A 56,582-nucleotide genomic window follows, 5' to 3' on the forward strand; every position below is an offset into this window, starting at 1 on the left:
CCCCCCCCCCCCCCCCCCCCCCCCCCCCCCCCTTTTTTTTTTCAACCACAAGACGGCATACGCGCTCTGCGCTTGTCTCGGGGGCGCGGAGATGTGTATACGCGCCCGGGGGACTGGTGCTCGGCGGGGGCGGCGCGCGCGCATTTGCCCATCTCGGCGTGCTCCAGGCCCTGGACGAGGCCGGCTGTCCGCCGGACTTCGTGGGCGGCACCAGCATGGGAGCGATCATCGCCGCCAGCCTCGCCATGGGCTGGAGCCTCGCCGAGATCCAGGCGCAGACCGAGGCCTCGTTCGCCGGCCGCAGCCTGATAAACGATTACACTTTGCCCATCCACGCCCTGACGCGGGGTTCCAAGGTCGACGCAGGTCTCGCCGAACGCTACGGCGGCGCGCGGATCGAGGACCTGTGGCTGCCGTATTTCTGCGTGTCGTCGAACCTGACGACCGGGCGGGCGATGATCCACCGCGCCGGGGACCTGCCCAAGGCCTTGCGGGCGAGCATCGCGATCCCGGGACTGCTGCCCCCAGTCCTGTGCGAGGCGGGCGTGCTGGTCGACGGGGGCATGATGAACAACGTGCCCGCGGACGTCGCCGCCGAACTAGAGCGCGGTCCGGTCCTGGCCGTCGATGTCGGCAGCGACCGCGCGTTCCAGGACATGCCCATCCGGGGCTGGCGCGGCCGGCTCCTGCGCAGATTGATCGGCTCGCCGGCCGCGATGCCGGGCCTGGCGCCGCTCTTGTTGCGCGCGGCCACCGTGTCGAGCGACGCGCAAACCATGATGGCCGCGGCCCACGCCACGGCCCTGCTCAGACCGCCGCTCGCCGGCATCGATCTGCGCGCGTGGTCGAGCTTCCGGGAATCGGCCGAGCTCGGTTACCGGGACACCCGCGCGAACATCGAGGCCGGACATCTGGCGCAGTGGCTCGATCCGATGCGCTGACCGATCGCCGGATCGCGCAGGGCGGTCGCGCGTGTGCCAGCACACCGTGGCGACGAGCAGGGGGTAACCAGATGCCCCGGTCAACGATCTTCCCTGAGACGAAGACACGCTGAGCTCGAAGACGATGACTACGAATTCTTCAGGACCACGCAACCGGACAGATAGCGCGCGGGCATCAAGCCTACGGGATGGCGATGGCGCACCCTATGTCCCCGCCTCGGGAGCCCTGCTGCACGGTGCCGCCTTCGTCCTGCTCTGTCTCTGGACGCGGACATCTCCGGATCGGCTCAGGGACCAACTCGCGGCCGAGGCGGGCGCCTGTTCCGCCCTTGGCTTCTGACGGGATGGATGCACGGCCGGCGGCCCACGTGAGCCGTCGGGCCTGACGGAGCACGGGATCGGATGAACGATGTAGCGGGCGTTGCGATGCGCCGGGTCGTCCTGCCGGAGGTGACCCTGCACGTGGCCGAGGCCGGTCCGCAGGCGGGTCCGCCGACCATCCTCCTGCACGGCTTTCCCGAATCCTGGTACGGCTGGCGCCATCAGATCGGAGCGCTCTCGGAGGCAGGCTTGCGGCTGGTCGTGCCCGATCAGCGCGGTTACGGCCTCAGCGACAAGCCGCACGGCATCGCCGCCTACCATCTCGACCGGCTGGCCGGTGACGTGATCGCCCTGGCCGACGCCTGCGGCTTCCGGACGATCCGCCTCGTCGGCCACGATTGGGGTGGGCTGGTCGCGTGGTGGGTCGCCAGCCTGTATCCCGACCGCATCGACCGGCTCGCGATCCTCAACGCGCCGCATCCGGGCATTGTCGGATCCTACATCCGCCGCCACCCGGGGCAGTGGCTGCGGAGCTCCTATGTCGGCCTGTTCCAGATCCCCGTGCTGCCCGAGCGGCTGCTGACGGCGGATCGGTGCCGGGCCTTGCGGCGGGCGCTGACCCGCACGAGCCGGCCCGGGGCCTTCGCGGCTTCGGACCTCGACCGCTATGTCGAGGCCTGGCTGCAGCCGGGCGCGATGACCGCCATGCTGAACTGGTACCGTGCCTTGGCGCAGTTGCCGCGGACGGCGCCGCCGCGGGTCCGCGTGCCGACCCTGATCCTCTGGGGCAAGCAGGACACCGCCCTGCAATCCGGCCTCGCGGAGGCGAGCCTGGATCTCTGCGAGGACGGGCGGATCGCGTGGTTCCCAATCGCGAGCCATTGGCTCGCTCACGAAGAGCCGGTGGCCGTCAACAGCGCGTTGCAAGCGTTTCTGGTCTGAATCACGATCCCGGGCCGACCCCGCACATCTCTTCGACGGGCTGTCTGCGTTCAGTGCCGATCCCGGAAAGCCTGCATCCGGCTCGGTCTCGTGCGTGTCGAGCCGACGAAAGTCTCACGGTTTCGGCAGTCGAGCGCTTAATTCATCTCAGAAGTTGTATTATCATGACCTCGATTTTGCTCAAGGTAGGTCTATCGACGAAACACGCTCTGGACCTTGGGACAATCCGATTTTTCCATCGATTGGACTGAATCTTTTTCAGCAGAGTCTTGGGAACTTCGCCAGCCGCAGATCATTATGGATCGCCTTCTCGAAGTCGGATGGAGTATTTTAAAAATGTCTTTTCGTTCACTGCTGACCGCTAGCTTGGTCTTGGGCGGTCTCGTCGCCGGAACGGCGGCGGTTCAGGCGGCCCCGGCGCTGCCGCAATCGGGCCTGACGGGTCACGACATGATCGATCAGGTCGCGATGCATCACCGCCACGATCACCGGATGCACCGCCATCATTCCACGCGCCATCAGCGCCGGATGCGCCGCATGAATACGATGCACCACGGCAACCCGAACTCGAAGAACCCGTCGCGGCCGGGCTACCAGCAGAACCTGGGCAGCACCACCGGCGGCCCGCGTTACTGAGCCGTCCCTCCCAATTCGAATGACAGCCCGGCGCCGCAAGCGCCGGGTTTTTCTATTTCGGAGCGACGGCATCCACCGACGATGACGGCTTCTCCCCAGGCGCGTAGCCCGGGACGGCCTGATTCGGCAGACGCACTCTGCTAAGAGGCGCCATGGCCCGAACCGCCGTCCGCATCGCCGACACACCGCCCGCCGCCAGCCTGGATCCGGCCGGCGCAACGCCGATGATGGCGCAGTACATCGAGATCAAGGCGGCCAACCCCGACTGCCTTCTGTTCTACCGGATGGGGGATTTCTACGAGCTGTTCTTCGGCGACGCCGAGATCGCGTCGCGGGCTCTCGGGATCGTGCTGACCAAGCGCGGCCGGCACGGTGGCGCCGAAATCCCGATGTGCGGCGTGCCGGTCGACCGCGCCGACGACTACCTCAGCCGCCTGATCGCGCTGGGCAACCGGGTCGCGGTCTGCGAGCAGACCGAAGATCCCGCCGAAGCCAAGCGGCGCGGCCCGAAATCGGTGGTGCGACGCGAGGTGGTCCGCCTCGTCACGCCGGGCACGATCACGGAGGATCGCCTCCTCGATCCGGCCAGCGCCAACCTCCTGCTGGCGATCGGCCGACGCAAGACCGGGGAGGGGGCCACGGCGTACGGCCTCGCCGCCATCGACATCTCCACCGGCCGCTTCTCCCTGAGCGAGGTCTCGGGCGGCGATCTCGCCGGCGCCATCGCCCGGCACGATCCCCGGGAAATCGTCCTGTCGGAGGCGATCCACACCGATCCGGCCCTGGCGCGGATCTGGCAGGAGAGCCGGGCCGCGATCGTCCCCCTGGCCCAAGCCGAACTGGAGCCCGCCGCGGCCGAGCGGCGGGTGCGCGAGCAATACGGTGTCTCGACCCTCGACGGCTTCGGCAATTTCACCCGGGCCGAGATCCAGGCCGCCGGGACCGGGCTCCTCTACATCGCCCGCACGCAGCTCGCCGCCCGGGCGCCCCTCTCGGTGCCGAGCCGCGAGGCGGCGGGGTCGACGCTCGCCATCGATGCCGCCACCCGCGCCAACCTGGAGCTGACCCGCACGCTCTCGGGCGAGCGCACCGGCAGCCTGCTGGACACGATCGACCGGACCGTCACCGCCAACGGCGCCCGCCTGCTGGCCGAGCGCCTGGCGGGGCCGCTCACCGACCTGGAGCGGATCGCCCGCCGGCACGAGACCGTCGCGTATCTCGTCGAGGACCACGGCCTCCGGAAAGCGATCCGCGAGACGCTGGCCCGGGCCCCCGATCTGGCGCGGGCGCTCTCCCGGGTCGGGTTGGGGCGCAGCGGCCCCCGGGACCTGGCCGCGATCCGGGACGGGCTGTCGGCCGCCGCCGGCCTCGGGGCGGTCCTGACGCAGGCCGGCGTAGGCACACCGGAGCTTGCGGAGGTCGCCGAGGCCCTGGGGGCGGCCGATCCGGCCCTGGCGACGTCGCTGCAGGCCGCGTTGGCCGACGAGCTGCCCCTGTCCCGGCGGGACGGCGGCTTCGTCAAAGCGGGGTTTTCCGCGGCGGTGGACGAGGCCCGGCTGCTCGGCCAGGATTCGCGCAAGGTCGTCGCGGCACTCCAGGCCCGCTACGCCGAGGAGACCGGCTGCCGGACGCTGCGGATCAAGCACAACAACCTGCTCGGATATTTCATCGAGGTTCCGCAATCGGTGGGTGAGGCCTGCCTCAAGGGCCTTCAGCGGGACTTCGTGCATCGCCAGACCATGGTCGATGCGATGCGCTTCACGAGCGTCGAATTGGGCGACCTGGAGCGAAGGATCTCCGGCGCTTCGGACCGCGCGCTGGCGCTCGAATCCGCGATCTTCGAAGAATTGGCCGGCCGTATCGTCGAACAGTCTTCGCAGACTGCGCGGGTCGCCGAAGCCCTGGCGTCGCTCGACGTCGCGGCCAGCAACGCCGAACTCGCGGTCGAGTTGGACTGGCGGCGGCCCGAGGTGGACGATTCTCTGGCCTTCGCGATCATCGGCGGTCGTCACCCGGTGGTTGAGGCCGCGTTGCGCCGGGCGGGCGAGCCGTTCATCGCCAACGATTGCGACCTGTCGGGCGAGACGCGCGGCCGGATCCGACTGATCACCGGCCCGAACATGGGCGGGAAGTCGACCTTTCTACGCCAGAACGCCCTGATCGCCGTGCTGGCCCAGATGGGCGCGTTCGTTCCGGCGGCGTCGGCGCAGATCGGGCGGGTCGACCGCCTGTTCTCCAGAGTGGGCGCCGCCGACGACCTGGCGCGCGGGCAATCGACCTTCATGGTCGAGATGGTCGAGACCGCCGCGATCCTCAATCAGGCGAGCCGGCGCTCCCTGGTGATCCTGGACGAGATCGGGCGCGGCACCGCGACCTTCGACGGGCTGTCGATCGCCTGGGCGTGCCTCGAGCACCTCCACGAGGCCAATGCCTGCCGGGCGTTGTTCGCCACGCACTTCCACGAGTTGACGGCGCTCGGCGACCGGCTGGCGCGGCTCGACAACGCGACCCTGAAGGTGGCCGAGCACCGCGACGGCGTGGTCTTCCTGCACGAGGTGGTGCCGGGCATCGCCGAGCGCAGTTACGGCCTCCAGGTGGCGCGTCTGGCCGGGCTGCCGGCCAGCGTGGTCACCCGGGCCGGGGCGATCCTAAAGAGCCTGGAGAAGGCCGAGCGCGGGCGTCCGGCCCGGGCCAGGATCGACGACCTGCCCCTGTTCGCGGCGCTCGCCCCGCCACCGCCGCCTGAGCCGCCGGCCGAGGATCCGATCGGCACGCTGCTCGACACCATCGATCCGGACGCGCTGACGCCCCGGGAGGCGCTGGACGCGCTCTATCGGCTCAAACGCGAGCGGGCGGAAAAGCGGTGATCGCGGATTGATCTTGGTTCCCGCACCCCCTCATCCAGGGGTGCTGCGCAGCAGCCTCGCGCCGTCGCCTCGACATAAGGGGATTTCATAGGAGCGTTGGGTCTGCAGATTCACGGCGCCGGAGCAAAATGAAAGCCATCCGGCGCGCCATGCTCCGGCGCACGGCCGGCCCGGCGGTCGCCGACCCAGTCCAGGATGCTGGCGACAACGCGCTCGCTATAGGGCTTGGCGATCACCCCGATGGCACCCGCGAAGTCGTCCGGGATGCGCTTCGCGTTGGCGGTCATGAACACCACGGTGATCCGCGGATCCGCCGAGAGCGCCCGGGCGACCTCGACGCCGGTGGGGCCGTCGACCAGGTGGATGTCCACGAAGGCGACGTCCGGAGTGGCGGAGCGCCCCAGCGCGATCGCCTCGGTCGAACTCCCCGCGATGCCGACCGTGACGTGCCCGAGATCGTCGAGCAGGCATTCGAGTTCGAGGGCGATCAGCACCTCATCCTCGACCACGAGGATGCGGAGCGCAGCGTCCGTGCCGGCATTCCCGCCCCTCATGCGCTCTCCCCATCCCGTTGCAGGGCCCACCAGCGGATTGCGGATCCGGGGAGGCTCCAGGTTCTTCATCGAGCATCGACGCGGTCCGAGAGCCAGCATCCGGCCTTCGGGATGGTGTTCAGGGGCACTGAGCTTGAGGCCATTGGGCCGAAGACTCAAGCCGGCGCCAGGAGCGGGATATCGATCTGGACATGGGTGCCGGGTCCGGCATCGACCCAGGCGATGGTGCCTCGCAGCTGGCGCACCACCATCTCCACGAGATTACGACCGAAACCGGCGGGGTTCGGGGCCGCCGCCGCGATGCCGACGCCGTCGTCGCGGATCGTCAGGCGCATCCCGGACTCGGTGCGGCGGGCAGTGATCGAGACGCGGCCCTCGCGCGCATCCGGGAAGGCGTGACGCAGGGCGTTCGCGGTCAGCTCGTGGATGAGCAGGGCGAGCGGTGCCGCCATGGCGGCCGCCACCGAGATCGGCTCGACCTCGGCCTCGACCCGTCGCGTCTCGTGATCGAGGCCGGCATTCACGTCGGACAGGAACTCGGCCGCGAAATCGCCGAGGTTGAAGTGGGTGCAGTCGCCCTCGGAGTAGAGCATCCGGTGCGCGGTCGAGAGCGCTCCGATCCGCTCGGCCATGCCCTGAAGCGCGTCCCGGGCCTCGCCCTCCGGCGTGCGCCGGGCCTTCAGCAGCATCAGCGAGGAGATGACCTGAAGATTGTTCTTCACCCGGTGGTCGACCTCGTGAAGCAGAGCGGTCTTCTGCTCCAGAGCCGCACTGAGGTCATGGGTGCGGGCCGCGACCAGGCGCTCCAACTCGTCGTTGTTCACCCGCATGGTGAACTCGCGTTCGCGGGTGTGGGTCATGTCGGATTGCGCCGCGTAGAAATACGCGAGGCCGGCCGCGTCGTGGACCGGTGTGATCGTCATGGCGCTCCAGTAGGGCGAGCCGTCCTTGCGATAGTTCAGCAGCTCGGAGCTGATCGAATCACCGGCTTGGACGGCGGCCCGGATCCGGGCCACCTCGGCCTTGTCGGTTCCAGGCCCCTGGAGCATGCGGCAGTTGCGTCCGACCAGTTCATGGACGGCGAAGCCGCTCAATGCCAGGAACGCGTCGTTGACCCAGGAGATCGGGTTGTCGGGCGCACGCGCGTCGGTGATCACCATCGGGGACGGCGAACGGGCAAAGGCATCGACCAGCATCGCGTTTGGCGGACTGGGCTCGGGGCGGGCACTCAACGCATCATTCCACACTCGATCGACCCGGCTTTAGGATACGGCAACGCCGATCACGCCCCGCGCATGCAGGACGTGGAGACCACGTTAAGCAGGCATCGACCATGATTTAGGCGCACGGCCCCCCGATTCAGCCAAGACCCGAACGGCGCAAGGCTGCCACGATTTCGCGGGATCAAGGCCATTAAGGCTCAGGAGTTCCATGCCATGGCCAACCCGCCACAGGCTGCGCGCCGCTTTCACCTGCGCGATATCGTCGAGGATCGCCGAATCCTGCTGATGCTGGCGCTCGGATTCTCCTCCGGGCTGCCGCTCCTGCTGGTGCTCGGGACCTTCACGCTCCGGCTCGCCTTCTCGGATATCGACGTGCGGGCGATCGGCCTGTTCAGCTACGTCGCGCTGCCGTACTCGCTGAAGTTCCTGTGGGCCCCGGCGATCGACCGGCTGAACGTGCCGGTGCTGAGCAGGCTGCTCGGCCGGCGGCGGGCCTGGATGGTGACCACGCAGGCCGCCGTCGCCCTGTGCCTGATCCTGATGGCCTTCTCGGACCCGAAGACCAACCTGGCGCTGCTCGGCTTCGGGGCCTTCCTGGTGGCCTTCTGCGCGGCGAGCCAGGATGTGGTCGTGGACGGCTGGCGCATCGACGCCGCCGGCAGCGACTTCCAGGGCATCCTGGCGGCGACCTCGAACCTCGGCTACCGGCTCGGGCTGATCGCGGCCGGCGCCGGGGCCCTGTTCATCGCCTCGTCCGGGGGCTGGACGCTGGCCTACCTGATCATGGCGGCCCTGATGCTGGTCGGGATGATCGCCGCGCTGCTGGCGCCGGCCTTCGACGCACCCGCGCGGGTGCAGGCCGACGCGGCCGGGCATTCCCGGTTCTGGTCCATGCGCCGGGCCGTGCTGGAGCCGCTGACCGAGCTGCACGGCCGCTTCGGCGGCGCGCTCTGGGGCATCCTGCTGCTGGTGGCGCTCTACCGTCTGCCGGATTTTCTCTCGGGCGTGATGGCGAGCCCGCTCTATCGGACGCTGGGCTTCGACCTCAAAGAGATCGCAACCGTCACCAAGCTGTACGGCATCTGGGTCGGCATCGCGGGGGGCTTCGCGGGCGGCTGGGCCCTGGCGCGGCTCGGCCTGTTCCCGACGTTGCTGCTCGGCGCCTTCCTGGCCGCCTCCTCGCACCTGTCCTTCGCCTGGCTGTCGGCCGGCGCTCCCGAGATCTGGCGCCTGACGGTGGCGATCTCGATCGAGAACTTCTGCGGCTCCTTCGCCGGCATCGTGCTGATCGCCTACATGTCGAGCCTCACCAGCCCGGCCTACGCGGCGACGCAGTACGCACTGTTCTCCTCGCTCTACGCCTTGCCGGGCAAGCTGGTCGCGGGGTCGTCCGGCTTCGTCGTGGCGGCGATCGGCTATCCGGCCTTCTTCGTGATGACCTCCCTGGTCGGGATCCCGGTGCTGATCCTCTGCCTCGCGGTCGGGCGGCGCGGGCAGCGTCAGGACGAGGCTGCGGCACGGGCGGCGGACGAGGCGGGGAACCGCATCCCGGCGCCCGAGCTTCCTTCCACGGCGCGGGCTTCCGGCACCGCGTGATGCGATCAGATCCAGGAATTCACGGATGAGCACGAGCGATCTCACTCGCGCCGACGCGACGATGCCGGCGCCGATCCCCGAAATCGCCTTGAGCGAGGCGGACCTCGCCGCCCTGCGCCGGGCCGTGGCGGTACTGGAGCGGCCGAGCCTGGCCGCCCGCCTGTCCTCGGCGGCCGGCGCCCCGCTCGACATCATCGGCCGCTCGCTGCCCGCCCCGGTGACGGAGGCCGTCGGCCGCTCCACCGAGGCTGCGATGCGCGGCGCGCTGCGGGTCGCCCTGGCAACGCTGCCGCGCAGGGACGTCGTTCCCACCGCGGGTACCGAGATCGAGGCAGTCGCCGCCAAGGCGGACAGCCGGCTGACCCGTCTGCTCGGCTCGGGCGACACCAAGCACAAGGCGTTCGCGGCGCTGTCCGGGGCGCTGGGCGGCGCGTTCGGGCTGGCGACGCTGGCCGTCGAGCTGCCGGTTTCGACCACGCTGATGCTCCGCTCGATCGCCGAAATCGCCCGTGACGAAGGCGAGGACCTGGAAACGCCAGAGGGTGCCTTGGCCTGCGTCCAGGTCTTCGCCCTGGGCGGACGCACCGCGGCCGAGACGGAGGCCGGCTCGGCATTGACCGAGAGCGGCTATTTCGCGGTCCGGGCGGCCCTGGCCAAGACCCTGGCGGAGGCCGCACGCTACGCCGGCAGCAAGACCCTGCTCGACCAGTCGGCTCCGGCCCTGATCCGGTTCACGGCGCAGATCGCGGCCCGGTTCGGCCTCGTGGTCTCGCAGAAGGTCGCCGCGCAGGCCGTCCCCGTGCTGGGCGCCTTCGGGGGGGCTGCGGTGAACACCGCCTTCATGAGCCATTTCCAATCGACCGCCCGGGCGCATTTCACGGTCCGGCGGCTCGAGCGGGCCTACGGTCCGGCCGCCGTGCGGGCGGCCTACGAGGTGGAGAAGGCGGCGCTGGGGGCGGCCTGAACGCGCGTCGCCGCCTGAACGGTCTTGCGGTCGGCAGCCTCGCTGTCTTCGGGACGGACCGCCTCGGCATTCCGGGTTCGCCTGTGGCCCCGTGAGGCACGCCGAGCGGAACGGCGATCGAATCCCGGATCTGCCTTGATCCGCCTTCCCGGTCCCGCCAGAAACGATCCGTCTGACGCGCAGCGATGGAGGCGATCCTGATCAGCAACGCGGAGATGGTGATGCGGCTCGCCTTGGCGGCGCTGGCCGGCAGCGTCATCGGGCTGGAGCGCGAGCGGCTGCTCTGGGCGGCGGGCCTGCGGACGCACATGCTCGTCTGCGTCGGCTCCTGCCTGATCATGATCGTCTCGGCCTTCGGCTTCAGCGACGTGCTCGGCACCAAGAACGTCGTGCTCGATCCCTCGCGCATCGCCGCGCAGGTCGTCTCGGGAATCGGGTTCCTCGGCGCGGGCACGATCCTGCTGCGCGGCGAGGTCGTGAAGGGGCTCACCACGGCGGCAAGCCTGTGGGGCGTGGCGGCGATCGGGCTCGCGATCGGCAGCGGGCTTTATGTGCCGGCTTTGGCGACGACGGTCCTGGTGGTCGGCATCCTGGCGGGGATCAAGCCGTTCGAGGAACGCTGGCGCGAGCGGATGCGGTCCCAGACCCTGCGCATGACCGTCCGCAAGGGCGGGATGTCGATCGACACCCTCCATGCGGTGACCGGCGAGCGCGCCTCGCGGGTGCGCCAGTTCAGCACCCGGCCGGCTTCAGACCCGGACCTCGACGAGGTCACCGTCACCTTCGTCCGGCTGTCGCGCACGAGCTTCGAAGCGATCGCCGCCAAGCTGCGCGAGACCGCCGAGGTGGTCTCGGTCGATACCGTCGACAGCTGACGTCTCAGGCCGCCTCGCCGTCCAGGAAGAGGCGATAGGCCGGATTCTCGGTCTCGTCGGTGGCCGGGTAGCCCAACGCCTCGATTGCAGCATCGAACCGTGTGCGCTCGGCCGGCGGCACCGCGATGCCGGCGAGGACCCGGCCGTAATCGGCGCCGTGGTTGCGGTAGTGGAACAGGGTGATGTCGAAGCCGGGCCCCAGCGCGTCCAGGAACTTCATCAGCGCGCCCGGCCGCTCCGGGAACTGGAAGCGGAACAGCCGCTCATGCGCGACCCCGACGGCCCGGCCGCCGACCATGTAGCGGACGTGGACTTTGGCCATCTCGTTGTCGCTCATGTCGAGGACCCGGTATCCGGCCTCGCGCAGGTCGCCGATCAGCCCCTGCTTCTCGCGCTTGCCACCGGCGATGTTGATGCCCACGAAGATCTGCGCCTCGGAGCCCGGGGCGTGGCGGTAGTTGAACTCGGTGATCGCCCGCGGCCCGAGCGCCCTGATGAACGCCCGGTAGGCGCCGGGCTGCTCCGGGATGGAGACGCCGAGCAGGACCTCGCGCTGCTCGCCGATCTCCGCCCGCTCGGCGATATGGCGCAGGCGGTCGAAGTTGAGGTTCGCCCCCGAAGAGATCGCGATCAGGGTGCCGTCGCCGCCCTCGCGCTCGGCGTAGAGCTTGGCCCCGGCGAGGCTCAGCGCCCCGGACGGCTCCGACACCGCCCGGGTGTCGTCGAAGATGTCCTTCACCGCCGCGCACATGGCGTCGGTGTCCACCGTGATGACTTCGTCGAGATGCTCCCGGCAGAGCCGGAAGGTCTCCTCGCCGGCTTGGCGCACGGCGACGCCGTCGGCGAACAGCCCGACCGAGGGCAGGCTGACCCGGGTGCCGGCGGCGAGCGCAGCCGCCATGCAGGCGGCATCCTCAGGCTCGACGCCGATCACCTTGGTGCCGGGCCGCAGGTACTTCACGAAGGTCGCGATCCCGGCGGCCAGCCCGCCGCCGCCCACCGGCACGAAGATCGCCTCGATCGGCCCGGTATGCTGCTCCAGGATCTCCTTGCCGATGGTCCCCTGGCCGGCGATGACCTCGGGATCGTCGAACGGGTGCAGGAAGGTCAGCCCCTGCTCGGCCTCCAGGATCTTGGCGTGGGCCAGGGCCTCGTCGAACGCGTCACCGTGCAGCACCACCTCGGCGCCGCGGGCCCGGCAGGCATCGACCTTGATCGACGGGGTGGTGCGCGGCATCACGATCACCGCCCGGGCCCCGAGCTTGGCCGACGCCAGCGCCACGCCCTGCGCATGGTTGCCCGCGGAGGCGCAGACCACGCCCCGGGCGATCTGGTCCGGGCTCAGGCCCGACATCTTGTTGTAGGCGCCGCGCAGCTTGAACGAGAAGACGGGCTGCAGGTCCTCGCGCTTGAGCAGCACGGGCCGGCCGAGCCGCTTCGTCATCCGGGGCATCGGATCGAGCGGGCTCTCGATCGCCACGTCGTAGACGCGGGCGGTCAGGATCTTGCGGATGTAGTCGGTCATGTTTTTGGGACTTCGGCGCGCGGCGCGGATGGGCCGAGATAGACCCTCGCGCGGCGAGATGCGAGCGGAGGCTCGCTCAGGTCAGAGGCCGGGCCCAGTCCTGGCAGCCGTGCAGGACGCGGACGATCAAGATGCCGGCCGCGTGCTCGACATACCCGACGACATGCGCGCGGTACGGATACAGCCGCACCGGAGGCACGAGGTCATCCCGGAAGAAGGCCAGCAGCGGGGTTCTTGGCGAACAGCGCCGTCAGCCCAGCGTAAGACCGCTCGGCTTGGTCGCGGCCGAAGGTGGCGGAACCAGACACCACCAACACCCAGCCGGTCAAAGATCTGACGGTCTTACCAGTTCGCACGCAGCAGCTGCGCGCGGGACATCCCGGTCAGGTCACCCCACCCGCTCCACGAGCGCCGCCACCCACACCAGCAGCGCCGCCATCTGGGCCATGAAGGTCCCGGCCGAGGCCAGATCCTTCACGGTGCCGATCATCGGGTGGTGGCCGGGGTGGACGTGGTCGCAGAGCTTCTCCACGGCGGTGTTGAGGAACTCGGCGGCCAGCATCAGCAGCAGGCTCACCATCAGGGCGACCCGGACCCAGAGGGTCGCGCCCAGCAGCAGGGCCACCGGCACGCCGAGCGCCAGCAGCACCAGCTCCTGCCGCACCGCCCGCTCGGTGCGGGCGCCGTGGCGCAGGCCGCGCCAGGAATTGAGGAAGGCGAGGACGAGGGCGTTCATCGGGCGGCGCCCTCCGGCACCGACCGGCTGATCCACTTGGCCAGAAGCGGCCCGGTCAGCAGCACCACGAACAGGCGCAGCGTCTGCACGGCCAGCACGAAGGACACGTCCGCCTTCGAGCCGACCGCGATGATCGCCACGGAATCGAGCCCGCCCGGACTGGTGGCCAACACGGCGGTGAGCAGGTCGATCGGCAACAGGAAGGTCAGGCCCCAGCCCCAGGCGCCGCACAGGGCGATCACCGAGAAGGTCGCGGCCAGGATGCCGGGCAGGGCGGAAAAGGTCAGCCGCAGGGTTTCGCGGGTGAAGCGCAGGCCGACATAGATGCCGATGCAGGCATAGGCGAGTTCGAGGATCGGTGCCGGCAGGGACATCCGCACCAGGCCGCTGGCATGGAGCAGACTGCCGAGCACCATCGGGCCGATCTGCGCGCCGGCCGGGACCCGGAGGGACAGGGCGACGCCGGCCCCGACCACCGCGACCGCCAGCGTCGCCAGCAGCGAGAGCGCTCCGGTCACCTCGGCCGCCCCGGCGGCGGCGCCCGGGACCGGCGCCTCCATCAGGAACCGGGCGGCCAGCGAGGCCGAGAACACCACGGCGGCGACCCGTACATACTGCATGAAGGCCACGAGCCGCGGATCGGCGCCGAAATCCTCGGCCATCGCCACCATGGCGGAGGCGCCGCCGGGGGAGGAACCCCAGGCCGCCGTGGTCCCGGGCAGCACCCGCAACCGCGTGAGGATCCAGCCGACGAGGCCGCTCGCCGCCACCGTCACCAGCACCACGGCGACGATCAGCGGCCCGTCCTCGAACAAGGTCTGGGCGATCTGCCCGGTCACGGCGTGGGCCACCAGACAGCCGATCATCGCCTGCGCGGCGTTGAAGGCGAAGCGCGGCACGTGCAGGCGGGAGCCACCGACCCCGAAGGCGATCGCCGCGATCATCGGCCCGAGCAGGAGCGCGGCGGGGAACCCCGCGTGCAGCAGGCCGAGCGAGACGGCCGCCGACGCGACGGCGAGGGCGGCCCAGAGGCCGAGGCTGCGGGAGGAGGGCAAGGCGACCGGGGGCGGGTTCACCCGTACGGATTGCCGGGCGGAGGCCCGCTACACTGCAATATGGGCCCTGTCACGGCAAAGATTTTTGCAATGCCGATGTCGGGGCTGGCGAGCTACGGTCTTCACAGGGATCGTGGTGACGCGTTTTTCTGAAGCGGAGGCATCTCGCGGGCGCAGGCTCGCCCCGGGGCCTCTTCCGCCCCCGCCCACATCCTGAGGCACCGGAGCGAAGCGGAGGCCCCCGGAATCGTCGGGGATCGCGCGGCGGGCTCCTCGGGATGGGCGGCCCGGACCGGCGATCGTCGGGGCCGATCCTACGGCCCCCGGCTGAGATCCGCGAAGGCCGCGTCGAGCCGGGTGCGCGCCTCCTTGAGCGCGGTGCGCCGATCCGCCAGCCAGGTCCGGTCGGCATCGAGCCGCGTCCGGGCGGCCGCCAGCATGCGTCGAACCTCCGGGGCTTGCGGTCCGCCGAGCCCCTTCGCGGCGTCGATCATGCCTCGGGCCGACAGGGCGGCCCGGAACCGGGCCTCGTCCAGGGGCAGGTCGGGCTTGAGGCCCGAGCCGGCCGCGGCCTCCGCGTAGATCCGCTTCACCTCGGTGAACGGCAGGTCGGCTGGGCGCAGGTCGTGGCTGCGGCCATAGCTCACCAGTTCGGAGGCAAAATGGTGCCCGAGCCGGAACGGCACGTCGGCCTCGCGCTGGAGCGTGTCGGCAAGCTCCGTGGTGGTGGAATAATCGGCTGCGACCTCGTCGGCGGCCCGTTCCCGGTCGATCACCAGCCCATCGAGGACCCGGGTCCAGCGCCGGCAGGTCTCGGCCGCCTCGGAGACGGTCCGGCCCGGGGGCTCGGCTTGGTTGCGCTTGTAGTCCGGCATGCCGGAATCGACGTTGTGGGCCATGATGACGAAGGCCTGCGCGGCGCCGACCACGTCGCTCGCCTTCATGCGCAGGCTGTACAGCGCCACTGGGTTGCGCTTCTGCGGCATGATGCTGCTCGGCCCCGTCAGCGCGCCCTCACGCAGCAGGATCCACGGCCGGGTTTGGTGGTACTGGGCGTAGAGGTCCTGCGCGAAGCTGCCGGCCGTGGTGGCGAGGTTGGCCGACAGGCCGGTCAGCTCCAGGCCGAGATCCATGGGCGCCAGCTGTCCGGCATCGTAGCTGTTCTCCACCGCCGCATCGAAGCCCAGCAGCCCGGCGAGGCGGACGCGATCGACCGGGAAACTCGACGTGCCGAGCGCCGCGGCCCCCAATGGCGAGAGGTTCACGCGCGCCCAGGTCTCGCGCAGGCGATCCCCGTCGCGGGCCAGCGCTCCCGCATAGCCGAGCAGGTAATGACCCAGCGTCGTCGGCTGGGCCTGCACGCCGTTGGTGTAGGCCGGGACGATCGTATCGGCTTCCCGCCCGGCGACATCCAGGAGGGCGGCGCGAGTCTTGTCCAGGGCCTCGGCGAGGTCGAGCAGCCGGTCGCGTTGGTCGAGCTTCAGCACGGTCGGAATGATGTCCTGACGGCTGCGGCCGGAATGCATCCGGGTGGCGTCCGGTCCGGCGATGGCGGTGATCAGCGGCTCGATCCGCAGGTAGTCGTCGGGCCGCTCGGCCCCCGGCCTGGCGGCATCCGCCGCGACCTGATCGAGCGCGCGGGCGATCCGCGCGCCGAGATCGCGCGGCACGATGCCGGCCTCTACGGTCATTACCAGGGAGGCGCGGTCGATGGCGTCGATGCGGGCGAAGCTGTCGTGCGGCTCGGCGCGGGCCGCCGCGGGGGCGAGGAGGGCGAAGAGGGTCGCGATCAGTCTGCGCCGCATGCACGTGCTCCAGGGGGTCGCCGTCTCGCGCCGGCCGAAGCATTCTGTCCGATCCGGCGGGTCTTCACACATCACATTGCGGATCGTGTGTGGAGCCGGTGCGGATTGGACGTTCCTCCGCGCGCTGGCGATACGGTCCGGCGGAGCAGCCCTCTGCGATATGAATCACCCCGGCATTTCGGGAGTGTGGCATCGAAAAACTGAGTTGCGACAAGACCATGCGCCGTCGGCGGATCTGGATCCCGGGCTCGCCTACGGCGCCCCGGGATGACGGGGCGGGTCAACGAACGGCCGTGCCTCAGAACCCAGATCCTCGAAACCTATGCCGCCCCATCCCGGCACGCAGCCGTGCCGGCCGGTGCGTGCGCGCGGAAGAACGCCGCCAGGTTTGCCAGCCCAGGCGCGCGGGGATCGCTCGCCCGCCAGGCCAACGCGATGGTGCGGCCGGGCCCGTCGACGTCGAAGGCGCGCGTGACGGTCAAGCCGGTCGGATCGGGGCCGGCGGGCACGGCGAGCGCCGGCAGCAGGGTGTACCCGGTCCCCGCCGCCACCATCGAGCGGAGGGTCTCCAGGCTGGTGGCGTGGCGCCCCATGGAGGAACCGGCGCCGCAGGCCGCGATCGCCTGGTCGCGTAGGCAGTTGCCCTCGTCGAGCAGCAGCAGGTCCGGCCCGGCGATCTCCGTGGCCGACAGGGCGCCGCCGCGGGCCAGCGCATGCTCGGCCGGGCAGGCCAGCCAGAACGGCTCGACGAAGAGCGGCGCCACCGCCAGCCCGACCGGAGGCAGAGGCAGGGAGACCAGGGCGGCGTCGATGCGCCCGTCGCGCAGGCCCTCGACGATCTCGGCGGTGCGGGATTCCGACAGCGACAGTGTCAGCAGCGGGTATTGCTGGCGCAGCGGCCGCAGCACGAGCGGGAAGAAGTAGGGTCCCAGCGTCTGGATCGCCGCCAGCACCAGCCGCCCGGTGAGCGGCGAGCCGCGCCCCTCGGTCGCCAGCGCCAGGAGCCTCTGGGCCTCGGCCAGGACGACGCGCGATTGCCGGACAATCCCCTGTCCGGCCTCCGTGAGGAGGACACGGCGGTTCGAGCGCTCGAACAGGGTCACGCCCAGGGAGGCCTCGAGCTTGCGGACCTGGACGCTCAAGGTCGGCTGGCTGACGTTGCAGCGCTCGGCCGCCCGGCCGAAATGGCCCTCGTCGGCGATGGCCACCACATATTCCAGATCGCGCAGCGACAGGCCCGACAGGTTCATAGGCGGCGTCTATCACGGCGTTTGGGACGATGCATTAGCCAACGCCACATCGGAGGTCCATAACCTCGTCGGAACGGTTCCAGTCTGCTGCGGCGGCCCCATATGCCGATGACAGGCATCACGGAGAGATGAGACGCATGAGCGATCAACGCCCGATCCTGACTACACGCCAGGGCCATCCGGTCCGCGACAACCAGAGCACCCGGACGGTCGGCGAGCGCGGCCCGGCGACGCTCGAGAACTACCAGTTCATCGAGAAGATCACGCATTTCGACCGTGAGCGGATCCCGGAGCGCGTGGTCCATGCCCGCGGCGCCGGCGCCCACGGCTACTTCGAGGCCTACGGCAAGATCGGCAACGAGCCGGCCTCCAAGTACACCCGCGCCCGCGTGCTGAACGAGACCGGCGTGAAGACGCCGATGTTCGTGCGCTTCTCGACGGTGGCCGGCGCCAAGGAGAGCCCGGAGACCGAGCGCGACCCGCGCGGTTTCGCGGTGAAGTTCAAGACCGTCGACGGCAATTGGGACCTGGTCGGCAACAACCTGAAGGTGTTCTTCATCCGGGACGCGATCAAGTTCCCCGACATGATCCACGCCTTCAAGCCGGACCCGGTGACCAACCGTCAGGAAGCGTGGCGCTTCTTCGACTTCGTGGCCCAGCACCCCGAAGCGATCCACATGGTGACGCACCTCAAGTCGCCCTGGGGCATCCCGGCTAACTATCGCGAGATGGAGGGCTCCGGCGTCAACACCTACAAGCTGGTCAACGACCAGGGTGAGGCCGTGCTCTGCAAGTTCCATTGGGAGCCGAAGCAGGGCGTGCGCAACCTGACCTCCGCGCAGGCCGCGGAGATCCAGGGCAAGGACGTCGGCCACGCGACCCGCGACCTCTACGACAACATCAAGGCTGGCAACTTCCCGGAGTGGGAGTTTTGCGTGCAGATCATGCCGGACGGCCCGAACGACCACCTGTCGTTCGATCCGCTGGACGACACGAAGCTGTGGCCGGTGGACCAGTTCCCGCTGCTGCCGGTCGGCTGCATGGTGCTGGATCGGGTGCCGGACAACTTCTTCGCCGAGGTCGAGCAGTCGGCGTTCGGCACCGGCGTCCTGGTCGACGGCATCGACTTCTCGGACGACAAGATGCTGCAGGGCCGGACGCTGTCCTACTCGGACACGCAGCGCTACCGCGTCGGCGCCAACTACCTCCAGCTGCCGATCAACGCGCCGCAGCCGGGCGTGAAGGTCTACTCGAACCAGCGGGACGGCCAGATGACCTATGGGGTCGATGGGACCGGACCGAACAAGCACATCAACTACGAGCCCTCGACGCTCGCCGAGGGCCTTCGCGAGGCCCCGAAGCCGGCCAAGGACTATCACCAGCCGGTGGACGGCAAGCTCGGCCGCTATCAGACCTCGCGCACCGAGGACGACTACACCCAGGCCGGAGTCCGGTACCGCTCGTTCCAGGACTGGGAGCGTGAGGACCTGATCGCCAATCTCGTGGGCGACATGAAGCAGTGCCCGGAAGCCATCCAGTTGCGGATGGTCTGGCACTTCTGGCACGCCGACGAAGATTACGGCCGCCGCGTCGCCGAGGGTGCGGGCATCGATCTGGAGAAGGCCAAGGCCCTGCCGCCGCTGCCCGGCCGCGCCGCCCCGGGCAAGCGCCTGCAGTCCGAGACCTACACGGACGGCTCGCAGGCCCACCGGGTCGCCGCCGAGTAGTTTTGCAGGTCGCATCGAGCCGACCCTGAGCGAATGAAGGCCCCGCGGGCGAGAACCCGCGGGGCCTTTCTCTTGGCCTCGACCCAAAGCGCGATCCGCGCTCAAGGGCAGGCGCGCCGGACGTAGCCCTTGCCGATATAGGTCTGCGTGATCGGATCGTAGGTCGTGAAGCGGCGGGCACAGGCCGCGACGGCCGCGGAGAGGTCGGCCGGGTCGCCCGCCTCGACGACGGGCGGGACATCGGCGGGCGTCACGTCGACTGGAGCCGCGTAGGCCGGGGGCGCATAGATCGGAGGCGTGTCGACATAGCCGCCGTCGAAGAGCGGGTCGCCGTAGCCGCCCCACAGGCCGCCGAGCCCGAAGCCGAGGCCCAGGCCCAGCCCCAGGCCGCCGAGTCCGTAACCGTAAGCGCCCCCGTAGCCGCCGCGCCAGTGCCGGCGAAATCCGGGATGCCGGAAAGCCGAGCCGGGGCCGCGGCCGCCGAATCCGGGGCCCGCCCGCACCGGTCCGAGTGGTTGCCCCCAGGCTCCGGTCCGCGGCCCGATCGCGCCACCCCGGTAGCCGCCACCGAACCCGCGCGCCTCCGCAGCTGTCGCCAACACGGCGAGCACCGTCATGGCGGCAGCAGCCAGCCGAATCCCGGAGCGTTCGATACCTGGCATGCCGTCCACCCAGCGCGTGACGCCGGCCGAAAGGACGGGCGCCCGAGTCGCAATACTCTGCGTAATCGAGCGGCGACGGACCCGTCCGTCAAGGAGGTTCCGGCGGATGCGCTCAGGCGCTGCGCGCGGGATCCGAGCTGTTGAGCACGGTCACCGGTTGGAGTGGCGTGCGTGCGGCCTCCGGCGCGGCGGCGCTGACCTTGCGATCGCGGCCGGCGGCCTGGCCGACCAGAATCGCGGCGACCGCGATCGTGACGAACAGCCCTCCGGCGAGACCCCAACCGCCGGTCGCCTCGTGGGCGAGCCCGAAGGCTAGGGGCCCGAGGCAGGCGCCGGTATAGCCGATGCCCTGCGCCATGGCGGAGAGGCCGGCCGCGCTGGCGGCATCGGCGGAGCGCAGGACGATCAGGATCAGCCCCAGGCCGAAGCAGCCGCCGATGCCGAAGCCGAGGGCGCAGGCCGCCGGGATCCGCAGGGTCTCGGGTCCGAAGGCCAGCACCAGGAACGCCGCCGCGGTGAGCCCCGGGATCGCGACGATCCAGGCGCGCTGGTCCCGCGCGCGGGCTGCCAGCATGGCGGTGATCAGCGCACCGGGCGCCTGAACCAAGGTCATCAGCGAAGCGTAGAGGCCGGCATCCAGGGCTGAGAGGCCGCGCGCCTGGAGCAGCAGCGGCAGCCAGCCGAACAGCGTGTAGGCCAGGGAGGATTGCAGGCCCATGAAGCCCGTGACCCACCAGGCCAGCGGGTCGCGCAGAAGCCGCCCGGCAGAGGGCGCCCGGGTCGAGGCCGTGCGGCGGGCGAAGGGAATCCACAGGAAGGCCGCCACCAGGGCCGGCAGCGCCCAGACCGCGAGCGCCGAGGGCCAGCCGCCGCCGAGGGCGTGCTCCACGGGGACCGCCGCGCCCGCGCCGGCCGCAGCGCCGAGGCACAGGGTCATGGTGTAGAGGCCGGTCATCAGCCCGCCGCTGCCGGAGAAGTCGCGCTTGACCAGGGCCGGCAGCAGCACGTTGTCGAGGCCGATCCCGATGGCGGCGAGCGCCGTCCCGGCGAACAACGGCACGAGGCCGCCGAGGCCCCGAAGCGTCAGGCCCGCGGCCAGGATCGTGGCGCCTACCAACACGGCGAGGTCGGGCCCGATCCGGCGGATCAGCGGCGCCGCCAGCGCGCAGGCGATGCCGAGGCACAGGACCGGCAGGGTGGTGAGGATTGCCGCGCCGCCGGCGCTGAGCCCGGTGCTCTCCCGGATCGTCGCCAGCAGCGGCCCGATCGTGCTGAGCGCCGGGCGCAGGTTGAACGCAACCAGCATCAGCGCGAGGCCGAGGAGGATCCGGCCCGGAGCCGTGCGCTCGGGGCTCATGCCCGCAGCCGGGCGGTGAGGGCGCCACTCAGGCAGGCGGCGAGCATCAACGCGAAGGCGGCGTCCCCGAACCGGCCATACAGGGTACCGCCCACGATGCGGGCGGGCAGATCGGCATCGAGCCAGGTTTCCGTGTCGAGTGTCGTCTGCGCGACGACGCGGCCGTGCGGGTCGATCACAGCGGAGATTCCGGTGTTGGCATCGCGCACCAGCGGCAGTCCTTCCTCCACGGCACGCAGCCGAGCCTGGGCCAGATGCTGGCGGGGCCCGGGCGTATCGCCGAACCAAGCATCGTTCGTGACGTTCAGGATCAGCCCGGGCGGACGCGGTACCGAGGCGGCCGTCGCCGGCAGGATCGCGTGCGGGAAGATCGCCTCGTAGCAGATCGTCGCCGCCACCGGGGGCAGGCCCGGCACCGTCAGGATCCGCTGGGCCGCGAGGGTGCCGGCGGAGAAGCCCCCGGGAATCGCCACGAACTGGCGCAGTCCCAACGCCCGGAGCGCCGCATCGAGGGGCGCCGGCAGGTACTCGCCGAACGGGACGAGATGGACCTTGTCGTAGCTGTCGGACATCTTGCCGTCCGGCCCGATCACCATCACGGCGTTGAAGTAGCGCAGGCGTTCGCCGGGTAGCGGTTCCTCCGCGCGGGCCGCCCCGGTGATCAGGTGCTGCCCAGGTTTGAGGCCGGCCGCGACCTTGGCCAGGGCGTCGGGATCGCGCTGAATCAGGAACGGGAAGGCCGATTCCGGCCAGACGATATGGGTCGGCTCGGGCTCGCCCGCCTCGGTCGGCCGCTGGCTCAGCTCGATGTAGCGGTCGACGATGTCGGCACGGTTCTCGGGCCGGAACTTGGCATCCTGAGGCAGGTTCGGCTGGACGAGGCGCAGGCGGACGCCCGCCACCACCAGGTCGGGCGGCCCGAGTTGCACGGCCCCGTAGAGCGCCATCCCGACGAGGACGATCGCGGCGGCCGCGCTCGGGCCGAACCGGCTGCGCGGGTGCGAGCCCGTGGCTAGGGTCGCGGGCGCGGCGCAGATCAGGACCGCCAGGATGGTCAGGCCATAGAGGCCGATCGCGGCGCCCCATTGCAGCGTCCAGACGTTCTGGGCGAGCGCCATCCCAAGGGTGTTCCAGGGGAAACCCGTGAACAGGTGGCCGCGCAGCCACTCGGCCGCGCCGACCCCGAACGCCAGGGCGGCGATCCGGGCCGGGCCGCGAGCCCAGAGCAGGCCGGCTGTGCCGAACCCGGCGCCGTAGAACAGGCCCAGAGCGAAGGGTAGGCCGATGACGCCGAGCGGCATCGCCCACAGGAACTCGTCGGCTTCCACCAGGAAGGCCTGGCCGAGCCACCACAGTCCGGCGGTGAGGTAGCCGAAGCCCCAGGCCCAGCCGATCAGGAAGCAGGGCCAGACGCGCCGCAGCGCGGTCCGCTCCGCGCCCGCACCGTCGATGAGCCAGACCGCCACCGAGAGGGACACGGCCAGGGCTGGCAGAAACCCATAGGGCGGCATCGCCAGGGCGCCGAGCGCACCGGCGAGCCAGGCCAGTCCGAGCCGCCGCCAACCGGTCAGCCGGGTGATCGCCAGCAGGAAGCCCGGGGACGGACGGCCCATGGGACCCCTCGGAGCGGCCGAGTCCCGGGCATGCCGCGCGGTCAGGACCGCCACGCAGCACCCGTCACGCGAAGATCCTCATGGATGCGGCGTCTCGGGAGCCGGCGTCGGGGTCGGTGGCGGCAGGGCGAGCGGCACCACGGTGCTGATCCGCGCCGGACCCTTGTGGAAGCGCAGGCGCTTCAGGCGGCGGGGGTCGGCGTCGAGCACCTCGAACTCGAGGTCGCCCGGACCGACGATCAGCTCGCCACGGGACGGGACCCGGCCGGCCAGGGTGACGATCATGCCGCCCAGGGTGTCGATCTCCTCGGCCATGTCTCCGACCGCTGCGACGAGGTCGACCCCGGTGGCCTCGGAGACCTCGGCCAGCGGCGTGCGGGCGTCGGCCACGAACACGTCGTCCTCGCCGTCGACCCGCTGGACCTGCTTGGCTTCGGCGACGTCGTGCTCGTCCTCGATATCGCCGACCACGACCTCGATCAGATCCTCGATGGAGATCAGCCCGTCGGTGCCGCCATACTCGTCGATGACGAGCGCCATGTGGGTGCGTGTCGCCTGCATCCGCACCAGCAGGTCGATGGCCGGCATGGAGGGCGGCACGAACAGAACGGGCCGCTGGATGCGGGCGGCAGCCAGCGTTGTGCTGAGATCGACCTTGCCGAGATCCAGCGCCCGGGGCAGCCGAACCGGCGGCCGTCGGGCCGGCCGCGGGACCACAACAGTCGGATCGGCCACGACCTCGCCCTCGGCGGCCAGGGGAGGCCGGGCCGCAGCCGCGGCGACGCTGCGCCGGGTCGGCTCGGCCTTGGCGGCGATGTGATCGACGAGGTCGCGGATGTGAACCATGCCGCGGGGGTCGTCCAGCGTCTCGCCGTAGACTGGCAGGCGGGAATGGCCGGCGTTGCGGAACAGCTTGAGCAGATCGCCGATGTTGGTGTCGTTCGAGACCGCGACGATGTCGGCCCGGGGGACCATCACGTCGTCGACCCGCACCTTGTGCAGGCCGAGCACGTTCTTGAGCATCACCCGCTCGAGGGGGGTGAGACCGCTCTCGCCGGCATCGGGCTCGGCGAGCGCCTCCTCAAGGCCCTCACGCAGCGAATCGCGCGGCTTGAGGTGGAGCGCCTGAAGCAGGCGGTCGTACCAAGGCTCCCGGGTCTGGGATTCGCCCTCGGTGGAACTGGGCGCGGCCAGGGCCGCGCCGCGACTTCGATCGTTGCTCATGTCTCTCGGATCTGGGGGCGGTGGGGAATCGGCCGCTCAGGCATAGGGATCTGGGATGCCCAACGTCGCGAGGGCCGCAACTTCGAGCGCCTCCATGGCCTCGGCCTCGGCCTCGCCGTTCTCGTGGTCCTGACCGAGACAATGCAGGGTGCCATGGACGAGGAGGTGCGCGAGGTGATTCTGGAGCGGCTTCGACTGCTCGGCACTCTCGCGCACAAGGGTCTCGTAGGCAAGGACCACGTCGCCGAGCGGCAGCGCTGCGCCCGCATGCCGGGGCTGCGGAGCCGCCGGGAAGGACAGCACGTTGGTGGGCTTGTCCTTTCCGCGCCAGGTGCGGTTGAGCTCCTGGACGGTGACGTCGTCGGTCAGCATGACGCTGACTTCCACGGGTCCGTCCGGCGGCGCGGGCGCAGCCGCCAGCCCCGCCTCGACGGCGCGGGTGACGAGCGATTCGAGCTCCGGGATCGCGGCTTCCCAGCGATCGTCCTCGATCGCGACGTCGATGTCGTGCGGCGTACTCACGCCAGGGGCCGGCGCCGGGGGTTGGGATTGCGGTCGGCATCGCCGTCGCCGTGGGTGGCGCGCTCGTAGGCGGTGACGATCCGGCGCACGAGGTCGTGGCGGACCACGTCCACGTCCTTGAAGGTCACCCGGCCGATGCCCTCCACGCCGTCGAGCACGTTCACCGCCTCCACGAGCCCGGACTTCTGGCCCGGCGGCAGGTCGACCTGGCTGGGGTCGCCGGTGATGATCATGCGCGAGCCCTCGCCGAGGCGGGTCAGGAACATCTTCATCTGCATGGAGGTGGTGTTCTGCGCCTCGTCGAGGAGCACCACGGCGTTGGTGAGCGTCCGCCCGCGCATGAAGGCCAGCGGTGCGATCTCGATGATGCCGGTCTGGAGGCCGCGGTCCACGTGGCGCGCCTCCATGAAGTCGTAGAGGGCGTCGTAGATCGGGCGCAGGTACGGATCGACCTTGTCGCGCATGTCGCCGGGCAGGAAGCCCAGGCGCTCGCCGGCCTCGACCGCCGGGCGCGACAGGATCAGCCGCTCGGCATGGCCCTGCTCGAGCAGCGACACGGCGTGGCCGACGGCGAGCCAAGTCTTGCCGGTTCCGGCCGGACCTTCCGCGAAGACCAGCTCGTTGGTCCGCAGCAGCTTGATGTACTGGTCCTGCGCCTGGTTGCGCGCCCGTACCGCGCCGCGGCGGCGGGTGGCGATCTGCTCGAAATGCGGCGTGTCGGCCTCGGCGGCGATCGCCTCGGCGGGGAACAGGCTCGCCTGCGCGGTGGCCTCGCGGATCGCACCGTCGACATCGCCCAGCGTCAGGGTGCTGCCGCCGGTCCGCACCCGGGCGTAGAGCTTGAGGAACACCCGCCGGGCCTTCTCGGCGGCGTCGGGCGACCCCTTGATGACGAGGTGGTTGCCGAGCGCCGTGGCGGTGACGTCAAGCCGGCGCTCGATATGGGCGACGTTCTGATCGTATTGACCGAAGACGAGGCTCGCGAGGCGGTTGTCGTCGAAGGTCAGCGGCACCTCCACCGCTTCCTCCGATTCGGCCGGCCGCGCCGCCGGCCCGCGACCCCGCAGGGGGCCGCGCACGCCAGACCCGTCCGACGCGCTCAACCTGTGATCCTCACCGCCATCCCCATCGCTTCGATCCTCACGCCGCCACAGCCTCGGAAGCCAGTTGCCCGAACAGGCTGTTCGTCCCGGCCCGGACGATCCGGACCGGGACGATCGACCCGATATGGTGGAGCGGTGCGTCGAACTGCACAGCCAGCAGGTGCGGCGTCTTGCCCGCGAGCTGTCCCGGAAGGCGGCCGGCCTTCTCGACCAGGACGTCGAACACCTGTCCGACCGCCGCCCGTTGGTAGGCGTAGCGCTGCTCGTCGAGGAGCACCTGAAGCTCGGCGAGCCGCGCCGCCATCACGGGTTCGGGCACCCCATCGTCGCGCTCGGCGGCCGGCGTGCCGGGGCGGGGGCTGTACTTGAACGAGAACGCGCTCTCGAACCCGATCTCGCGCACCAACCGCAGGGTGTCGGCGAAGTCGGCGTCAGTCTCGCCCGGGAAGCCGACGATGAAATCGGAAGACAAGGCGACGTCCGGCCGGGCGGCGCGCACCCGGCCGATCAGGCGCCGGTACTGGTCGCCGGTGTGCTTGCGGTTCATGGCCGCAAGGATCCGGTCCGAGCCCGACTGAACCGGGAGGTGCAGGTACGGCATCAGCGCCGGCACCTCGCCATGGGCCCGCACGAGCGCGTCGTCGAAATCGTTCGGGTGGCTCGTCGTGTAGCGGACCCGGGCGAGGCCGGGGATCTTTGCGACGGCCCGGATGAGGTCGGCGAGCCCGACCGGGGCACCGTCCGGGCCCAGACCGTGATAGCCGTTGACGTTCTGGCCGATCAGCGTGACCTCGCGGGCGCCCCCCTGCGCCAAAGTCTCCGCTTCGGCCAGCACCGCAGCGACGGGACGCGAGACCTCGGCGCCGCGGGTGTAGGGCACCACGCAGAAGGCGCAGAACTTGTCGCAGCCTTCCTGCACGGTGAGGAAGGCCGTCGGCGCGGAGCTGCGGCGCCGGGGCAAGTGCGCGAACTTGTGCTCGACCGGGAATTCGGTGTCGACCACCCGGCGCTCGCGGGAGCGGGCCAGGAGGTCCGGCAGGCGATGGTAGCTCTGCGGGCCGACCACCACGTCCACCGCAGGCTGGCGCGTCTGGATCTCGGCGCCCTCGGCCTGGGCGACGCAGCCGGCGACGACGATGCGGGTATCGAGGCCGCGGGCCTGCCGCTCGCCCTTCAGGACGCGCAGGCGGCCGAGTTCGGAATAGACCTTCTCGGCAGCCTTCTCGCGGATGTGGCAGGTGTTGAGGACGACGACGTCGGCCTCCTCCACCGAATCGGTCGACGCATATCCTTCAGCGCCCAGCACGTCGGCCATGCGGGCCGCGTCGTAGGCGTTCATCTGGCAACCGTAGGATTTGACGAAGGCCTTCTTCAACGCGTGCCGCCCCAAAAACCGTCCGCTCGTCCATCGTCCCGGGCCGATCCTGCGCGGACCGGCGGGCGGGAGCCTGTAGCACGGATCGCACGGGCCGTCGCGACACCCACGGCAGGACGGGGTTTCCGAATGGCGCGCCCTTTGGCGGGGTTCGGGCCCAAGGTCCCCGAGGCACCAGGGCCGTGCCCTGGACCCGCAAAAAGTCACGGACCTTTCAAGATCCAGGTTCTGGCGCGCAGGGCAGGGGAGGCGGCGGGGCGTGCCCGCCGCCTCGTTGTCAGTGGGCTGCGGCCGCGGCCGGGACGTCGATGACCATCTGCTGGAAGAACGGCACGTAGGCCTGGAGCATCACGAACAGGCCGACTAGGCAGGCGAGCGCGATCGAGTGCCAGAACACGAAGCGCAGGATCTTGCCCTCCTGGCCGAAATAGCCGGTGGCCGTGGAGGCGACGACGATCGACTGGGCGTCGATCATTTTGCCCATCACGCCGCCCGACGAGTTCGCCGCCGCCATCAGCACGCCCGAGAGGCCGAGCTGCTCGGCGGTGATCCGCTGCAATCCGCCGAACAGGACGTTCGAGGCCGTGTCCGACCCGGTCAGCGCGACGCCCAGCCAGCCGAGCAGGGTGCCGAAGAACGGGTACAGGATGCCGGTGCCCGCGAAGGCGAGCCCTAGCGTGGCGTCGACGCCGGCGTAGCGGGTGAGCACGCCCAGCGCCAGCATCGCCGCGATGGTGATCAGCGAGAACCGCAGCGCCCAGATGGTCTCGACATAGGCCGTGACCAGGCGGACCGGCGAGAACCGCATGATCAGACCGGAGATGAGCGCCGCGATCAGCACCCCGGTCCCGGTGTAGGACATGTAGGTGAACAGGAAGACCGCGCCCTCGGGCACCGGCTTGGACACCACCGGCGGCACCTTCATGATCGCGTTGTGCAGGCCCGGCACCTCGTATTTCCAGGTGAAGAGCGGGTTCACGATGCCCTTGAACCAGCCGGTGCCCCAGATCGCCACCACCACCGAGAGGATGATCCATGGCAGCCAGGCCAGCAGGATCTCGCGCTGCGAGGCCGTGCGCGTGCCGGTGTGGACCGGGGGCGTACCGGGAACCCCGGCGCCCAGCGGTGACGGGCGCGGAGTGGCCAGCGCCAGGGACGGATCGTGACCGCGCAGCGCCGGGGAGGTCCAGATCTCCCGCGGCTGCCAGACCTTCAAGAACAGCACGAGGGCGAGCATCGAGGCGATCGAGGCGCCGATGTCGACGATCCACGGATTGACGTAGTTCGAGATCAGGAACTGCGCGGTCGCGAACGATCCGGCGCAGACCAGGATCGGCGGCCAGACCCGGACCATGCCGCGGAAGCCCGCGAACACCCAGATCAGCCAGAACGGCACGATCAGCGAGAACAGCGGAAGCTGCCGCCCGATCATGGCGCCGAGGATCTCGGGCGGGTAGCCGGTGACCGAGGCCAGGCCCTGGATCGGCGCGCCGAGCGCCCCGAAGGCCACGGGCGCCGTGTTGGCGATCAGCGACAGGCCCGAAGCCGCCAGCGGCGAGAAGCCCAGGCCGATCAGGATCGCCCCGGTAACCGCCACCGGCGTGCCGAAGCCGCCCGCGCCCTCGAAGAAGGCGCCGAACGCGAAGGCCACCAGGAGCAGCTGCAAGCGCCGGTCGGCCGTGATGCCGGCCACCGATTGCTGCAGCACCGAGAACCAGCCCTTCTCCACCGTCAGCCGGTAGAGGAAAATGACGTTGAGGATGATCCACCCGATCGGGAAGAAGCCCGTGACCATGCCGAGGATCGCGGCCCGGGACGCGAGCCCGGCCGGCATGCCGAAGCCCACGATTGCGACCAGCAGGGCGAGGCCCAGGGCGATGACCGCCGCGATGTGGGCCTTCACGCGCCCGCTGGCGATCATGGCGAGGAGGGCGATGACCGGCACGGAGGCCGCCAGCGTCGAGAGCCAGGGGCTCCCAAACGGATCGTAGACTTGGTTCCAGGGTTGCAAGGGGCGTCCTCCGATACCCCAACTTCAGGGGTTTCGGCCCACCTATCAGAGGCTCACCAGACCCTCAACAGATATGCATCATGTATTCATTGGGTGGTTCTACCGGGATATGGCGTTCGCGGGTCGGATCTATCCAAGCGGTGATCGCGCGCGGCGGAGCAACTCAGGACCTGTAGGCGACGGAGGGACGTGGCGCCTCCGCGGGCTGCTTCGCCGCCCGTGCGATCACGGGAAACCGCATCGTGATGGCCCGGTCCGGGGTTCCGAAAGACCTTAAACCGCCGCGATCTCGGGGCCGCCGAGGTCGAGCCCCGGCGAGGCCGGCCGAGGCCCGGGCGCGGGCATGGTCTCGCCCCGACCGGTGGCGATCCCCTGAAGCGTGGCCCGGACCTCGGCCTCCGCGGCCGCGGTCGCGGCCTTGCGATCGGTCGTCGCCTCGAAGGCGATCGGCTGGCCCCAGGCCACATGGACGTCGATCGGCCCGCCGTTGACGAAGGCCGCGAGATGCGGCGCCAGCTCCATGTCGCCGTACCAGGCGATCTCGGAACGTTCGGAGCGCACCACCGGGAGGCCGTTGCGTCGGGGATAGCCGATGGCCATCGGCTGGAGGCGCACGCGGCCGCGTCCGGCCTCCCCCCGCAGGGCCGCCCGCGCCGCCCCGACCAGCGCGGAGCGGAACGGCAGGAGCCGGTTGCCGTCGCCGGTGGTGCCCTCGGCGAACAGCACGACCAGCTCGCCCCCGGCCAAGCGGTGGCCCATCGTGGCGCTCACCGTGGCGGTCGCGCCCCGCCGCTGCCGGTCGATGTAGATCGTGCGCTGCAGGGCCGCGAGCAGGCTGATCACCGGCCAGCCGGCGATCTCAGACTTCGCGACGAACGAGAGTGGGCGCAGCGACCCGATCACCACGATATCGAGCCACGACACGTGGTTGGCCAGGACCAGGGCGGCCTCGCCGGAATCCGGTGGCGTCCCCGACTGCGTCACCCGGACGGAGAACAGCCACAGGAAGGTGCGGTGGAACAGCAGCGGCGCCACGGTCGAGCGTCGGCCGAGCAGCCGCATCGCGACCCAGTGCGGCGGGCCCAGCACCAGGAAGGCGAGGGCGAGGACCGCGACCCGTATGGTGAGGCCGGCGCGGCTCACGCCGTCACAGGTCGGCGCTCATGGTCAGCGCGGTCGCCCGGCTGCCGTCGGCCTTGAGGTAGTAGCCGGTGCGCTCGCCGACCTTCCGGAACCCGTGGCGGGCGTAGAGCTTGAGCGCCGGCACGTTGCCCTCGTCGACCTCCAGATGCACCCGGGCGACCCCGGAATGCGCCAGGCTCGACAGATGATCGCGCAGGAGCCGGCGGCTATGGCCGCCGCCGCGCAGCGTCGGGGACAGCACGACGGTGAGGATCTCGGCCTCGTCGGCCGCGCGGCGCGACAGGACGAACCCCTGGAGCGTCCCGGTCCGCCACAGGGCATGCGCCTGCGTGGAGCGCTCGCACAGCATGCGCTCGAATTCGTGGGCCTCCCAGGGCCGGGCGAACGCCGTGGCGTGGAGCCGGGCCAGGGTCGGGGCCTGCGCGGCGTCGGCCAGCGGAGTGACGTAGGGCTGCGGCGTGAGGGCATCCCACCACGCGGCCCACCAGTCGAGCGGCCAGAACGGGATGGGACGCGTCATTGCCGCGCGATCCTCGCGTGATCCTGAGGCCGCGCATCGGCCCCGCGGAGGTAGAGCGGCCGCGGCAGGGCCTGGGCCGGGTCGGCCACGAGACCGAGCGACGCCACGGCGGTGATGTCGGGGGCACCGAGACCGGCGACCCGCGCGCTCACGCCGCGAGCGGCCAGGGCCGCCGCCACCAGGGGCGCCCCGGAGCCGGTGAGCACCACGGGGCCGGCGCCCAGCCGTTCCGCGGCCACCTCCACCGACAGATGGGCCGGGGCCAGCCCGTCGTTCGGACCGAGGGCTTGGACGTAGACGGCACCGTGCCGGGCATCGACCACAGCGGCGATCGTGCCCTCGACGGACTCCGCCAGCAGCGGCGCCAGCAGGGCCGAGAGCGTGCCGACGCCGACCACGGGCTTGCCGGTGGCGAGCCCGATCGCCCGGGCCGCCGAGAGGCCGACTCGCAGACCGGTGTAGCTGCCGGGCCCGACCGTGACGGCGATCCGGTCGATCGCCTCGAAGCCGCCCTCGACGCGGGCGATCACCCGCTCGACCAGCGGCAGCAGGGCTTCCGCGTGACCGCGCAGCATGGGCAGCGACTCGGCCGAGAGCGGCGCGTCGGCATCGTCCGAGGCGACGCAGGCGGCGCACAGGTCCAGCGCTGTGTCGATGGCTAGGATACGCACGCCCACTCCCGAATGCCGGATCGGACCGACGACCGCGCCCATTCGGTCCCGAAGAGCGCGAACACCCCAGGACCTCGTCCAGGATACCGATATCCTCGACGAGGTCCTAGCATTCTGGTGTGCATCGTCGTGTCCCGAAAGCCGGCAACCACCTTTCGGGACGAAGCTTCAGCGTTAGAACAAAACCACCGGCTCGTCAGCGCGGGTCGCCGGCCAGAACCGCGTTGACGGTGGAGTGTTGCCGGCTTGCGCCGGTCGGCCCCCCGGGGAGAACCTCAGCCGGCGCGGACGGCGGAGAGGAAGCTTCGCACCTCGACGTTGAGCTGCTCGGATTGCCCGGTCAGCACCGAGGCGGAGGCCAGCACCAGGTTGGCCGCCGACCCGGTCGCCTCCGAGGCCCGTGCCACATCGACGATGTTGTGCGTGACCGCGCCGGTGCCGGTGGCGGCCTGGGCGACGTTGCGCACGATCTCTTGGGTCGCGGCGCCCTGCTCCTCCACCGCGGCGGCGATGCTCGTCGCCACGCCGCTGATCTCCCGGATCAGGCCCGTGATCGAGCCGATCGCCGAGGCCGCCTGGCCGGTGGCTCCCTGGACCCGGTCGATCTGTGCGGCGATCTCGTCGGTGGCCTTGGCGGTCTGCTCGGCCAGTTCCTTCACCTCGGCGGCGACCACCGCGAAGCCGCGTCCCGCCTCGCCGGCGCGGGCCGCCTCGATGGTGGCGTTGAGCGCCAGCAGGTTGGTCTGGCTGGCGATCGACGCGATCAGCCCGACCACGTCGCCGATCCGCGCGACGGCACCGCTCAGGTCCTGCATCAGCGCACCGGTCTGGTCGGCCTCACCCACCGCGCGCTGGGCCAGATCGGCCGACCCTTCGACCTGCCGGCCGATCTCGGAGATCGAGACGCCGAGTTCCTCGGCGGCCGCAGCCACGGTGTTGACGTTGGCGGCAGCCTCCTCGGCCGCGGACGCCACATGGGTGGTCTGGCCGGCAGTCCGGGTTGCGGTGGAGGTCATGGTCTGCGCGGTGGCCTGAAGCTCCGTGGCCGAGGACGAGACCTGGCCGACGATACCGCCGACCGCCTCCTCGAAATGGTCGGCCAGATCGACCATCGCGCGCCGCCGCTCCGCGGCCGTGGCTGCGTCCGCCGTCCGCTTGAACTCGGCCTCCGCGGCGGCCTTCTGCACGACCATGGCCTTGATAGCCTCGACGGCCCGTCCGACCGTACCGATCTCGTCACCCCGGCGGGCTTCCACGATCTCCGCCTCGATCTCGCCCTTCGCCATGCGCTGGAGCACCGCGACCAGGCGACCGAGGGGCCGCGTGATGCCGATCGTCGAGACCAGCAGGGAGCAGAGGATGCCGACCACCATGCCGAGCGCGCCGAAGCCGATCAGGTTCCAGCGCGTGGCGTTGGTCTCGTCGGTAAGGTCGCGGGAGCGCTTGCGCATGTAGCCCTCGATCGCGTCGCCGAGCTTGGTCCCTTCGACCCCGAGGGACACGAAGATCGGCTCGCTCTTCTCGTGGGCCTGCTTCAGCGCGGCGCTGACCTCGCCCGAGATGGCGAGGCGCCGCGCCTCCGACGCCTCGGCCACGAACCGCGCGGTGCGATCACGCTGGGCCTGGATCAAGTCGTCGAAGGCCGGCACCTGCTGCGCGAGAACGGACAAGGTCTTGTCGGCCTGCCCGATGATGCTCTCGAACTGCGTGCCCGCCTGGCGGATCTGCTCGGGATCGGTCTCGGCGATCGACCGGTACAGGAGGTAGTTCATGGTGTTGTGCAGGCGATTGGTCCGCCGCACGTTCGACACCGCCTTCGCCTCCCGGGCAATCAGGCTCGTGTAGACCTCATCGATCATCGTCATCCGGGACTCTGCGAACCAGATGCAGCCGCCCACGATCACCGCGATGATCAGATTGATTGCGAGCAGCTTGGTGGCGATGTTCGTGCGGCTGAGAAGGTTCATGCGAATCCCCGGAAAACCGTGGGACACGAGAGATAGGATGAAACCTTGCGTCAAGATCTTCGATAGAGATCTGAAGCGACGCTCATAACAATTGCACAGATCGTATTCGATTAAACATTAAACCACAAAGCGGGTTATGGAATATAGATATTGAATCTATGCAGGGCATCAAGCCAGAAAGATGCCGCCAGTATTATCATCAAACGATTTACCGTACCGACATCCAGCACGTTACAATCTGTCGATCGGCGTAGGATACGCTTGGACGAGCCGACGGCTCTGACACCGACGCGGGCCGGCCAGACCGAGGGATGCCAAAGAAAACGCCGGCGGCTCGCGGCCGCCGGCGCTGGTCGTGGCGTGAACGTCGGCGTGAGATCAGATCGCCTGAACCTCGCGGATCTCCGGCAGGAAGTGCCGGAACAGGTTCTGCACGCCGTGGCGCAGGGTGGCGGTGGAGGAGGGGCAGCCCGAGCAGGCGCCCTTCATCTCCAGGTAGACGACACCCTCCTTGTAGCCGCGGAAGGTGATGTCGCCGCCGTCGCCGGCCACCGCCGGGCGGACACGCGTCTCGAGCAAATCCTTGATCGTCACGACCGTATCGTGGTCGGCGGCGTCGTAGAACTCTTCCTCGCCGTCCTGGTTGTCGAGGCCGCCTTCGGCCATCACGGGGACGCCGGACTGGAAGTGCTCCATGATCGCGCCGAGCACGGCGGGCTTCACCTGAGCCCATTCCGAGCCGTCCTCCGCCTTGGTGACGGAGACGAAGTCGTGGCCGAAGTAGACGCCCGCGACGCCGGGAACGTCGAACAGCGCGGAGGCGAGGGGCGAACGGCCGGCGGTCTCGGCATCCCGGGCCTCGAACGTGGATTCGGGCAGGACGACGCGGCCGGGGAGGAACTTGAGGGTCGCCGGGTTCGGCGTGGCTTCGGTCTGGATGAACATTGTCGGCGAACTCCGCTGCGCCGGTTCAAGGCCGGCCGGGACAGGCACCGTGAGGCACCGCCTCCCATGTGGACCGGCGGGTGGATTTTCTCAACCGGGCCCGGGCGCCTGGAGAGTGGACATTCGCGCGACGCCCCTTCAGGACAGGCGCGAACGGGATGCTGACGGAGCCGGCGGTGGATGTAACCGGGGATGCGATGCTCGCGCAGGAGTTGCTGAACGACCTGCGTGCGGCGCAGGCCAAGCTGGAGGCCGCGCGCGAGGATGCAGCCTCGCTTAAGGTTCTGCTCGCCCTGCGGACGCACCAGCACGACCTGGCCTGGCAGGAGGCGCAACGCCTCGCGGCCGAGCTTGAGAACGCCCGCACCCGGTCGAGCGACCTTGAGACCGAGCGCGCCGAGGGTCAGGCCGGCGCAGCCTCCGCGGCCGAGGCGGACGAGCGCACCGAGGCCGTCCGCACGGTGCTGGGCGCCGTGCTCGACAGCATCGGCAGCCGTGCCCTCGACCGACGCCGCTTCCAGGAGATCATCGCGCGGGCCGGGCGCGAGGCGTCGACCGACGGCCCCGGGGCGGCCCGGCACGCCGTGCTGCTGACCGAGGCGCGGCGGGTTCTGGGCATCCCAGGCTAGCGCGCGCCGCGGAAGGGGTCACCGGTTCGGAGCAAGCGCCGCCGCGAGCCGATCGTCGTCGCCGAGTTCGCGATCGAAAACGGATCTCGGGCAGCCGATCGCCCACCCGGCAGGGTTAACCGCGCTTTAACCACACGCTCGCATCGTCGATCCCGGGACGGACAGGAGATCGAACGCATGCAGATCAGCGAGCAGCACGTGCGCGAATGCGCCTATTACATCTGGGAGAAGGAAGGCCGGATTCACGGTCATGCCGTCGCCCATTGGATGCGCGCCGAAGCCGAGCTGCGCGCCGGCGTGGTGCTGGCGGACGGCAAGGCCCGCGCGGCCGCCCCGGTCGCCGTGAAGGCCCAGACCGCCAAGGCCGCCGCTCCGAAGGCTCCGGCGAAGGCCGCCGCCAAGACCGCGACGCCCAAGGTCGCCCTGGCCAAGCCGGTCGCCGCGAAGACCGCCAAGGCTTCGAAGGCTGCCGTGACCGCCGGACTCGCCGCGAAGGCCAAGCCGGCCCGCGCTCCGGCCTCGATGCACTGAGCCGACGGCGCGTTGCGGCGCCATCGAACCACGTGTCGCACACCACCCGTGCGCTCCGGCTTTTCAGGAGCCCGCCCCTCCACCGAGGGGCGGGCTCCTGCCGTTTCCGCCCTCCGGAACAGGCCGGCTCCGGCATCGTTGTCCGGCCTGACGCATACGCCGTGCGCCATAACGAGGGGCCGCGATGCGCGCCGTGATCTTCGATATCGACGGGACCCTGCTCGACAGCGTCGACCTGCATGCCCGCGCCTGGGTCGAGGCGTTCGCCCATTTCGGCGTCGAGACCGATGAGGCGAAGGTTCGCAGTCAGATCGGCAAGGGCGGCGACGAGCTCATGCCGGAATTCCTGCCGGCCGAGCGGATCGCGCGCGAGGGCGAGGAGATTGAGGGCTTCCGGTCGGATCTCTTCAAGAAAAAGTATCTCCCGGAGGTCCGGCAGTTTCCGGCAGTCCGGCCGCTGTTCGAGCGGCTGCGTGAGGCCGGTCTGAAGATCGCGCTGGCCTCTTCGGGCAAGGGGCCCGAAGTCGAGCGCTATCAGGAGATCCTCGGCATCGCCGACCTCGTCGACGTCGCCACCAGCTCCGACGACGCGGATCGCTCGAAGCCGCATCCCGATATCTTCGAGGCCGCGGTGAAGAAGCTCGACGGTCTCGGCAAAGACGAGATGATCGTGATCGGCGACACACCCTATGACGCGGAGGCGGCGTCGAAGGCCGGCCTACGCACCGTAGGCCTGCTGTGCGGTGGTTTTCCGGAGGCCGACCTGTCGGCTGCGGGCTGTATCGCGATCTATCGCGACCCGCAGGATCTCCTCGACGGTTTCGATTCCTCCCCGCTCGCGATGGGATGAACCGCGACGGAAGCAAGGGAAATCGTCGGGGCGGCCCAAGCCCTCCACGGTTTCCCGCATACGGTGTTGCAGTGCAGTAACGGAGCGTGATGCCGGCTACGTAAAAGTGCGAATGGGGCTGGCGCGGTGGGGCGGGAAGGCGTAGCCACCCGGCCGCCATCTGGAACGTCTCCACGCACGAGCCCCGCGCATGCCCCAGACTCACCAGTCAAGCCCCGCACCGCGCTTCGTGCCGGTGGCCAAGCCCCTGCCGGAGCAGATCGCCGAGGCGATCGCCTGTCGGTCGACCCCGCTCAGCCATCTGCTGCGCCTGATGTCGGCACTCAACGCGGAAGGCGGCGACGAAGCCCTGCGTCATGAACTCCGGGCGCGGATCGGAGCACCGCTCGACGCCTGAACCCGGCGCGTCCCCGGCGGCGCGTCAGCGCCGCCTGTGATGATGCTTGCGTTTGCCCGTGCGCTTCGGCGGCTGGACGGCAGCCTGGGTCGTGCGGGCCATGCAGGCAAAGTAGATCTGCCGGCCGATATCCTCCAACTCCAGTCCCTGGGGATTGGGTGCGGAGAAAACCTTCGCACGCGCCTCGTTGCGGCAGGCCGCGTCTTCCGGGCTGCGGATCGGCGGCTCGGCCCGGGCTGCCTCACCACCGAGGATCGTCGTCAGAACCACAGCCGAAACCCATACGGGAATCCACATCCTGGCTTGAATACTCAACATACCGGAGCGTGTTCCTCGCTGGACAGAAACGCCGAGATAGTGCGGATCGTCCTCCCGTGAAGCTTCGTCAGACTGCTGGTTCCGGCGAGATGGCCGTCAGGCAGCACCGCCTGTGCGTCGGGCGCAGTCTGCGCCCGACGTGTCAGGGCACGACCCACAGGCAGCGGCTGGATCCCGTAATCGTCATGCACTCGTAGGGTGCGCCACCGATCAGCGCCCGCTGCTCCACAGGGCCGATTTCCCCGCGTGGGATCCGGCGGCATCCCGGCTCCGGCGCCTCACGGGCCGGCCCGCTGGCGGCATCGATCCGGCGTGTGGCGATCAGCGTATCGCAGGCCGTGACCGTGGATGGATCCTGCGCGGCGGCATAATCCGATCCCAAGAGGACGAACGGCAGCGCCGCCAACAGGGTTCGAGACCGCATCGCTTCCTCGCCATTCGCGTCATGCTCAGGGGCATCCGGTCATCTCGCGCACGCGCGTGACGACGGCGGCTTTCAACACGGATCGGCGCGTGATGGTTGCCGCGCATCCGACCGACGCCGGCCGTACCAGCGATCGCGCCACCGGGCCGACGGCTGAACCGACGCCCGGTCGGGCTCCGAGCGCGTTGCGCAGCCGGGGCGAGCGGTCCGGCAGATCTCATTCCCGGATACGGCAACGCCGCCCGCCTGGGGGCGGACGGCGTTCGAGCGCTTTAATACGGGTGCGTGCCGCGCTCGGCGACGCGGGTCAGCGCTTGGCTTTGGCCTTGCGGGCGGCGTAGCGGGCGTCGCGCTGCGCCTTCTTCAATGCGAGTTCGGCAGACTTGCGCTCTTGCGCGGCAGCGAGTTCGGCGGCTTCGCGGGCGAGCCGGGCAGAGAGCTCGGCCTCCTCGCGCAGACGCTTCTCTTCGGCAGCCTTCCGCTCGGCGGCGATCCGGGCGGTCTCGCGCTCGCGCGCGCGCTCCTCACGAGCCTGGGCGATCTCGGCCCGGGCCTTCGCCTTGGCGATGACCTCGGGGTCGTCGGCCGGCGGACGGGCCTTGAACTTGGCCAGCAGTGCGGCCTTGGCGCTCTGCGAATGCTGGCGACGGTCGTCGAAACTCCGGTAGTCGAATGCGCTCATCTGACCTTTCTCGGTTGGGTACGTCACGCGTTTCGCGGGGACGACCGGCTGAACCGGCCACGTACTGAGACTACGGGTTCCAGAACCGTCCCCGGGCCCCGGAACCGCACCGATCCATCGGCGCTGCCGATGGTCCGACCCGAGCGCTCGGCTCACGCAGGAGCGCTCGGGTCGGACCATGTCTGAAAAAGCGGGACAGCCCTTAGACCGTGCTCCCCCGAGGACGCAATCGCGTCTGCGTGCTGAGGTCGCCGGCTAGACGACAATCCAGGTGAACTCAGTAAAAGTTTGTCCGGGCGATGCCCAAAAGCCTCAAACCGACCCAACGATCGCGAGCGGAGTTTCGTCGGTCGCCGGGTGGGACGAGCCAGAGGCTCGATCTAATGCGAACGAGGTAGGTCGCGCCCGCCGATCCGGCAAGACCGGGGGCCCGGCACGATTGCCGCAGACCGGCGGGGCAGCGCCTCCCGTCTCCCGGAAGGCGGGGCCTACCTCGACTCGCCACGGGCTTCCCCGTGGCGCATCCTGGGTTTTGGCCCGCTCGGATGGTGGCGTCCGGTGGCGCCTTGTCCCGGGACGGACACGCGGACGCGTGGGCACGAGGAGTCGCGATGCGTACCCTGATCCTGTCCGACATCACGGCCGAGGCGTTCGCGCCCTACGGCGAGATCCTGGATGACCCCGCCACCCCGCCCCGGCAGGACCAGGCCGGGCAGATGCAGAACACGCGGAAAGCGGCGCGCGCCAACCTCGCGCTGGTGCGGAGCGAGCCGATATCCGGCCTGATGCCGCTGCGGCGCCTCGAGCGGCATCTGCATTCCAATCAAGCCTTCCTGCCGCTCTCGGTGGACTCCTACGCCGTCATCGTGGCCCCCGATCGCGACGGCCGCCCCGATGAATCCGGGATCCTCGGCTTCCGTGTGCCGGGCCATGTCGGAATCAATTACCGCGCGGGAGCCTGGCACGCGCACATGATGACGCTCGACGAGCCCGGCCGTTTCGCCATGCTGGTCCACGAGGACGGTACCGAAGCCGATTGCAGCTTCGCCACGATCGCGCCCATGACGATCTCGCCGCGCTAACCTGCCCAGAAATTATGCACCGATCGTCGTGTCCTGGAACCGCTCCGGGGTAAGGACGACAGATGCCCGATAATTGTGCATCGCGCGCAGATCGGGGCTTGGCCGGCGACTCGGCACGATGCCTGCACCGCCGGGAAGCCGGCGCCTGAATACCGGTGTGAGGAACGCGATGCCTGAGACACTCCCTCCGTTCGACCCGGACACATACGCTGCGGTGGCTGCGCCGCTTCTCGGCCTCGCGATCGATCCGGCCTGGGTGCTGCCGATCACGTTGAACCTGCGCGTCCTGGCCTCCGCCGCCGAACTGGTGGCGGGCTTTCCGCTCCCCGACGAGGTCGAGGCTGCGCCGAGGTTCGAGGCATGAGCGCGCCGACGCCGTCCGATGCCGCGACCATCGCCGCCGCGATCACGCAGGGCCGTTCGACCGCCCGCGCCACTGTGGCGGCCACATTGGAGCGGATTGCCGGGATCGATGGGCGCGTCGGCGCCTTCACGGATGTGCTGCCCGAGCGGGCGCTGGCACGGGCCGAGGCGCTCGATGCCGCCCTTGCGCGCGGCGAGCCTGCGGGTCCGCTCGCCGGCGTGCCCTTCGCGGTGAAGAACCTGATCGACGTCACCGGTCTGCCGACCCGCGCCGGCTCGAAGATCAACCGGGATCGCCCGCCGGCCGCACGCGACGGCGCGGTGGTGCGGCGCCTGGAGGCGGCGGGGGCGATCCTGGTCGGCGCGCTCAACATGGGCGAGTACGCCTACGACTTCACCGGCGAGAACGTCCACGACGGCGACGCCCACAATCCCCACGCCCTCGACCACATGACCGGCGGTTCCTCCGGGGGGTCGGGCGCGGCCGTGGCGGCCGGGCTGGTGCCGCTGACGCTGGGCTCGGACACCAACGGCTCGATCCGGGTGCCCGCCGCGTTCTGCGGCTGCTTCGGGATGAAGCCGACCTACGGGCGGATCAGCCGGGCCGGCAGCTTCCCGTTCGTGGGCAGCCTCGACCATCTCGGCCCGATGGCCCGGAGCGTCGCGGACCTCGCCCTGGCCTACGACGCGATGCAGGGGCCCGACCCGGACGATCCGGTGGCCACGACCCGGGGGCCCGAGCCTGCGTATCCCGGCCTGGAAACCGGCATCGGCGGCCTGCGCATCGCGGTGGCCGGCGGCTACTTCGCCCGCAACGGGCATCCGGAGGCGTTCGCGGCCGTCGCCCGCGTCGCGGAGGCCCTGGGGGCGAGCCGCACGGTCGAGCTCCCGGAGGCCCAGCGCGCCCGGGCGGCGGCCTACCTGATCACGGCGGCCGAGGGCGCAACCCTCCACCTCGACCGCCTGCGCACCCGGCCGCAGGATTTCGACCCGGCCGTGCGCGACCGCCTGATCGCGGGTGCGATGATCCCGGCGCCCTTCGTCGAGCGGGCGCAGCGCTTCCGCCGCTGGTACCGCGATGCCGTGCTGGACCTGTTCGGCGGCGTCGACGTGATCCTGGCGCCGGCCACCCCCTGCCGGGCTCCGAAAGGCGGCCTGACCCACTTCGTGCTCGACGGCGTGACCCTGCCGATCCGGGCCAACATCGGCGTGTTCACGCAGCCGATCTCTTTCATCGGCCTGCCCGTGGTGGCCGTTCCGGTCAGGATCGATGCCGGGCTGCCGCTCGGGGTCCAGGTGATCGCAGCCCCCTGGCGCGAGGACTTGGCCCTCCGGGTCGCGCGCCAGCTCGAACGGGATGGGATCTGCACGGCCGCGGTGGCGGAGATCGCCTGATGATTATCGACGATCCCGCCGTGAAAGCCGAAGTCGAGGCCGCGTTCCGGATCTACGAGACGGCGCTGACCACCAACGACGTCGCCACCCTGGAGGCGCTCTTCCGGGACGATCCTCGCACGATCCGCTACGGCGCCGGGGAGAACCTCTACGGGATGGACGCGATCCGGGCGTTCCGGCGGGCACGCTCGCCATCGGGCCTCGAGCGGGTGCTCGCCGAGACGGTGATCACGACCTACGGCCGCGACTTCGCCACCGCCATGACCCTGTTCACCCGGGACAACGCCCCCGGGAGGACCGGCCGCCAGAGCCAGACCTGGGTGCGGTTTCCGGAGGGATGGCGGGTGGTCGCCGCCCACGTGAGCCTCATCGAAACCCCATAGGATCGACGGGTCGGCGCAGGGTCCGGGGGCGAGTGGCCGCGGGCTTGCATACGGTCGGACGTATTCCGGGCCCGCCCTCCCGGACCAACGTGAGTGTCCGATCCGACATGCTGTCTCGTCTGAAAACCTTCGGCGCCCGTGCGGCGCTCGCCGGCGCCCTGGCACTCACCGTCAGCACCGCCGCCCTCGCACAGGGAACGCTGCGGATCGGGATGACCGCATCGGACATCCCGCTGACCACCGGCCAGACCGACAATGGCGGCGAGGGCATGCGGTTCCTGGGCTACACGGTCTATGACGGCCTGATTAACTGGGATCTGTCGAGCGCCGAACTCGCCTCCGACCTCGTGCCAGGCCTCGCGACCAGCTGGGCGGTCGACGTCACCGACAAGACCAAGTGGACCTTCAAGCTGCGGCCGGGGGTGAAATTCCACGACGGCTCCGACTTCAACGCCGACGCCGTGGTGTGGAACCTCGACAAGCTCCTGAAGGCCGACGCGCCGCAATACGATCCGCGCCAATCCGCGCAGGGCAAGACCCGCATTCCGGCGGTCGCCTCCTACAAGGTGGTGGACCCGCTGACGGTCGAGATCGTCACCAAGGCCCCGGACGCGACGCTGCCCTACCAGATCGCCTGGATCATGATGTCCTCCCCGGCACAGTGGGAGAAGGTCGGCAAGTCCTGGGACGCCTTCGCCAAGCAGCCCTCCGGGACCGGTCCGTGGAAGCTCACGCTGTTCGCCCCCCGCGAGCGCGCCGAGATGGTGCCGTTCAAGGAATACTGGGACAAGGACAGGGTCCCGAAGCTCGACAAGCTCGTGCTGGTTCCGCTGCCGGAGGCCAACGCCCGGGTCGCGGCGCTCCGCTCCGGCCAGGTCGACTGGATCGAGGCGCCCGCGCCGGACGCCGTGGCCTCGCTCAAGGGTGCCGGCTTCACCATCGTGACCAACGCCTATCCGCACAACTGGACCTGGCACCTGTCCCGGGTCGAGGGCTCGCCCTGGAACGACATCCGGGTCCGCAAGGCGGCCAACCTCGCCATCGACCGCGACGGCCTGAAGGAGCTGCTCGGCGGCCTCGCGATCCCGGCCAAGGGCTTCATGCCGCCCGGCCACCAGTGGTTCGGCCACCCGACCTTCGACGTTAAGTACGATCCGGAGGCCGCCAAGAAGCTGATGGCCGAGGCCGGCTACAGCCCGGCCAAGCCCCTGAAGCTGAAGGTCGCAATTTCGGCCTCGGGCTCGGGCCAGATGCAGCCGCTGCCGATGAACGAGTTCGTCCAGCAGAACCTCTCCGAGGTCGGCATCCAGGTCGACTACGAGGTGGTCGAGTGGAACACGCTGATCAATATCTGGCGGGCTGGCGCCAAGGCCGACATCTCCCGCGGCGTGTCGGCGATCAACTATTCGTACTTCATCCAGGACCCGTTCACCGGGTTCATCCGCCACCTCCAGAGCAACTTCGCCCCGCCGAACGGTACCAACTGGGGGTATTACAGCGATCCGGCGATGGACAAGCTGTTCGACCAGGTGCGGACCACCTTCGACAAGGCCGCACAGACCCAGGTCCTGGAGAAGGTCCACGAGAAGTACGTGGACGACGCGCTGTTCGTCATGATCACGCACGACGTGAACCCGCGGGCGATGAGCCCGAAGGTGAAGGGCTTCGTCCAGGCCCAGAACTGGTTCCAGGATTTTTCCAAGATCACCATCGCGACGGCGGGGCGGTGACACCCGGCTCCCTCCCTCTACGGGGGAGGGGGCCGAGCGGAGCGAAGCGCGAACAGGGCAGCGCGACGGTGCGGGTTTCGGCTCCCGGCATGACTTCTCCGGATGCGTCGCTGCCCTTTCCCGCCCCCTGCTGACGCAGGAGCCATCCTCCCCCGCACAGGGGGAGGGGACTTTCATCGGCCACGGCAAGGCATCCGATGCTGATCTACATTCTCAAACGTCTGGTCTACGTGACGCCCGTGGCGTTCGGGGTCAGCCTGGTCTGCTTCCTGCTGGTCCATCTGGCGCCCGGTGACGCCCTGAGCGCGGTCCTACCGGCGGATGCCACCCAGGAGACCATCGACAGCATGCGGGCCGCCTACGGGTTCGATAAGCCGCTGCCGATGCAGTACCTGATCTGGCTGTGGCACGTGCTGCACGGTGATCTCGGCACGTCCATCGCCACCGGTCGGCCGGTGCTGGGCGAAGTCACCCGGGCGGTGATCAACTCGCTGATCCTCGCCTCCGTGGCGACCCTGCTGGGCTTCACGTTCGGCACGCTGTTCGGCTTCGTCGCCGGCTACCACCGCAACTCGCTGGCCGACCGGGCGGCGTCCGCGCTCTCGGTCTTCGGCGTGAGCGTGCCGCATTACTGGCTCGGCATGGTCCTGGTGATCGTGTTCTCGGCGACCCTTGGCTGGCTGCCGCCCACCGGCGCCGGACCGGACGGCTCGGGCAACTGGCGGCCCGATTTCGACCACCTGCGCTACCTGATCCTCCCGGCGGTGACGATGTCGGTGATCCCCACCGGCATCATCGCCCGCACCGTGCGCGCGCTGGTGGCCGACATCCTGTCCCAGGACTTCGTCGAGGCCCTGCGCGCCAAGGGCATGGATGAGTTCGGCGTGTTCAAACACGTCGTGCGCAACGCCGCCCCGACCGCGCTGGCGATCATGGGCCTGCAGCTCGGCTACCTGCTCGGCGGCTCGATCCTGGTCGAGACCGTGTTCGCGTGGCCCGGCACCGGCTTCCTTCTCAACGCCGCGATCTTCCAGCGCGACCTGCCCCTGCTCCAGGGCTCGATCCTGGTGCTGGCGATGTTCTTCGTCGTCCTCAACCTGCTGGTCGACGTGATGCAGACTGCCCTCGACCCGCGCATCGAACGCGCCTGACCCGGAGGCCGATCATGACCGCACCGATCACCGCCGCCTCGATGGCCCTCGACGGCGGCGTGCTCTCCGCCAGCGAGGCCGCCCCGGAGGCCGCGTTCGTTCCGTCCCGCGGCTTCTGGGGCCATGTCGGCCACCGACTGGTGCGCGATCCCGTGGCCATGGGGGCGGGCGCCTTGATCCTCCTGGTGGTGGCCATCGCCGTCCTGGCGCCCTGGATCACCCCGATGGACCCGTACAAGGGCTCCATGCTGCGCCGCCTGAAGCATGTCGGCGACGCCACCTACTGGCTCGGCTCGGACGAACTCGGGCGCGACATGATCAGCCGGCTGATGCTGGGCTCGCGGCTGTCGCTGTTCATCGGCGTCACCCCGGTGCTGATCGCCTTCGTGATCGGCTCGAGCATCGGCATCCTGGCCGGCTATGTCGGCGGCTGGACCAACACGATCCTGATGCGCACCATCGACGTGTTCTTCGCGTTCCCGTCCGTCCTGCTGGCGATCGCGCTGTCCGGGGCGCTCGGGGCCGGCATCTTCAACTCGATCGTGTCGCTGACCTGTGTGTTCGTGCCCCAGATCGCCCGGGTCGCCGAGAGTGTCACGACGGGCATCCGCAAGCGCGACTACATCGACGCGGCGAAGCTCTCGGGGGCCTCGGCGCTGACGATCATGCGGGTGCAGGTGCTCGGCAACGTGGTCGGGCCGATCTTCGTCTACGCCACCAGCCTGATCTCGGTCTCGATGATCCTGGCCTCGGGCCTGTCGTTCCTGGGTCTCGGCGTGCGCCCGCCGGAGCCGGAATGGGGCCTGATGCTCAACACCCTGCGCACCGCGATCTACGCCAACCCGGTCGTCGCGGCCCTGCCGGGCGTGTGCATCTTCGTCGTCTCGATCGCCTTCAACCTGTTCTCGGACGGCCTGCGCGCCGCCATGGAAATCCGCCAATGACGGAGATTCGCCCGTGAGCGTCATCCCGGATGCCCCCGATCCGTTCGCCCGCGACCGCGGCGGACCCGCCCAGCCGCTCCTGTCGGTCTCGGGCCTGTACAAGCACTTCCCGGTCCGCAAGGCCGGCGGAAAGAAGCAGGTCGTGCGGGCCGTCGACGGCGTCGACTTCGACGTCCTGAAGGGCGAGACCTTAGGGATCGTCGGGGAGTCCGGCTGCGGCAAGTCCACCACCGCCAAGCTGCTGATGGGCTTGATCGAGCGCGATTCCGGCAGCCTCCTGTATGACGGCCAGGCGGTCGGCGAGCGGGCGATGCCGTGGCGCTCCTACCGCCGCCAGGTCCAGATGGTGTTCCAGGACAGCTACGCCTCGCTCAACCCGCGCATGACGGTCGAGCAGTCGATCGCCTTCGGCCCGAAGGTCAACGGCGTGCCCGGTCGCGAGGCGGTGGAGCGCGCCCGGGCCCTGCTGGCCCGGGTCGGCCTCGAGCCGAAGCGCTTTGCCGGCCGCTATCCGCACGAGATCTCGGGCGGCCAGCGGCAGCGGGTCAACATCGCACGCTCGCTCGCCCTGGAGCCGCGGCTGGTTCTGCTGGACGAGGCGGTCTCCGCGCTCGACAAGTCCGTGGAGGCGCAGGTGCTGAACCTCCTCCTCGACCTGAAATCCGAGTTCGGCCTCACCTACATCTTCATCAGCCACGACCTGAACGTCGTCCGCTTCATCTCCGATCGGGTGATGGTGATGTATCTCGGCCGGGTCTCCGAGATCGGCCCGTCCGACACGGTGCTCGACGCCCCGGCCCACCCCTACACCGAGGCGCTGCTGGCCTCGATGCCGTCGCTGGACCCGGACAACCGCACGCAGACGGCACTCCTGCAGGGCGATCCGCCGAACCCGATCGATCCGCCCCTCGGCTGCCGGTTCCACCCCCGTTGCAGTTTGGCCGAGCCGATCTGCAGCGAGAAGGAGCCGCCCCTCGATAAGGTCGGTCCGCTGCATCGGGTCTCGTGTCTCGCCCGCCAGCCCGGCTCCGGCCATTCCGCCGCCCCGGCCCGGGCACTGGCGGCATGAGCGCCCCGATGTCGAACCCCGAACCCGCCGTCACCCTCGAGAACCTGCGCGTCGCCTTCGGCAAGGTGCAGGTCGTGGACGGCGTCGACCTCACCGTGGAGCGCGGTCAGGCCATGGCGCTGATCGGCGAGTCCGGCTCGGGCAAGAGCGTGACCCTGCGGGCGATCCTGCGCCTGTTCCACGAGGGGCGCAGCCGGATCGAGGGCAAGATCCTGGCAGCCGGCCGGGACGTGCAGGCGCTCAGCAAGCGCCAGCTCGCCGACTTCCGCGGCGGCGACGTCTCGATGATCTTCCAGGAGCCGCTGCTCGCCTTCGACCCGGTCTACACGGTGGGCCGGCAGATCACCGAGGCGATCCGGCGCCACGAGACGATCACGAAGGACGATGCCCGCAAGCGCGCGCTCGCCCTGTTCGAGCGCGTGCGGATCCCGAGTCCGGAGCGGCGGCTGGACAACTACCCGCACGAGATGTCGGGCGGTATGCGCCAGCGCGCCATGATCGCGCTCGCGCTCGCGTGCCGGCCACAGGTGCTGCTGGCCGACGAGCCGACCACCGCGCTCGACGCCACCGTGCAGATCCAGGTGCTGCTGCTCCTGCGCGAATTGCAGCGTGACCTCGGCCTGTCGATCATCATCGTGACCCACGATCTCGGCGCGGCCGTCGAGGTCGCCGACCGGATCGCCGTGATGTACGCGGGCAAGATCGTCGAGACCGGGACCGCGCATCAGGTCGTGCTCGATCCGCATCATCCCTACACGATCGGTCTGCTGCGCAGCCGGGCGGAGGGTGCGCTGGCGAAGGGCTCCCGGCTGCAGACCATCCCGGGGAGCCCGCCGGACCTCGCCAACCGGCCGCCGGGCTGCCCGTTCGCGCCGCGCTGCTTCCTAGCCGCGGAGCAGTGCCGCCGGGAGATGCCCCCGGTCGCCGAGATCGCCCCCGGTCACAAGGTGGCCTGCTGGCGGACCGACGAGGCCGCGGCGGCCTACCGGGCAGGACCGACGCCCGTGCGTGCGGCCGAGCTGGTCCCGGCCTAACCCCCGGGGATCGACGCATCCGCGCGAAGCCTTTATCCGGCATCGCGCGGCTTTCAGGCGGCGGATCACCGTGCGACCGGCCGCCCGAGCATCGCGATGAGCCCATCTTCCTCCGAGATCGTCCTGGTCCCCCGCGGGGAGGCCGGCCATTTCCTGCCGGCGGCTTTGGGCTGGCTGGGGAAGCGGATCAGCGTCACGGCCCATCCGGGCACGGCCAACCACGTGCTCTGCCTGCCGGTGCTCGACTTCGTCCGCCTCGGCTTCCCGGACCTGAACGGGCGGCTCGATCTGCTGGAGCCGGGCGATGCCGAGAACCTGCGGTCCGGCCGGGCGGCCCTGCTCCTCGACCTGTCGAACGAGGGGCCGGGGCTGCACGCACCCACCTTCGAGGCGCTCCACCGCAACCTCGAGGACCTCGGGATCCCCCGGGATCGGGTCACCCTAGTCACTCAGAACCGGCTGCTGCGGCTGGATTACGAGCGGTTCTACGGCGAGGGCCTGCGGTTCTGGACCTTCGAGTTCTTCCCGCTCCAGGTCGCGCTCTGGCTCGATGCGGAGGCAGGCCCGAGACTCTTCCCGCAGCATCCGCTCGACCGGGCCGGCTACGCACCGCTCACCCAGGACACCGGCCCCGCCCGGTTCCTGTGCCAGAACGCGGCCCTGCGCTGGCACCGGGTGCTGCTCTACCGCTGGTTCCAGCTCAACGGCCTGGACCGCGACGGCCTGATCTCGTTCCACGGGATTGGCGCCGACAACCCGAAGGCGGGCGGCATCGACGTCTTCCACGCGCCGCCGGAGATCGCCGCGGCCTTCGGGCCGCTGCTGGCCGATGTCGGCACCTGGATCCCCCGGCAGGCCCGGCGGATCGACACCCCGGCCCCCGGTGGCGACATGGTCCTGACCCTCGATACCCGGGCCTACGCCGCCAGCGACCTCACAATCATCTCCGAAACGGATTTCTTCGAGCTGGGCGTCGAGCGCATCACGGAGAAATCGCTGAAGGCCGCCGCGATGGGCGTGCCGTTCGTGACGGTGGGCGCACCGCGGGCCGTCGCGCTCCTGTCGGAACTCGGCTTCCAGACCTTCGGCGGCCTGATCGACCACCATTACGACGTGATCGCCGACCCGATCGAGCGGCTGCCCCAGGTGTTCCAGTCGATCACGGGGGCCTGGGACGCGTGCAGGCGCGACCCCGCCGCCTGGCATCGCCGGGCACGCGAGCAAGCCGAGGCGAACGTCGCGCATGCGCGCCACGGGCTGCTCCGGCAGCTCGACCGGGTGATGGTGGCGCCGCTGGTGGAGCGCCTAGCCCGGTTCATGGAAACGGGCGCGCTCGTGCACTGACCCGCGCCCCGCCGTGACCGCCGACCTTCCGACTGCGCCCGCGCGCTGCTCCGCTTGCGACCGGGGCCTGTACGTTCCGGTGCGGTTCTGCCCGTTCTGCGGCGCCGAGCAGCGCCGCCCGAAGGCCCAATCGCCGATCCCCCCTTCGCCACCGCCGCCGCCGCCGCCGCCAGCGGTGCACGAGGCGCCGCTGGCGAAGATCCCCCCGGAACCTGCGCCGCCGGAGGAACCGTCTCAGCCGCCGGCCAAGCCGGACCCGGCGCCTTCGAAACCGGTCTGGACGGTACGTCGGGCCCCGCGTCGGCCCGGGAGACTCGTCCGCCTCCGCCAGGTCGTCCTGGCACTCGCGGCGATCATCGGTCTCGCGGCCCTCGCGCTGGCGCGCCGCGACGTCGTCCCGGCTCCGACACGGATCGAGGTCGGCTCGGCCTGGACCAGTGTGGCGCTGAAGTCGTTCCGGGCGGTCCCGCTGCTGCGCCTGACCGCGGACGGCGCGTTCAGCCTGCGGCTCGACGGCGAGCGCGTGCAACGCGTCAGCCCAACGAGCGGCGCGACCGTCCGACCCAAGACCCTCCGGAGCCTGGAGCTGCGCGCCGGCCGCGGCCCGATCACCGTGACGCTGACGCCGCGGGGCGAGTGACGGGACGGGCCACGCGCCCGTCTCACCGGGCGGCCCGCAAGGTCTCGGCCAAGCGCCGCAACGCCGGCTCGATCGCCCGTTCCGGCACAGCCGCGTATCCGAGCAGCAGCCCGGTCTCGGACTTGCCGACATGGTAGGCCGAGAGCGCGACCGTCGAGATCCCGGCTCCGTCGAGCCGCGCGGCGGCTTCGGCATCGCCGAGTGCCGCCGGCCAGCCCGGACCGGGCCGCGCGATGAGGTGCATCCCGCCCTCCATGGCGGCGACCGAGACCACGTCGGCGGCATGGCGGTGGGCCGCCTCGACCAGGGCTTCCTGGCGCAGGGCGTAGAGCCGCCGAGTCCGCCGCAGGTGGCCGGCGAGATGCCCTTCCTCGATGAAGCGCGCCAGCGCCCATTGGCCGATACCCGGGGGTGCCGGGCCGGTCTCGGCGAGCGCCTGATGCACCGGCGCCACGAGCCCCCGCGGCAGGACCAGGTAGCTGAGGCCAAGCGCGGGCAGCAGCAGCTTGGAAAAGCTGCCGACGTAGATCACCCGTCCGCCACGATCGAGCGCCCGCAGCGGCGCCAACGGCCGCCCCGCATACCGGTAGGCGCCGTCGTAATCGTCCTCGACGATCCAGCCCGATACGGATCCTGCCCAGGCCAGGAGGTCGAGGCGGTTCTCCAAGCTCATGGCGTGGCCCAGCGGGTAATGCTGCGCCGGCGTCACCACGGCGAGGCGTGCACCCTGCAGGTGCGGCCCGGCGGCGCTCACCGATAGCCCACCCGGTCCGACCGGGATCGGCACCGGAACCAGGCCGCCGCTCGCGAGGGCCAGGGCGATACCGGGGAAGCCCGGCTCTTCCACGAGGGCCCGCTCCCCGGGATCGAGCAGCAGCTCGGCCAGCAGGCGCAGGCTCTGGCGGATGCCTGCCGTGACGATCACGTCGTCGGCCTCGCAGGCCACGCCCCGCGCCTGCGCCAGATAGGCCGCGATGGAAGCCCGGAGCGCCGGTGAGCCGCGGGGATCGGGCCGCTCGGCCGGTCCGTGACGCCACTCGGCTTGGAGCAGCCGCGCCCAGACCGCGTACGGGAACGCATCCAGCGCGGGCCGGCCCAGCGCGAAGGCGTCGGGCACGCCGGGACCGGCCATGAACCGGCGGGCCGGCGCCGCGATCAGACGGCCGCCCCGCCGCGACAGGTTCGGAGCGGCCGCAAGAGCCGGCCGTGCCGTCCCATCCGGCCGCGGCAGGGTGTCGTCCGGGAGGGTCGCGGCGACCCGGGTGGCCGACCCGGTCCGCGCTGTGAGGTAACCCTCGGCGATCAGCTGCTCCAGGGCGAGGACAACGGTGCCGCGGGCGCAGCCGAGATCGGCGGCCATCATGCGCGACGCGGGCAGCCGGGTTCCACGCGGCAGGCGGCGGTCGAGGATCGCCCCGCGCAACCCCTCGCGCAGCTGGACGTGCAGGGGTGTCGGCGACGCTGGATCGAGGCTGACGGGCAGCGGCAGCGGGTCCCGGGCCATGGCGACAAGCGGTCCAGTCGTATTTCGGAAACCGGACCTTTCGCCTGGTCCGCCATACGGTCAAGCAGGAGGCCGCAACAGGGACCGGGCTCGATGTACCAGCCGCCACACTTCCGGGATGACACGCGCACGGCGCAGCACGGGCTGATCCGGACCTATCCGCTCGGCCTGCTGATCACCGGCGGCGCGGACGGCCTGATCGCCAACCTGATCCCGTTCCTGCTGGACGAGACGGGCACGCACGGCACCTTGCGCGCCCATCTCGCCCGCGCCAACCCGCAATGGCAGGCGCTCGCCGAGGCGCAGGACTGCCTCGTCGTGTTCCAGGGACCACAGAGCTACGTCACCCCGGCCTGGTACGCGAGCAAGCGGGAACACGGGCGGGTGGTGCCGACCTGGAATTACGCCACGGTCCACGTCTGGGGGCGGGCGCGGGTGATTGAGGATGCGGACTGGCTCCGGCGCCAGATCGCCGACCTCACCGCCCTGCGCGAGACGCCGCGCGCCGCGCCCTGGGCGGTGGACGACGCGCCCGCGCCGTTCGTAGCGGCTCAGATGAGGGCCATCGTCGGCATCGAGATCCCGATCGCCCGCATCGAGGGGAAGTGGAAGATGAGCCAGAACAGACCGGAGGCCGATCGGGCCGGGGTGATCGCCGGGATGCGCGCGGATGGCGAGGCCGCCCTGGCGGAGATCGTCGCCGAGCGGAGCGGATCATGACCGACCACCGCCTCAACGCCTTCGACCAGCCGATCGGCCCCGACCTTCCGGACTGGACCCCGCGTCCACGCCCGCCGTGGACGCCCATGGAGGGCCGGACTTGCCGGGTCGTGCCGCTGGATGCCGAAGCGCATGCCGCGGGGCTGTTCGCCGCCTACAGCGCGGCCCAGGACGTCCGCGGTTGGACCTACCTGCCCGACGAGATGCCCGAGAGTGAAGCAGCGTTTCGCGCACGGCTCGATGCGAGAGCGGCGAGCGAGGACCCCCTGTTCCACGCCGTCCTCGACCGGGCGACCGGGGCGCCGCTGGGGATCACATCCTACCTGCGGATCGATCCGGGCAACGGCGTCATCGAGGTCGGCCATTTGCATTTCGGCCCGAGCCTTCAGCGTTCTCCCGCGTCCACCGAGGCGATGGCGCTGATGATGGCCCGGGCCTTCGACGACCTCGGCTACCGCCGATACGAGTGGAAATGCGACAGCCTCAACGCCCCGTCCCGGGCGGCTGCGCTCCGCCTGGGCTTCACCTTCGAGGGCCTCTTCCGCAACGCGGTCGTCGTGAAGGGCCGCTCACGCGACACGGCGTGGTTCTCGATCACCGACGCAGAGTGGCCGCGTATCCACGCCGGCTTCGCGGCCTGGCTCGACCCGGCGAACTTCGACGCCGACGGCCGGCAGCGCCGCGGGCTGGCGGAGCTGCGCGGCGAGGCCGGTTGATCTCAGCGTCCGGCGGCCAGGAACGCCTCCGCGGTGCGCAGGGACAGCGCCATGATCGTCAGGGCCGGGTTCGCGGCGAGCGAACTCGGGAAGGTCGAGCCGTCGCAGACCCACAGGTTGTCGATGTCGAAGCTGCGGCCGACCGGATCGACCACGGCGCTCGACCCGTCGCGCCCCATCCGGCAGGTGCCGATCGTGTGGGCGACGCGCTCCATCACCCAGATGTCCTCGGCCCCGGCCGCCTCCCAGAGGTCGCACATCACCTTGGTGGCGTGCGCGTTGAGGCGTTCCTCGTTGCGACTGTAGCCGAAGCTGATCTGCGCCTTGCGCATCCCGCGCGCGTCGGTCTCGTCGGACAGGGTCAGCACGTTCGCGTCGCAGGGCAGCGTCTCGCCGTTGATACCGATGCCGGCGAGGTGGTTGTAGCGGTCGAGGTAATTCAGCAGCGGCTTGCCCCACAATCCGCGGCCGCGCGCCACCGCGTTGCCGAAGGTCAGCGGCACCACACCGAGGCTCTGGATCAGGTAGCCGCCGGCGAAGTCGGCCCCCGCCCGGATGAAGTCCTCCGTGATCAGCGACGAGGGGTAGCCGCGGTTCATCCGCACCTCGTTGGCGAAGGTGCCCCAGACCTGGGTGGCGACGTGGCCCATGTAGTTGCGGCCGACCTGATCGCTGGAGTTGGCAAGCCCGAGATGCAGCAGCAGCCGCGGCGTCTCGACGGCACCGGCACAAAGGAACACCGCCCCGCAGCTTTGGCGCCGTTCCTGACCGTCCTGCGTGTAGACCACTGCGGTGACCCGGCCATCGACGCCGCGCTCGAGTCCATGCACGAAGGCACCCGCCCTGATCTCCGCCCCGTGCGTGACGGCCAGGGGCAGGTAGGTGACATCCATGCTGGTCTTGGCGCCGTTGCGGCAGCCCTGGTGGCAGAAGCCGCAATTGATGCAGGCGTTGCGCCGGGGTCCGCCCTCGGATTCGAAGTCGCGCGAGACCACCGCCGCGGGCGCGTCGGCCCAGCGGATCCCCAGCGTATCGCAGGCTCCGGCCATGATCTGTGCCGGGCCGTTGCGCGGCACCGGGGGCAGGGGATAGCGGCGGCCGGGATCCCAGGGATACGATTGCGGCCCCGAGACGCCGATGAAGCGCTCGACCCGTTCGTAGAACGGCACCAGCTCGTCGTAGTCGAGCGGCCAGTCGACGCCCTCGCCGCTCTCGGTGTGAAGCCGGAGGTCGCGGGCATCGGCCCGGGGCACGAAGGCGCCCCAATGGAGCGTCGAGCCGCCGACGCCGGTGCCGCTGTTGTTGGCCCCGAACGCCTCCGGCGTGGAACCGCCGCTGAGACGCTCCTCGGTCCAGTAGATCTCGTCGGCCAGCGTCTCGTCGAAGGCGAACTGCTCGGGGGTGAAGTTGGGTCCGGCCTCCAGGGCCACGACCTTGAGGCCTGCCGCAGCCAGCCGGGCGAGGAGCGGCGCGCCGCCCGCACCGGTCCCGACGATGACCGCATCGACGGTCTCATCCGTGCGGTAGGTCCGCATCCCGTCGAGGTTCATCGGACCATCTCCCCTTGCGCGGGCCGGATTTCCCAGGATTCCGCCCGATCGAGCCCGACCTCGTGGAAGCCCGGCAACCCGTCTGCGATCGGGCCCGGCCGGTCGCCGCCGGCACCGATCCCCGAAAAGCCGACACGGGCCAGGGCCGCCGGATGGGCGAGCCACAGGCGCACCGCGTCGGCGCGCAGGTCCTCGAACCAGAACCGCATCCGGTCGCCGTCCAGCCGGCCGCCGAGGGAGTCCGGCACCGCCAGATCGGCGCGCTCGGCCAACGTCAGCAACGCGTCCTGGTCTCGCGCCTCCAGGGCGACGAACGGACGGCCGTGGGCGGCGCGCGAGGCGGCGTCGAGGGTGCGCAGACCGGCGCGATACGCCTCCGGATCCGGCGGCAGGGCCACGAACCGCCAGCCGTCGCCCGCCCCGGACGCCAGACGCGCATCGAGCCGGGCGGCGAGGTCGACGGCGATCTCCGGCAACACACGACCGCAGGCGGCGCGCAGGATCGCGAGTTCCACCGGGTCGAGGGCCTGAGGGGCATAGGCGGGGTCGTCGTGCTCCCCACGTGTTTCCAGGGCGCCGCGCAGGCGGCTGTTGACCCGCTCGGACGCGATCAGCGCTGCGTAGGCCGACGGTACCGGAGCAACCCGCGTCGCCTCGGCGTTCGGGCGGTCGCGCCAGTGATCGCGCAGGCAATCCGCCATCTCCCCGGGACGCTCCAACGGCAGAAGATGGCCGACGCCTTCCACGGTGACGACGCGATGGTGGGCGAGATGCGGCGCCATCAGCGCCCGCTGCGCATCGGCGCCGAGATCGGCATCTTCGGAGCCGGCCAGGATCAGCGCCGGGGTGCGCAGGACACCGATCCGGCGGCACAGATCCTCGCGCGAACCCGATTCGAGCCAAGCCTTCCAGGCCGCGGGGGCCGCCTGCAACACGTCAGCGACCGCACGCGCCCCGGTCTCCGGGTCCAAGGGGCTGCCGACATTCTCCGAGACGAAAGCCTGCGCCTCGCGCAGCCGCGTCTCCGGATCGGCATCGATCCAGGCGATCATCTTGGACCGGCGATCCTCGGAAATCGGTTCCGGGCTCGGCGGCGAGCCCGAGACCAGGATCAGGTCCGTGAGACCGTCCAGGCCCGGCTCTCCATCCTCGGATCGGCGCGCCAGGGCGAGCGCGACCTTCGCGCCCATGCTGTGGCCGGCGATCGCGAAACGCTTCGGCGCCCGGGCGCGGATCGCCGCCGCCACATGGTCCGCCATCGCATCAACGGAAAATCCCGTCCCCGCGGCGGCGTCGCCGAAGCCCGGTAGATCCACGGGCAGGCAGGCCGGGGTTCCGCCCAGCGCGCGCGAGACGGGCTCCCAGGTGCGGGCGCTGCCGCCCAGGAAATGGAGGCAGAAGAGGATTTCAGGATCGGGCATGACGACGACATCGCGCGAGCCTGGAATGCTTCAAGCGTACGCGACGCCGCACGGCTCCGGTTGCCGCGGGGGTGGTGCGGTCCCGAACGCCGTGGGATCAAGCCCGCGGAGACTCACACGATGTCGAAGATCGATCTGGCCTGGCGGGTCGAGGAGGCCTGCCTCAACGCCTGGCCGAGCCCGCGCCAGCTCCTGGTTCACGGCTATCTGCTGCGCGCAGCCGGCGGCACCTCGAAGCGGCAGAACTCCATGAATCCGATGCGCGGCAGCGGCCGGCCCGAGCTGGCGATCCGGGCCGGAGAGGCCGTCTACGCCGCGCTCGGACGCCGGGCGATCTTCCGGATTCCGGGGATCGCGCCGCAGATGGAGCCGCTGCTGTCAGGCGGCCCTTACGCCGTCGTCGACGAGACCTGCACGCTATTCCGGGAACTCGACGGATTCTATGACGAGCCGGACCCGGCGGTCACGCTCGCGCGCAATCCCGATGCTGCCTGGCTGGCCCTCCGGGACGCCATGAACCGGGCGGATCCCGCCGCCGCCCAGGCTTTTCGCACCACCGTCGAGGCGCTGATCCTCCCTCGGGCCTTCGCGGCCGTGGCGAGCGAGGGCGAGATCGGGGGTGAGATCGGGGCCTTGGCCTTCGGCGTGTGCGACGGCGACCTGCTGGTGATCGAGTCCGTGGCGACCCCCGAGAGGCTGCGGGGACGGGGCCATGCCCGGCGGGCCGTGGGCGCGCTGCTGCGCTGGGCCCGCTCGCAGGGCGCCCGCGCGGCCTGTCTGCAGGTGGCGGCGGCCAACACGCCGGCCCGATCACTGTACCGGGGGAAGGGTTTCGAGCGGGAGCTGTACCGGTATCACTACCGGGTCGGGCCGGAGCCGGCCTGAAACGGCCTCAGGCGTCGAACAGCGAACCCTGCCGGGTCACCGCGGGGGCGCCCGCTTGCGCGCGCTTTCCCGTCGCGGCCGGCTCCGTCCGTGCGGACCGCCGCGCCGACTTTGCGGATACGGACGGGTCCGGCGTCCCGTCCGGCACGACGTTCACCGTCCCGTCGGCGAATTGCAGGCTGAGGCGACTGGCGGCGGCGGCATCGGCCGCGTGGCGGACCGGAAGGCCTGCGGCGTCGCGGACGAGGACGTAGCCCCGCTCCAGCACGGCCCGGTAGCTGAGCGATCCGAGGAGATGGGCGAGGGCTTCGAGCCGGTCGCGGCGGCGCTCGACGCCCCGCAGGCCGGCCTGCGTCAGGCGATCGGACAGCGCGACGAGGCGATCGGCCCGGCGTGCCTGAAGCGCCCGCGCCCGCTCGAGGCTGGCATCCCGGGCGACGACCAGGCGCCGACCGAGCTGGGCCAGAGCCTCGCCCTTGCGCTGGACGTCGTTGCGGAGGGCGGTGAGCGGCCGGTGGTCGATCCGCGCCAGCCGGGCCCGGGCATTCGCCAGCGCCACGTCGGGCGAGCGCCGGGCCATCCGGTCGAGGAGGAGCTGCAGGCGCGCGCGATGGCGGCTGGCCCCGGCCGCAAGGGCCGGAGCGAGCCGTGCCTCGGCGAGGTCGAGGCGCTGGCGCTTGGCCGCCAGCA

54 protein-coding genes (1 of these 54 running past the window's edge) are annotated in these 56,582 nt (G+C 70.5%); 26 read left to right on the top strand and 28 right to left on the bottom strand.

Annotated elements, in window-relative coordinates; all coding sequences use genetic code 11:
* The 4 genes from FV242_RS04095 to mutS form a co-directional block, all read left to right on the top strand.
* Positions 1 to 941 (top strand): patatin-like phospholipase family protein (locus FV242_RS04095; RefSeq protein WP_246692594.1); only part of this gene is annotated, 941 nt, incomplete at its 5' end.
* Positions 942 to 1,343: 402 nt separating this feature from the next.
* On the top strand, positions 1,344 to 2,204 hold the full coding sequence (locus FV242_RS04105; RefSeq protein ID WP_147938034.1) for an alpha/beta fold hydrolase: 861 nt from the start codon (positions 1,344 to 1,346) through the stop codon (positions 2,202 to 2,204).
* 336 nt (positions 2,205 to 2,540) lie between these two features.
* Positions 2,541 to 2,840: a hypothetical protein gene (locus FV242_RS04110; protein ID WP_147905813.1), complete on the top strand. Its 300-nt coding sequence runs from the start codon at positions 2,541 to 2,543 to the stop codon at positions 2,838 to 2,840.
* 152 nt (positions 2,841 to 2,992) lie between these two features.
* Complete coding sequence (gene mutS / locus FV242_RS04115) at positions 2,993 to 5,707, top strand: DNA mismatch repair protein MutS (protein WP_147938035.1); 2,715 nt, start codon at positions 2,993 to 2,995, stop codon at positions 5,705 to 5,707.
* Positions 5,708 to 5,817: 110 nt separating this feature from the next.
* Here mutS and FV242_RS04120 read toward each other — a convergent pair whose 3' ends face one another.
* Together FV242_RS04120 and FV242_RS04125 are read right to left on the bottom strand one after the other, a co-directional pair.
* On the bottom strand, positions 5,818 to 6,261 hold the full coding sequence (locus FV242_RS04120; RefSeq protein ID WP_147905678.1) for a response regulator: 444 nt from the start codon (positions 6,259 to 6,261) through the stop codon (positions 5,818 to 5,820).
* A 155-nt stretch (positions 6,262 to 6,416) separates the two neighbouring features.
* Positions 6,417 to 7,457, bottom strand: coding sequence for a histidine kinase dimerization/phosphoacceptor domain -containing protein (locus tag FV242_RS04125; protein WP_147938120.1), 1,041 nt, complete (start codon positions 7,455 to 7,457; stop codon positions 6,417 to 6,419).
* 240 nt (positions 7,458 to 7,697) lie between these two features.
* Here FV242_RS04125 and FV242_RS04130 point away from each other — a divergent pair, with 240 nt between their 5' ends.
* The 3 genes from FV242_RS04130 to FV242_RS04140 all read left to right on the top strand — a co-directional run bounded on the left by FV242_RS04130 (position 7,698) and on the right by FV242_RS04140 (position 10,919).
* Positions 7,698 to 9,080 (top strand): AmpG family muropeptide MFS transporter, encoded by a 1,383-nt coding sequence (locus FV242_RS04130; protein WP_147905679.1) that lies wholly within the window; start codon positions 7,698 to 7,700, stop codon positions 9,078 to 9,080.
* Positions 9,081 to 9,105: 25 nt separating this feature from the next.
* Positions 9,106 to 10,044, top strand: coding sequence for an EcsC family protein (locus FV242_RS04135; RefSeq protein ID WP_147938036.1), 939 nt, complete (start codon positions 9,106 to 9,108; stop codon positions 10,042 to 10,044).
* A 215-nt stretch (positions 10,045 to 10,259) separates the two neighbouring features.
* Positions 10,260 to 10,919, top strand: coding sequence for an MgtC/SapB family protein (locus FV242_RS04140; protein ID WP_147938121.1), 660 nt, complete (start codon positions 10,260 to 10,262; stop codon positions 10,917 to 10,919).
* 4 nt (positions 10,920 to 10,923) lie between these two features.
* Here FV242_RS04140 and ilvA read toward each other — a convergent pair whose 3' ends face one another.
* From ilvA to FV242_RS04170, 6 genes are all read right to left on the bottom strand, one after another.
* Entirely contained in the window at positions 10,924 to 12,474 is a 1,551-nt protein-coding gene (gene ilvA, locus FV242_RS04145) for a threonine ammonia-lyase, biosynthetic (protein WP_281407037.1), read from the bottom strand.
* Between the two features lie 46 nt (positions 12,475 to 12,520).
* On the bottom strand, positions 12,521 to 12,643 hold the full coding sequence (locus tag FV242_RS04150) for a type II toxin-antitoxin system RelE/ParE family toxin (protein ID WP_147938037.1): 123 nt from the start codon (positions 12,641 to 12,643) through the stop codon (positions 12,521 to 12,523).
* 189 nt (positions 12,644 to 12,832) lie between these two features.
* Positions 12,833 to 13,180, bottom strand: coding sequence for a diacylglycerol kinase (locus FV242_RS04155; RefSeq protein ID WP_147854338.1), 348 nt, complete (start codon positions 13,178 to 13,180; stop codon positions 12,833 to 12,835).
* Complete coding sequence (locus tag FV242_RS04160; protein ID WP_147938122.1) at positions 13,177 to 14,235, bottom strand: AbrB family transcriptional regulator; 1,059 nt, start codon at positions 14,233 to 14,235, stop codon at positions 13,177 to 13,179. Before FV242_RS04160 ends, FV242_RS04155 begins: the two co-directional genes overlap by 4 nt.
* Before the next feature lie 314 nt (positions 14,236 to 14,549).
* Positions 14,550 to 16,040, bottom strand: a complete 1,491-nt coding sequence (locus tag FV242_RS04165) for an argininosuccinate lyase (RefSeq protein ID WP_147938038.1) — start codon at positions 16,038 to 16,040, stop codon at positions 14,550 to 14,552.
* Positions 16,041 to 16,360: 320 nt separating this feature from the next.
* Entirely contained in the window at positions 16,361 to 17,290 is a 930-nt protein-coding gene (locus FV242_RS04170; RefSeq protein ID WP_147905683.1) for a LysR substrate-binding domain-containing protein, read from the bottom strand.
* 137 nt (positions 17,291 to 17,427) lie between these two features.
* On the opposite strand from FV242_RS04170, the gene FV242_RS04175 reads away from it, so the two are divergent.
* Entirely contained in the window at positions 17,428 to 19,017 is a 1,590-nt protein-coding gene (locus FV242_RS04175; protein ID WP_147938039.1) for a catalase, read from the top strand.
* Positions 19,018 to 19,118: 101 nt separating this feature from the next.
* Here the strand turns inward: FV242_RS04175 and FV242_RS04180 are convergent, their stop codons facing one another.
* The 13 genes from FV242_RS04180 to FV242_RS04240 all read right to left on the bottom strand — a co-directional run bounded on the left by FV242_RS04180 (position 19,119) and on the right by FV242_RS04240 (position 34,130).
* Positions 19,119 to 19,679, bottom strand: a complete 561-nt coding sequence (locus FV242_RS04180; protein ID WP_147938040.1) for a BA14K family protein — start codon at positions 19,677 to 19,679, stop codon at positions 19,119 to 19,121.
* Between the two features lie 112 nt (positions 19,680 to 19,791).
* Positions 19,792 to 21,036 (bottom strand): MFS transporter, encoded by a 1,245-nt coding sequence (locus tag FV242_RS04185; RefSeq protein WP_147938041.1) that lies wholly within the window; start codon positions 21,034 to 21,036, stop codon positions 19,792 to 19,794.
* Positions 21,033 to 22,649 (bottom strand): apolipoprotein N-acyltransferase, encoded by a 1,617-nt coding sequence (gene lnt, locus FV242_RS04190; protein ID WP_147938042.1) that lies wholly within the window; start codon positions 22,647 to 22,649, stop codon positions 21,033 to 21,035. The genes FV242_RS04185 and lnt overlap by 4 nt, the downstream gene beginning before the upstream one ends.
* 78 nt (positions 22,650 to 22,727) lie before the next feature.
* Positions 22,728 to 23,873 carry a hemolysin family protein gene (locus tag FV242_RS04195; protein WP_147938043.1) on the bottom strand — a complete coding sequence of 382 codons (1,146 nt, stop codon included), beginning with the start codon at positions 23,871 to 23,873 and terminating at the stop codon, positions 22,728 to 22,730.
* Between the two features lie 36 nt (positions 23,874 to 23,909).
* Entirely contained in the window at positions 23,910 to 24,395 is a 486-nt protein-coding gene (gene ybeY / locus FV242_RS04200; RefSeq protein WP_147905689.1) for an rRNA maturation RNase YbeY, read from the bottom strand.
* The gene (locus FV242_RS04205; protein WP_187193698.1) at positions 24,392 to 25,462 is read right to left on the bottom strand and encodes a PhoH family protein; all 1,071 of its coding nucleotides are present in this window, start codon (positions 25,460 to 25,462) and stop codon (positions 24,392 to 24,394) included. The genes ybeY and FV242_RS04205 overlap by 4 nt, the downstream gene beginning before the upstream one ends.
* Before the next feature lie 73 nt (positions 25,463 to 25,535).
* Positions 25,536 to 26,873: a tRNA (N6-isopentenyl adenosine(37)-C2)-methylthiotransferase MiaB gene (gene miaB, locus FV242_RS04210; RefSeq protein ID WP_147938044.1), complete on the bottom strand. Its 1,338-nt coding sequence runs from the start codon at positions 26,871 to 26,873 to the stop codon at positions 25,536 to 25,538.
* Positions 26,874 to 27,150: 277 nt separating this feature from the next.
* Positions 27,151 to 28,884, bottom strand: coding sequence for an L-lactate permease (locus tag FV242_RS04215; protein WP_147938045.1), 1,734 nt, complete (start codon positions 28,882 to 28,884; stop codon positions 27,151 to 27,153).
* 273 nt (positions 28,885 to 29,157) lie between these two features.
* Positions 29,158 to 30,027 carry a 1-acyl-sn-glycerol-3-phosphate acyltransferase gene (locus tag FV242_RS04220; protein ID WP_147938046.1) on the bottom strand — a complete coding sequence of 290 codons (870 nt, stop codon included), beginning with the start codon at positions 30,025 to 30,027 and terminating at the stop codon, positions 29,158 to 29,160.
* Between the two features lie 4 nt (positions 30,028 to 30,031).
* Entirely contained in the window at positions 30,032 to 30,547 is a 516-nt protein-coding gene (locus tag FV242_RS04225) for a GNAT family N-acetyltransferase (RefSeq protein WP_147938047.1), read from the bottom strand.
* The gene (gene tsaB / locus FV242_RS04230) at positions 30,544 to 31,218 is read right to left on the bottom strand and encodes a tRNA (adenosine(37)-N6)-threonylcarbamoyltransferase complex dimerization subunit type 1 TsaB (protein WP_147905695.1); all 675 of its coding nucleotides are present in this window, start codon (positions 31,216 to 31,218) and stop codon (positions 30,544 to 30,546) included. The genes FV242_RS04225 and tsaB overlap by 4 nt, the downstream gene beginning before the upstream one ends.
* Positions 31,219 to 31,493: 275 nt before the next feature.
* A complete protein-coding gene (locus tag FV242_RS04235; protein WP_147938048.1) occupies positions 31,494 to 33,185 on the bottom strand; it encodes a methyl-accepting chemotaxis protein in 1,692 nt (563 codons plus the stop codon).
* A 378-nt stretch (positions 33,186 to 33,563) separates the two neighbouring features.
* Positions 33,564 to 34,130 carry a NifU family protein gene (locus FV242_RS04240; RefSeq protein ID WP_147905697.1) on the bottom strand — a complete coding sequence of 189 codons (567 nt, stop codon included), beginning with the start codon at positions 34,128 to 34,130 and terminating at the stop codon, positions 33,564 to 33,566.
* A 158-nt stretch (positions 34,131 to 34,288) separates the two neighbouring features.
* Here FV242_RS04240 and FV242_RS04245 point away from each other — a divergent pair, with 158 nt between their 5' ends.
* From FV242_RS04245 to FV242_RS04260, 4 genes are all read left to right on the top strand, one after another.
* Entirely contained in the window at positions 34,289 to 34,759 is a 471-nt protein-coding gene (locus FV242_RS04245; protein ID WP_147938049.1) for an atp-dependent helicase, read from the top strand.
* 177 nt (positions 34,760 to 34,936) lie between these two features.
* Positions 34,937 to 35,290, top strand: a complete 354-nt coding sequence (locus FV242_RS04250) for a DUF2934 domain-containing protein (protein ID WP_147938050.1) — start codon at positions 34,937 to 34,939, stop codon at positions 35,288 to 35,290.
* Between the two features lie 184 nt (positions 35,291 to 35,474).
* Entirely contained in the window at positions 35,475 to 36,140 is a 666-nt protein-coding gene (locus FV242_RS04255) for an HAD family hydrolase (protein ID WP_147938051.1), read from the top strand.
* Between the two features lie 190 nt (positions 36,141 to 36,330).
* Positions 36,331 to 36,537 (top strand): hypothetical protein, encoded by a 207-nt coding sequence (locus FV242_RS04260; protein WP_147905701.1) that lies wholly within the window; start codon positions 36,331 to 36,333, stop codon positions 36,535 to 36,537.
* 24 nt (positions 36,538 to 36,561) lie between these two features.
* On the opposite strand, the gene FV242_RS04265 is transcribed toward FV242_RS04260, so the two are convergent.
* From FV242_RS04265 to FV242_RS04275, 3 genes are all read right to left on the bottom strand, one after another.
* A complete protein-coding gene (locus FV242_RS04265) occupies positions 36,562 to 36,834 on the bottom strand; it encodes a hypothetical protein (RefSeq protein WP_246692597.1) in 273 nt (90 codons plus the stop codon).
* A 163-nt stretch (positions 36,835 to 36,997) separates the two neighbouring features.
* On the bottom strand, positions 36,998 to 37,279 hold the full coding sequence (locus FV242_RS04270; RefSeq protein ID WP_147905703.1) for a hypothetical protein: 282 nt from the start codon (positions 37,277 to 37,279) through the stop codon (positions 36,998 to 37,000).
* 307 nt (positions 37,280 to 37,586) lie between these two features.
* A complete protein-coding gene (locus FV242_RS04275; RefSeq protein ID WP_147938053.1) occupies positions 37,587 to 37,961 on the bottom strand; it encodes a DUF6481 family protein in 375 nt (124 codons plus the stop codon).
* 611 nt (positions 37,962 to 38,572) lie between these two features.
* On the opposite strand from FV242_RS04275, the gene FV242_RS04280 reads away from it, so the two are divergent.
* The 11 genes from FV242_RS04280 (at position 38,573) to FV242_RS04330 (ending at position 49,096) form a co-directional block, all read left to right on the top strand.
* On the top strand, positions 38,573 to 39,043 hold the full coding sequence (locus tag FV242_RS04280; protein WP_187278324.1) for an ureidoglycolate lyase: 471 nt from the start codon (positions 38,573 to 38,575) through the stop codon (positions 39,041 to 39,043).
* A 169-nt stretch (positions 39,044 to 39,212) separates the two neighbouring features.
* Positions 39,213 to 39,407: a DUF4089 domain-containing protein gene (locus tag FV242_RS04285; protein WP_147938055.1), complete on the top strand. Its 195-nt coding sequence runs from the start codon at positions 39,213 to 39,215 to the stop codon at positions 39,405 to 39,407.
* Positions 39,404 to 40,801 carry an AtzE family amidohydrolase gene (locus FV242_RS04290; RefSeq protein WP_147938056.1) on the top strand — a complete coding sequence of 466 codons (1,398 nt, stop codon included), beginning with the start codon at positions 39,404 to 39,406 and terminating at the stop codon, positions 40,799 to 40,801. Before FV242_RS04285 ends, FV242_RS04290 begins: the two co-directional genes overlap by 4 nt.
* Positions 40,801 to 41,184 carry an oxalurate catabolism protein HpxZ gene (gene hpxZ / locus FV242_RS04295; protein ID WP_147938057.1) on the top strand — a complete coding sequence of 128 codons (384 nt, stop codon included), beginning with the start codon at positions 40,801 to 40,803 and terminating at the stop codon, positions 41,182 to 41,184. The genes FV242_RS04290 and hpxZ overlap by 1 nt, the downstream gene beginning before the upstream one ends.
* A gap of 107 nt (positions 41,185 to 41,291) precedes the next feature.
* Positions 41,292 to 42,914 carry an ABC transporter substrate-binding protein gene (locus FV242_RS04300; protein ID WP_147938058.1) on the top strand — a complete coding sequence of 541 codons (1,623 nt, stop codon included), beginning with the start codon at positions 41,292 to 41,294 and terminating at the stop codon, positions 42,912 to 42,914.
* Between the two features lie 197 nt (positions 42,915 to 43,111).
* Complete coding sequence (locus FV242_RS04305; RefSeq protein WP_147854882.1) at positions 43,112 to 44,065, top strand: ABC transporter permease; 954 nt, start codon at positions 43,112 to 43,114, stop codon at positions 44,063 to 44,065.
* A gap of 14 nt (positions 44,066 to 44,079) precedes the next feature.
* Entirely contained in the window at positions 44,080 to 45,009 is a 930-nt protein-coding gene (locus FV242_RS04310) for an ABC transporter permease (RefSeq protein WP_147938059.1), read from the top strand.
* A 13-nt stretch (positions 45,010 to 45,022) separates the two neighbouring features.
* The gene (locus tag FV242_RS04315; protein ID WP_147938060.1) at positions 45,023 to 46,078 is read left to right on the top strand and encodes an ABC transporter ATP-binding protein; all 1,056 of its coding nucleotides are present in this window, start codon (positions 45,023 to 45,025) and stop codon (positions 46,076 to 46,078) included.
* A gap of 8 nt (positions 46,079 to 46,086) precedes the next feature.
* The gene (locus FV242_RS04320; RefSeq protein ID WP_187193578.1) at positions 46,087 to 47,112 is read left to right on the top strand and encodes an ABC transporter ATP-binding protein; all 1,026 of its coding nucleotides are present in this window, start codon (positions 46,087 to 46,089) and stop codon (positions 47,110 to 47,112) included.
* 96 nt (positions 47,113 to 47,208) lie between these two features.
* A complete protein-coding gene (locus tag FV242_RS04325; RefSeq protein ID WP_147938061.1) occupies positions 47,209 to 48,456 on the top strand; it encodes a hypothetical protein in 1,248 nt (415 codons plus the stop codon).
* 13 nt (positions 48,457 to 48,469) lie between these two features.
* On the top strand, positions 48,470 to 49,096 hold the full coding sequence (locus tag FV242_RS04330; protein ID WP_147938062.1) for a hypothetical protein: 627 nt from the start codon (positions 48,470 to 48,472) through the stop codon (positions 49,094 to 49,096).
* Positions 49,097 to 49,118: 22 nt separating this feature from the next.
* On the opposite strand, the gene FV242_RS04335 is transcribed toward FV242_RS04330, so the two are convergent.
* The gene (locus tag FV242_RS04335; protein ID WP_147938063.1) at positions 49,119 to 50,600 is read right to left on the bottom strand and encodes a PLP-dependent aminotransferase family protein; all 1,482 of its coding nucleotides are present in this window, start codon (positions 50,598 to 50,600) and stop codon (positions 49,119 to 49,121) included.
* Positions 50,601 to 50,693: 93 nt separating this feature from the next.
* On the opposite strand from FV242_RS04335, the gene FV242_RS04340 reads away from it, so the two are divergent.
* Together FV242_RS04340 and FV242_RS04345 are read left to right on the top strand one after the other, a co-directional pair.
* A complete protein-coding gene (locus FV242_RS04340) occupies positions 50,694 to 51,320 on the top strand; it encodes an FMN-binding negative transcriptional regulator (protein ID WP_147938064.1) in 627 nt (208 codons plus the stop codon).
* The gene (locus tag FV242_RS04345) at positions 51,317 to 52,036 is read left to right on the top strand and encodes a GNAT family N-acetyltransferase (protein WP_147938065.1); all 720 of its coding nucleotides are present in this window, start codon (positions 51,317 to 51,319) and stop codon (positions 52,034 to 52,036) included. The genes FV242_RS04340 and FV242_RS04345 overlap by 4 nt, the downstream gene beginning before the upstream one ends.
* A 2-nt stretch (positions 52,037 to 52,038) precedes the next feature.
* On the opposite strand, the gene FV242_RS04350 is transcribed toward FV242_RS04345, so the two are convergent.
* Positions 52,039 to 53,586 carry a GMC family oxidoreductase gene (locus FV242_RS04350; RefSeq protein WP_147938066.1) on the bottom strand — a complete coding sequence of 516 codons (1,548 nt, stop codon included), beginning with the start codon at positions 53,584 to 53,586 and terminating at the stop codon, positions 52,039 to 52,041.
* Entirely contained in the window at positions 53,583 to 55,007 is a 1,425-nt protein-coding gene (locus FV242_RS04355) for an alpha/beta hydrolase (protein WP_147938067.1), read from the bottom strand. The genes FV242_RS04350 and FV242_RS04355 overlap by 4 nt, the downstream gene beginning before the upstream one ends.
* Positions 55,008 to 55,127: 120 nt before the next feature.
* On the opposite strand from FV242_RS04355, the gene FV242_RS04360 reads away from it, so the two are divergent.
* A complete protein-coding gene (locus tag FV242_RS04360) occupies positions 55,128 to 55,892 on the top strand; it encodes a GNAT family N-acetyltransferase (RefSeq protein WP_147938068.1) in 765 nt (254 codons plus the stop codon).
* Between the two features lie 7 nt (positions 55,893 to 55,899).
* Here the strand turns inward: FV242_RS04360 and xseA are convergent, their stop codons facing one another.
* Positions 55,900 to 56,582, bottom strand: partial view of an exodeoxyribonuclease VII large subunit gene (xseA, locus tag FV242_RS04365; protein ID WP_147938069.1) — the 3' portion only. Its footprint extends 1,003 nt past the window's final position; 683 of the gene's 1,686 nt are visible here — the last part of the coding sequence; the start codon falls outside the window, past its right edge — the gene reads right to left on this strand; its stop codon occupies positions 55,900 to 55,902.

This window comes from Methylobacterium sp. WL64, from assembly GCF_008039945.1.
Lineage (GTDB): Bacteria > Pseudomonadota > Alphaproteobacteria > Rhizobiales > Beijerinckiaceae > Methylobacterium.

Coding starts and splice junctions, on each gene's coding strand:
- FV242_RS04240 (WP_147905697.1), bottom strand. CDS start 34,130: ATGTTCATCCAGACCGAAGCCACGCCGAACCCGGCGACCCTCAAGTTC.
- FV242_RS04155 (WP_147854338.1), bottom strand. CDS start 13,180: ATGAACGCCCTCGTCCTCGCCTTCCTCAATTCCTGGCGCGGCCTGCGC.
- FV242_RS04175 (WP_147938039.1), top strand. CDS start 17,428: ATGAGCGATCAACGCCCGATCCTGACTACACGCCAGGGCCATCCGGTC.
- FV242_RS04225 (WP_147938047.1), bottom strand. CDS start 30,547: ATGACGCGTCCCATCCCGTTCTGGCCGCTCGACTGGTGGGCCGCGTGG.
- FV242_RS04340 (WP_147938064.1), top strand. CDS start 50,694: ATGTACCAGCCGCCACACTTCCGGGATGACACGCGCACGGCGCAGCAC.
- FV242_RS04105 (WP_147938034.1), top strand. CDS start 1,344: ATGAACGATGTAGCGGGCGTTGCGATGCGCCGGGTCGTCCTGCCGGAG.
- FV242_RS04265 (WP_246692597.1), bottom strand. CDS start 36,834: ATGTGGATTCCCGTATGGGTTTCGGCTGTGGTTCTGACGACGATCCTC.
- hpxZ (WP_147938057.1), top strand. CDS start 40,801: ATGATTATCGACGATCCCGCCGTGAAAGCCGAAGTCGAGGCCGCGTTC.
- FV242_RS04140 (WP_147938121.1), top strand. CDS start 10,260: ATGGTGATGCGGCTCGCCTTGGCGGCGCTGGCCGGCAGCGTCATCGGG.
- FV242_RS04110 (WP_147905813.1), top strand. CDS start 2,541: ATGTCTTTTCGTTCACTGCTGACCGCTAGCTTGGTCTTGGGCGGTCTC.
- FV242_RS04335 (WP_147938063.1), bottom strand. CDS start 50,600: ATGGCCCGGGACCCGCTGCCGCTGCCCGTCAGCCTCGATCCAGCGTCG.
- FV242_RS04170 (WP_147905683.1), bottom strand. CDS start 17,290: ATGAACCTGTCGGGCCTGTCGCTGCGCGATCTGGAATATGTGGTGGCC.
- FV242_RS04245 (WP_147938049.1), top strand. CDS start 34,289: ATGCTGACGGAGCCGGCGGTGGATGTAACCGGGGATGCGATGCTCGCG.
- FV242_RS04270 (WP_147905703.1), bottom strand. CDS start 37,279: ATGCGGTCTCGAACCCTGTTGGCGGCGCTGCCGTTCGTCCTCTTGGGA.
- FV242_RS04320 (WP_187193578.1), top strand. CDS start 46,087: ATGTCGAACCCCGAACCCGCCGTCACCCTCGAGAACCTGCGCGTCGCC.
- FV242_RS04350 (WP_147938066.1), bottom strand. CDS start 53,586: ATGAACCTCGACGGGATGCGGACCTACCGCACGGATGAGACCGTCGAT.
- FV242_RS04120 (WP_147905678.1), bottom strand. CDS start 6,261: ATGAGGGGCGGGAATGCCGGCACGGACGCTGCGCTCCGCATCCTCGTG.
- FV242_RS04300 (WP_147938058.1), top strand. CDS start 41,292: ATGCTGTCTCGTCTGAAAACCTTCGGCGCCCGTGCGGCGCTCGCCGGC.
- FV242_RS04135 (WP_147938036.1), top strand. CDS start 9,106: ATGAGCACGAGCGATCTCACTCGCGCCGACGCGACGATGCCGGCGCCG.
- FV242_RS04195 (WP_147938043.1), bottom strand. CDS start 23,873: ATGAGCAACGATCGAAGTCGCGGCGCGGCCCTGGCCGCGCCCAGTTCC.
- FV242_RS04130 (WP_147905679.1), top strand. CDS start 7,698: ATGGCCAACCCGCCACAGGCTGCGCGCCGCTTTCACCTGCGCGATATC.
- FV242_RS04185 (WP_147938041.1), bottom strand. CDS start 21,036: ATGAGCCCCGAGCGCACGGCTCCGGGCCGGATCCTCCTCGGCCTCGCG.
- FV242_RS04345 (WP_147938065.1), top strand. CDS start 51,317: ATGACCGACCACCGCCTCAACGCCTTCGACCAGCCGATCGGCCCCGAC.
- FV242_RS04355 (WP_147938067.1), bottom strand. CDS start 55,007: ATGCCCGATCCTGAAATCCTCTTCTGCCTCCATTTCCTGGGCGGCAGC.
- FV242_RS04275 (WP_147938053.1), bottom strand. CDS start 37,961: ATGAGCGCATTCGACTACCGGAGTTTCGACGACCGTCGCCAGCATTCG.
- FV242_RS04305 (WP_147854882.1), top strand. CDS start 43,112: ATGCTGATCTACATTCTCAAACGTCTGGTCTACGTGACGCCCGTGGCG.
- FV242_RS04325 (WP_147938061.1), top strand. CDS start 47,209: ATGAGCCCATCTTCCTCCGAGATCGTCCTGGTCCCCCGCGGGGAGGCC.
- FV242_RS04290 (WP_147938056.1), top strand. CDS start 39,404: ATGAGCGCGCCGACGCCGTCCGATGCCGCGACCATCGCCGCCGCGATC.
- FV242_RS04255 (WP_147938051.1), top strand. CDS start 35,475: ATGCGCGCCGTGATCTTCGATATCGACGGGACCCTGCTCGACAGCGTC.
- mutS (WP_147938035.1), top strand. CDS start 2,993: ATGGCCCGAACCGCCGTCCGCATCGCCGACACACCGCCCGCCGCCAGC.
- lnt (WP_147938042.1), bottom strand. CDS start 22,649: ATGGGCCGTCCGTCCCCGGGCTTCCTGCTGGCGATCACCCGGCTGACC.
- FV242_RS04280 (WP_187278324.1), top strand. CDS start 38,573: ATGCGTACCCTGATCCTGTCCGACATCACGGCCGAGGCGTTCGCGCCC.
- FV242_RS04180 (WP_147938040.1), bottom strand. CDS start 19,679: ATGCCAGGTATCGAACGCTCCGGGATTCGGCTGGCTGCTGCCGCCATG.
- FV242_RS04285 (WP_147938055.1), top strand. CDS start 39,213: ATGCCTGAGACACTCCCTCCGTTCGACCCGGACACATACGCTGCGGTG.
- FV242_RS04165 (WP_147938038.1), bottom strand. CDS start 16,040: ATGCGGCGCAGACTGATCGCGACCCTCTTCGCCCTCCTCGCCCCCGCG.
- FV242_RS04360 (WP_147938068.1), top strand. CDS start 55,128: ATGTCGAAGATCGATCTGGCCTGGCGGGTCGAGGAGGCCTGCCTCAAC.
- FV242_RS04250 (WP_147938050.1), top strand. CDS start 34,937: ATGCAGATCAGCGAGCAGCACGTGCGCGAATGCGCCTATTACATCTGG.
- FV242_RS04125 (WP_147938120.1), bottom strand. CDS start 7,457: ATGCTGGTCGATGCCTTTGCCCGTTCGCCGTCCCCGATGGTGATCACC.
- FV242_RS04260 (WP_147905701.1), top strand. CDS start 36,331: ATGCCCCAGACTCACCAGTCAAGCCCCGCACCGCGCTTCGTGCCGGTG.
- FV242_RS04310 (WP_147938059.1), top strand. CDS start 44,080: ATGACCGCACCGATCACCGCCGCCTCGATGGCCCTCGACGGCGGCGTG.
- FV242_RS04235 (WP_147938048.1), bottom strand. CDS start 33,185: ATGAACCTTCTCAGCCGCACGAACATCGCCACCAAGCTGCTCGCAATC.